The sequence below is a fragment of the Bifidobacterium tibiigranuli genome, assembly GCF_022655035.1.
GTDB classification, from domain to species: domain Bacteria; phylum Actinomycetota; class Actinomycetes; order Actinomycetales; family Bifidobacteriaceae; genus Bifidobacterium; species Bifidobacterium tibiigranuli_A.
Map to the genome: position 1 here is coordinate 229691 of NZ_JALCUA010000001.1, position 57671 is coordinate 287361.

General features: G+C 61.1%; 46 protein-coding genes, 1 tRNA gene and 1 pseudogene (2 of these 48 running past the window's edge). 12 read left to right on the forward strand and 36 right to left on the reverse strand.

The genetic code is table 11. The features are described from left to right. From LKK40_RS00965 to LKK40_RS00980, 4 genes are all read right to left on the reverse strand, one after another. A protein-coding gene (locus tag LKK40_RS00965) for an ABC transporter permease (protein ID WP_304308439.1) crosses the window boundary here: on the reverse strand, positions 1-287 show its 5' end (the start). 700 nt of this gene lie to the left of the window's left edge; the window shows 287 of its 987 coding nt (coding positions 1-287); the start codon lies at positions 285-287; its stop codon lies beyond the left edge, outside the window. 20 nt (positions 288-307) lie between these two features. Continuing rightward, a complete protein-coding gene (locus LKK40_RS00970) occupies positions 308-1234 on the reverse strand; it encodes an ABC transporter permease (RefSeq protein ID WP_152580929.1) in 927 nt (308 codons plus the stop codon). Between the two features lie 331 nt (positions 1235-1565). Further along, positions 1566-3203: a peptide ABC transporter substrate-binding protein gene (locus LKK40_RS00975; protein ID WP_304308443.1), complete on the reverse strand. Its 1638-nt coding sequence runs from the start codon at positions 3201-3203 to the stop codon at positions 1566-1568. 384 nt (positions 3204-3587) lie between these two features. After that, a complete protein-coding gene (locus LKK40_RS00980) occupies positions 3588-4703 on the reverse strand; it encodes a tyrosine recombinase XerC (RefSeq protein ID WP_304308445.1) in 1116 nt (371 codons plus the stop codon). Positions 4704-4883: 180 nt separating this feature from the next. Here LKK40_RS00980 and LKK40_RS00985 point away from each other — a divergent pair, with 180 nt between their 5' ends. Then, positions 4884-5153: a DUF6725 family protein gene (locus LKK40_RS00985; RefSeq protein WP_304308447.1), complete on the forward strand. Its 270-nt coding sequence runs from the start codon at positions 4884-4886 to the stop codon at positions 5151-5153. Between the two features lie 164 nt (positions 5154-5317). Here the strand turns inward: LKK40_RS00985 and LKK40_RS00990 are convergent, their stop codons facing one another. The 17 genes and pseudogenes from LKK40_RS00990 to LKK40_RS01070 form a co-directional block, all read right to left on the reverse strand. Continuing rightward, on the reverse strand, positions 5318-6406 hold the full coding sequence (locus tag LKK40_RS00990) for a prephenate dehydrogenase (protein WP_304308449.1): 1089 nt from the start codon (positions 6404-6406) through the stop codon (positions 5318-5320). Continuing rightward, positions 6400-7584 carry a prephenate dehydratase gene (locus LKK40_RS00995; RefSeq protein WP_304308451.1) on the reverse strand — a complete coding sequence of 395 codons (1185 nt, stop codon included), beginning with the start codon at positions 7582-7584 and terminating at the stop codon, positions 6400-6402. The genes LKK40_RS00990 and LKK40_RS00995 overlap by 7 nt, the downstream gene beginning before the upstream one ends. After that, complete coding sequence (locus tag LKK40_RS01000; protein ID WP_304308453.1) at positions 7584-8177, reverse strand: hypothetical protein; 594 nt, start codon at positions 8175-8177, stop codon at positions 7584-7586. The genes LKK40_RS00995 and LKK40_RS01000 overlap by 1 nt, the downstream gene beginning before the upstream one ends. Before the next feature lie 323 nt (positions 8178-8500). Further along, positions 8501-10423 carry a translational GTPase TypA gene (gene typA, locus LKK40_RS01005; RefSeq protein WP_304308455.1) on the reverse strand — a complete coding sequence of 641 codons (1923 nt, stop codon included), beginning with the start codon at positions 10421-10423 and terminating at the stop codon, positions 8501-8503. Between the two features lie 216 nt (positions 10424-10639). Next, positions 10640-12049 (reverse strand): MFS transporter, encoded by a 1410-nt coding sequence (locus LKK40_RS01010; RefSeq protein ID WP_304308456.1) that lies wholly within the window; start codon positions 12047-12049, stop codon positions 10640-10642. A 236-nt stretch (positions 12050-12285) separates the two neighbouring features. Further along, positions 12286-12978, reverse strand: a pseudogene (locus tag LKK40_RS01015) (NUDIX hydrolase); the annotation flags it as partial. 89 nt (positions 12979-13067) lie between these two features. Then, positions 13068-13925 (reverse strand): SMC-Scp complex subunit ScpB, encoded by an 858-nt coding sequence (scpB, locus tag LKK40_RS01020; RefSeq protein ID WP_304308458.1) that lies wholly within the window; start codon positions 13923-13925, stop codon positions 13068-13070. Beyond that, on the reverse strand, positions 13922-14866 hold the full coding sequence (locus LKK40_RS01025; RefSeq protein ID WP_304308460.1) for a segregation and condensation protein A: 945 nt from the start codon (positions 14864-14866) through the stop codon (positions 13922-13924). Before LKK40_RS01025 ends, scpB begins: the two co-directional genes overlap by 4 nt. Positions 14867-14872: 6 nt before the next feature. Further along, positions 14873-15775, reverse strand: a complete 903-nt coding sequence (locus tag LKK40_RS01030; protein ID WP_304308927.1) for a ParA family protein — start codon at positions 15773-15775, stop codon at positions 14873-14875. Positions 15776-16301: 526 nt separating this feature from the next. After that, positions 16302-16868, reverse strand: a complete 567-nt coding sequence (locus LKK40_RS01035) for a hypothetical protein (protein WP_304308462.1) — start codon at positions 16866-16868, stop codon at positions 16302-16304. After that, on the reverse strand, positions 16865-19288 hold the full coding sequence (locus LKK40_RS01040; protein ID WP_304308464.1) for a hypothetical protein: 2424 nt from the start codon (positions 19286-19288) through the stop codon (positions 16865-16867). The genes LKK40_RS01035 and LKK40_RS01040 overlap by 4 nt, the downstream gene beginning before the upstream one ends. Positions 19289-19452: 164 nt before the next feature. Then, entirely contained in the window at positions 19453-20379 is a 927-nt protein-coding gene (xerD, locus tag LKK40_RS01045) for a site-specific tyrosine recombinase XerD (RefSeq protein ID WP_304308466.1), read from the reverse strand. 214 nt (positions 20380-20593) lie between these two features. Then, positions 20594-20977, reverse strand: coding sequence for a 50S ribosomal protein L20 (rplT, locus tag LKK40_RS01050; RefSeq protein ID WP_152580941.1), 384 nt, complete (start codon positions 20975-20977; stop codon positions 20594-20596). A 46-nt stretch (positions 20978-21023) separates the two neighbouring features. Continuing rightward, entirely contained in the window at positions 21024-21218 is a 195-nt protein-coding gene (gene rpmI, locus LKK40_RS01055) for a 50S ribosomal protein L35 (protein WP_024463368.1), read from the reverse strand. A gap of 118 nt (positions 21219-21336) precedes the next feature. Then, entirely contained in the window at positions 21337-22035 is a 699-nt protein-coding gene (gene infC / locus LKK40_RS01060; protein WP_304308929.1) for a translation initiation factor IF-3, read from the reverse strand. A gap of 368 nt (positions 22036-22403) precedes the next feature. Further along, entirely contained in the window at positions 22404-24287 is a 1884-nt protein-coding gene (asnB, locus tag LKK40_RS01065) for an asparagine synthase (glutamine-hydrolyzing) (protein ID WP_304308469.1), read from the reverse strand. A 227-nt stretch (positions 24288-24514) separates the two neighbouring features. After that, positions 24515-26281, reverse strand: coding sequence for a spermidine synthase (locus tag LKK40_RS01070; protein ID WP_304308470.1), 1767 nt, complete (start codon positions 26279-26281; stop codon positions 24515-24517). A gap of 299 nt (positions 26282-26580) precedes the next feature. Between LKK40_RS01070 and LKK40_RS01075 the strand changes: the two genes are divergently transcribed. The 6 genes from LKK40_RS01075 to LKK40_RS10745 all read left to right on the forward strand — a co-directional run bounded on the left by LKK40_RS01075 (position 26581) and on the right by LKK40_RS10745 (position 31021). Next, positions 26581-27357, forward strand: a complete 777-nt coding sequence (locus LKK40_RS01075) for a thiamine diphosphokinase (RefSeq protein ID WP_304308472.1) — start codon at positions 26581-26583, stop codon at positions 27355-27357. Positions 27358-27385: 28 nt separating this feature from the next. Beyond that, positions 27386-27781, forward strand: a complete 396-nt coding sequence (locus tag LKK40_RS01080) for an arsenate reductase family protein (protein WP_304308474.1) — start codon at positions 27386-27388, stop codon at positions 27779-27781. A gap of 70 nt (positions 27782-27851) precedes the next feature. After that, on the forward strand, positions 27852-28907 hold the full coding sequence (gene gap, locus LKK40_RS01085) for a type I glyceraldehyde-3-phosphate dehydrogenase (RefSeq protein ID WP_152580944.1): 1056 nt from the start codon (positions 27852-27854) through the stop codon (positions 28905-28907). Positions 28908-29197: 290 nt separating this feature from the next. Further along, the gene (gene ybaK / locus LKK40_RS01090; RefSeq protein WP_304308477.1) at positions 29198-29740 is read left to right on the forward strand and encodes a Cys-tRNA(Pro) deacylase; all 543 of its coding nucleotides are present in this window, start codon (positions 29198-29200) and stop codon (positions 29738-29740) included. 129 nt (positions 29741-29869) lie between these two features. Continuing rightward, complete coding sequence (locus tag LKK40_RS01095) at positions 29870-30823, forward strand: aldose 1-epimerase family protein (protein ID WP_304308479.1); 954 nt, start codon at positions 29870-29872, stop codon at positions 30821-30823. Between the two features lie 123 nt (positions 30824-30946). Then, on the forward strand, positions 30947-31021 hold the full coding sequence (locus LKK40_RS10745) for a 50S ribosomal protein bL37 (protein ID WP_003817083.1): 75 nt from the start codon (positions 30947-30949) through the stop codon (positions 31019-31021). Between the two features lie 114 nt (positions 31022-31135). Here the strand turns inward: LKK40_RS10745 and LKK40_RS01100 are convergent. After that, a tRNA-Arg gene (locus LKK40_RS01100) sits at positions 31136-31212 on the reverse strand. 183 nt (positions 31213-31395) lie between these two features. On the opposite strand from LKK40_RS01100, the gene LKK40_RS01105 reads away from it, so the two are divergent. From LKK40_RS01105 to LKK40_RS01115, 3 genes are all read left to right on the forward strand, one after another. Continuing rightward, positions 31396-32079 (forward strand): GNAT family N-acetyltransferase, encoded by a 684-nt coding sequence (locus LKK40_RS01105; RefSeq protein ID WP_304308481.1) that lies wholly within the window; start codon positions 31396-31398, stop codon positions 32077-32079. A 195-nt stretch (positions 32080-32274) separates the two neighbouring features. Then, positions 32275-33468, forward strand: a complete 1194-nt coding sequence (locus tag LKK40_RS01110) for an ATP-binding protein (RefSeq protein WP_304308483.1) — start codon at positions 32275-32277, stop codon at positions 33466-33468. A 236-nt stretch (positions 33469-33704) separates the two neighbouring features. Beyond that, positions 33705-34667, forward strand: a complete 963-nt coding sequence (locus LKK40_RS01115) for an aminodeoxychorismate lyase (RefSeq protein ID WP_304308484.1) — start codon at positions 33705-33707, stop codon at positions 34665-34667. Positions 34668-34728: 61 nt separating this feature from the next. Here the strand turns inward: LKK40_RS01115 and dnaG are convergent, their stop codons facing one another. The 9 genes from dnaG to LKK40_RS01160 form a co-directional block, all read right to left on the reverse strand. Then, on the reverse strand, positions 34729-36882 hold the full coding sequence (gene dnaG, locus LKK40_RS01120; protein ID WP_304308486.1) for a DNA primase: 2154 nt from the start codon (positions 36880-36882) through the stop codon (positions 34729-34731). Between the two features lie 65 nt (positions 36883-36947). Then, a complete protein-coding gene (locus LKK40_RS01125) occupies positions 36948-38234 on the reverse strand; it encodes a deoxyguanosinetriphosphate triphosphohydrolase (protein ID WP_152580954.1) in 1287 nt (428 codons plus the stop codon). A gap of 245 nt (positions 38235-38479) precedes the next feature. Beyond that, positions 38480-39838 (reverse strand): alanine racemase, encoded by a 1359-nt coding sequence (gene alr / locus LKK40_RS01130; protein ID WP_304308488.1) that lies wholly within the window; start codon positions 39836-39838, stop codon positions 38480-38482. Between the two features lie 99 nt (positions 39839-39937). After that, positions 39938-40480, reverse strand: coding sequence for an N-acetyltransferase (locus LKK40_RS01135; protein WP_304308490.1), 543 nt, complete (start codon positions 40478-40480; stop codon positions 39938-39940). Between the two features lie 478 nt (positions 40481-40958). Continuing rightward, positions 40959-41477, reverse strand: a complete 519-nt coding sequence (locus tag LKK40_RS01140) for an S-ribosylhomocysteine lyase (RefSeq protein ID WP_304308491.1) — start codon at positions 41475-41477, stop codon at positions 40959-40961. Positions 41478-41768: 291 nt separating this feature from the next. After that, on the reverse strand, positions 41769-43847 hold the full coding sequence (locus tag LKK40_RS01145; RefSeq protein ID WP_304308493.1) for a RecQ family ATP-dependent DNA helicase: 2079 nt from the start codon (positions 43845-43847) through the stop codon (positions 41769-41771). Positions 43848-44101: 254 nt separating this feature from the next. Next, complete coding sequence (locus LKK40_RS01150; RefSeq protein ID WP_304308495.1) at positions 44102-45286, reverse strand: cystathionine gamma-synthase; 1185 nt, start codon at positions 45284-45286, stop codon at positions 44102-44104. 103 nt (positions 45287-45389) lie between these two features. Then, complete coding sequence (locus LKK40_RS01155; RefSeq protein ID WP_304308496.1) at positions 45390-46622, reverse strand: pyridoxal-phosphate dependent enzyme; 1233 nt, start codon at positions 46620-46622, stop codon at positions 45390-45392. A 914-nt stretch (positions 46623-47536) separates the two neighbouring features. After that, positions 47537-50512: a DHA2 family efflux MFS transporter permease subunit gene (locus tag LKK40_RS01160; RefSeq protein WP_304308498.1), complete on the reverse strand. Its 2976-nt coding sequence runs from the start codon at positions 50510-50512 to the stop codon at positions 47537-47539. Positions 50513-50739: 227 nt separating this feature from the next. On the opposite strand from LKK40_RS01160, the gene LKK40_RS01165 reads away from it, so the two are divergent. Together LKK40_RS01165 and LKK40_RS01170 are read left to right on the forward strand one after the other, a co-directional pair. Continuing rightward, positions 50740-51369, forward strand: coding sequence for a TetR/AcrR family transcriptional regulator (locus LKK40_RS01165; RefSeq protein ID WP_304308500.1), 630 nt, complete (start codon positions 50740-50742; stop codon positions 51367-51369). Positions 51370-51805: 436 nt separating this feature from the next. Next, complete coding sequence (locus tag LKK40_RS01170; protein WP_304308502.1) at positions 51806-52798, forward strand: D-2-hydroxyacid dehydrogenase family protein; 993 nt, start codon at positions 51806-51808, stop codon at positions 52796-52798. Between the two features lie 576 nt (positions 52799-53374). Here LKK40_RS01170 and LKK40_RS01175 read toward each other — a convergent pair. The 5 genes from LKK40_RS01175 to LKK40_RS01195 all read right to left on the reverse strand — a co-directional run. Then, positions 53375-54133: an ABC transporter ATP-binding protein gene (locus LKK40_RS01175; protein ID WP_304308930.1), complete on the reverse strand. Its 759-nt coding sequence runs from the start codon at positions 54131-54133 to the stop codon at positions 53375-53377. 98 nt (positions 54134-54231) lie between these two features. Continuing rightward, positions 54232-55047 (reverse strand): ABC transporter ATP-binding protein, encoded by an 816-nt coding sequence (locus LKK40_RS01180; protein ID WP_304308504.1) that lies wholly within the window; start codon positions 55045-55047, stop codon positions 54232-54234. Continuing rightward, positions 55044-55997: an ABC transporter permease gene (locus tag LKK40_RS01185; protein ID WP_304308506.1), complete on the reverse strand. Its 954-nt coding sequence runs from the start codon at positions 55995-55997 to the stop codon at positions 55044-55046. The genes LKK40_RS01180 and LKK40_RS01185 overlap by 4 nt, the downstream gene beginning before the upstream one ends. A 61-nt stretch (positions 55998-56058) precedes the next feature. Beyond that, positions 56059-57027, reverse strand: a complete 969-nt coding sequence (locus LKK40_RS01190; RefSeq protein WP_304308932.1) for an ABC transporter permease — start codon at positions 57025-57027, stop codon at positions 56059-56061. Between the two features lie 54 nt (positions 57028-57081). Continuing rightward, positions 57082-57671: the final stretch of an ABC transporter substrate-binding protein gene (locus tag LKK40_RS01195; RefSeq protein WP_304308933.1), read on the reverse strand. The gene runs 1105 nt beyond the window's last position; the window shows 590 of its 1695 coding nt (coding positions 1106-1695); the start codon falls outside the window, past its right edge — the gene reads right to left on this strand; its stop codon occupies positions 57082-57084.

Genomic DNA, 57671 nt, shown 5'->3' on the forward strand with positions numbered 1-57671 from the left:
GAATTGTCAAGATTGCAGTAGTTCGGGTTCTGCTTCGTGAAAACGCCGGGGAACAGCGCCACGAAGATGATGAAGATAATCAGCAGCGCGGAGACGATGAAGAGCGGATTCGTGCGCAGCGTGCGCCATGCGTCCTGCCACAGGCTGGTGGCCGGCGCGGAGTCGTCGATGGAATCGACGTCCTGCAGCGGTGTTTCGTCGATCGGAGCCACATAGCGTTCCTGACCGGGCAGGGCGGACGATTGGCTAAAAATTGGTGACGATGTTGTTGTCATGTTGCTAGACATAATATATGTTCCTCCTCGTCTCACACGTACCGGATGCGGGGGTCAAGCGCCGCATAGAGCAAGTCCACGAGCAGATTGGCGATCACGAAGATGAGCACGAGCACGGTGACGATCGAGACGACCAGATTGCCTTCGCCTTTCAGGATGCTCTGGTAGGTCAGGTAGCCGATGCCGTGGATGTTGAAGATGGTCTCCGAGATCATCGCGCCGCCCATGAGCGCGCCGAGATCCTGCCCCAGATAGGTCACGACCGGAATCATCGAATTGCGGTAGACATGGCGCAGCAGCACGGACTGGTTCGACATGCCCTTGGCACGCGCGGTGCGCACATAGTCCTCGGACAGGTTCGAGGAGACCTCGGCGCGCGTCAGGCGGATGATATACGCCATCGACACCGAGCCGAGCACCATAGCAGGCATCAGGAGGTCCAGGAAGCCGGGGTCATTGCCTGCGGTGACGGGAAGCATGCGCCATTTGACGCCAAGGAAATACTGCATAAGGAAGCCAGTGACGAAGGTCGGCACCGAAATCAGCAGCAGGGAAAGGACAAGGATGACCGAGTCATACCATTTGCCTTTTTTCAGGCCGGAGATGATGCCGAAAATGACACCGAAAATCGCCTCGAACACGAAGGCCATCAGCGCGAGCCTGATGGTGACGGGGAATGCCCGTCCTATCTCCGAGATAACCGGCTGCCCGGCGAAGGTCTGTCCGAAATCAAGCGTCAGCGCGTTCTTCAGAAACAGAAGGTACTGAACGATGAACGGCTTGTCGAGGTTGTATTCTGCGCGGATCTGGGCTGCGACGGCTGGATTGACCGGCTTGTCTCCGAACATCGCCTTGACCGGATCCCCCGGCAGTGCGAAGACAAGCGCGTACACCAACAGTGTCGTTCCGAGAACCACGGGGATCATCTGCACGATACGACGCAGAAGATACTTGCCCATCGGTTGCTCCATTCTTCCTTATGACTTTGTGGCGATTGAGGGCGCGAAAGCTCCCATGCAACCGCCAGTAAGTTTGTTTCGCCAGTGTACCGCACCTAGCGTTCGCTGGGTGTTTCGAAATCATCGAACTGTGTGTCATACCACAATTCAGGTGCCTGACTCGAGTGTCAAGCTACAGTGACGAAAACCAATAATCAACATTACACAAACGAAATGCGGGGAGAACGCAAGCTTTGCACTTGGTTCTCCCCGCATTCCTTAATTCACATGCCTCGCGTGATGGCGCTAGCTCCAAGCAGGCGCAGCGTCAGACACGCGGCAATGGCAGCAGCTACTTGGTGATCTGCGCGTAGACAGGAACACCCTGCCAGTTCATTGCGAAGTTCTTGACGCCCTTCGCGGCCACGCCGTTGTTGTTCATGTAGTACAGCGGAATGGACGGCAGGTCGTTGAGGAGGATCTCCTGGGACTGCTGGTAGATCTTGTTGGCGGCGTCATTGGAAGGCGCAGCATACGCCTTGGTCATAAGCTCGTCGAACTTCGGGTTCTTGTAATCGCCGTCGTTCGAGCCGTTGCCGTCAGCCGCAGCGGAATCGTAGAGCTGATAGAGGTAGTTCTCCGGCGACGGGTAGTCCGGCTGCCAGCCAGTGCGGAAGGCGCCCTTGATGGAGCGCTTGGTGATCGCGTCACGGAACTCCTGGAAGGTCGGCACCGGGCTGGTCGCCACGTTGATGCCCAAGTTGTTCTTCAGCTGGTTCACAACCGCGTCGTAGAACGGCTTGGCGCCGCCATCGGCGTTGAAGGAGAAGGTGAGCGTGCCGTCATACTTGGAGATGGCGTCGGCCTGCTTCCACAGCTCCTGCGCCTTGGACTTGTTGAACTTGAGGTTCTCGTTGCCCGGAATCGAGTCCGAGTAGCCCGGGGTGAGCGGCGAGGTGAACTCGACGGCAGGGGTGTTGATGCCGTTCATGACCTTGGCGATCAGCGTCTTGCGGTCCAGAGCCATGGAGATGGCCTGGCGACGCAGCACGCCTTCCTTGGTCGTGGTATCGAAATGCGGCAGGTTCGACGGGATGGTGAAGGACTGGAAGACCGAACCCGGCTTGCTATAGGCCTGGACGGTATCATCGGTCTTGAAGGTCTTGGTATCGGCCGCAGGCACGGTGTTCATCACATCGAGATTGCCGCCCTGCACATCGGCGTAGCCGGCATCAGTGCTGGTGTAATCGACGAGATCGACGCCATCGTTCTCCACCTTGACATTGCCCTTGTAATCAGGGTTCTTGACAACGGAGATGACCTTGTTGTGGTCCCACTTCTTGAACTTGTAGGGGCCGTTGCCGACCGGGTTCTCGCCGAAGGCCTTCGGATCCTTGTAGAAGGACTCCGGAAGCGGCGCGAAGCCGCTGTAGCCGACCTTGACCGGGAAGGTCGCATCAGGCTGGTTCAGATCGACGGTGAAGGTGTGGTCGTCGACGACCTTGAGACCGGAGAGCTGCTCGTCGCCCTTGAGGGTCTTGGCATCCTGCAGCGCGTCATAGCCCGCGATCGAAGAGAAGAAGGAGGAGCACAGATAGGCGTTCTTCGCGTTCGCCGTGTAGCTCCACGCCTTGGTGAAGGACTGCGCGGTCACCGGCGTGCCGTCGGTGAATTTCCAGCCGTCCTTGATCTTGATGGTGTAGGTCTTGCCGCCATTGCTCGGCGTGATGGACTGGGCGACCTCGTTGGAGGGATCACCCTTGGCATCGAAGGACACCAAGCGGGAGAAGAGCAGGTCAATGGCGCTACCCCCCCCTGTCTCATTCGTGTTGCCTGGAACCAGCGGGTTCTGCGGCTCGCTGTTGTAGGACGAGATGATGACCGGGCCGTTGCTCTTGGATCCGGCATCGCTGCCCGAACCGCCGCAGCCGCTCAGCAGCATGGCAAACGACAATGCCGCCGCTGCCAGGGCAAGCGCTTTCTTCTTCATAGATTTCTCCTATTCAGTAGTGTGCAAGGACGCCGAAACATCCCTGCGTCATGCAAAAGAGGCCGCATACCGCCCACCTCTCTGCTGATCGCACTCCATTCTTGTACTCATGCCGGTAAATTGCAATCGCCCTCGCAAAATCCACGCAGAGCCGTGTTCGAGACATATTCGCAACGATCATGAAGCGTATACGCACTGAGATTTCAATATATTTCCAGCATGTGGACGCCTTAGGCAATCGGTGCCGGGCTTCGCATTGCGAAGAAAAAACGGCGACGCTGATGTTACGAGCGCGTTAATTCATGGGTAATGCACGGGGTTGAGTGGCTGAATATGCGGTGAACACGTCTCGCGCTATGCGCTTCTATGCGTCTTTATGCGTTGCTATGCGCGTGGAAAGGCCTGGCCGTAGCGCGCCTTGAGCTGCTCGATGGAGACATGCGTATAGCGCTGCGTCGTGCTCAGGGAGGAATGCCCCAGCATCTCCTGCACTTCGCGCAGGTCCGCTCCTCCATCGAGCATATGGGTCGCCGCGCTGTGGCGCAGGGCGTGCGGGGCGATATCCGGCACGCCGGCTTCACGAGAGCGCTCATGGACGATGCCGCGGACGATGCGCTGGTCAAGCCTGGCCGAGCGCGCGCCGAGAAACAGCGCCTGCCCCGAGCCTTCGCCCACCAGCACTGGTCTGCCCTGCGCAATCCACGATTGCAGCGCACGCGAGGCTGGCCCGCCAAAAGGCACCACGCGCTGCTTATTGCCTTTGCCCGTGACCTTGAGCGTGCGATTGGAGAAGCTCACATCGCCGATATCCAAGCCAACCAACTCCGCCACGCGGATGCCGGTGGCGTAGAGCGTTTCCATAATGGCCGCATCGCGCAGCGTCAGGGCGTGCTGACGCGCATCGACTTTATCACGTTGCTTGGTGTGGTGGCTGTCGTGCGCGGCAGGCGTGCGTCGTCGCTCGGCATAAGAGTCTGGCTGCCGCGTCTGGTCAGATCGGAACTGCTGAAGACCGTCGGAGACTGACTCCTGCGTGTTCTGCGCTTCTCGTGCGCTTTGCGCCTTCGACCTGTTTCTCCCGTCACCATTTTCGGCAGCGGCGTCCTCCTCGACCGTCTCCATCAGGCGCTGCGCCTGCGACTCGTTGAGCACCGTAGGCAGCACGTCGGGTATCTTCGGCGTCATCAGCGCTGCCGCAGGATCCGTAGCAATCACATCATGCTCATGCGCCCAAGCGAAGAACCCACGCACCGCAACGGTTTTGCGAGCCATGCTCGAACGCGCATGCAAGCGCGATTCGGTGGCCAGCCACGAGCGCAAATCCTCGATAGTCACCTCGGCAAGCTGCTGCGTGCCGCGCAGAGAGAGCAGATGGAGGCATGCTGTAATATCCGACGCATAGGCCTTCAAAGTATTCGCGCTCACGCCACGATTCGCGCGCATATAGGTCAGATATCGGCCCACCGCACCGCTCGCAAGACCGCTATCGCCAATGCCCATCGTTATACTCGAATCCAAAACCATGCCCTGCCGTTGTTCTATTGACCAGTCACGCCACTGTTCACAGCATAACGCAGTTCAACACTCAATTCTGTGTAGCCGACTACGCTTGGTGGCGATTGTTGTTCCATGCTGTTTCTGCTTCGCAATGTTTCACAATATCGCGTAGAAAGGGTTCATATGCCGATACCGCAGCACATACCAGCCGGCGCTCGGATTGTGGTGCGCGTCTATGACGGCGTGGACGGCCAGGACGGACGTATGAAGTTTCGCGATTTCATCGGCCACGTCCGTTCGTGGGACGGGCAGCGCCTCGAACTGACCCGCGATGCGGCGGCCAACGGGTCCCGCCCCGAGCAGGATGTGAGCCTCGACGCCGACATAATCGTAACGGTCAAGCCGATTCCCGAGCGGCGGGGGCAACGCGGGAGTCGGGCGGTCAAACCTTGAGACGTTCCCTCTCCCGAGACCTTTATGCCCCTTTTGTGACGCTGGACGTGGGTATGAGTCACGAAAGGGGCACTGTCAACGGAGTCATGCCCCTTTTGTGACGCAAACCCCCGAATTAGCGTCACGAAAGGGGCATTGGCGGCGGCCACTACTCCGGCTGGCGGTCAGATTATCGGCTGGCGACGAATCGCGGCGCGGTAATCACCAGCGAAACTTGTGATTCGCTCCCCCTGCTTCGCTGATTCCAGCAGCTCGTGTTGCCAATGGGCAGGGTCGATATCGAGCGTGGTCTCATGCAGTTGGCTCTCGCTCTCCACAGAACCGGTATGGGCACGAACCTCACTCTGCGCTGCCTGCACACCTCGCGCGGTTTGTGCCTTGAAATCGCGGAATGGCTGGCCTGCGGAGAAAAACTCAGCGATGGCGGCCTCGGCGTCACCGTGCAAACCGTCATCACGCCGCAGGCCGTCAGCGCAGTGCAGGTCGTCAGCGAATGCGAGTAGCCGTGCGGCCATGCTGCGTAGCAGGGCTTCGACATTCGTGCGGTCCTCGTCGATCATCGCACGGGTGCGGTTCGGGTCGGTCAGGGCCACTCGGGTCATGTCGCGCCAGCTGCCGGCGGCGAGCGCAGCAGCGATATTGCGCTCGGGACTGGCGCACAGTTCGTTGATCATCGCGGTGGCGACGGCATGCGGCATATGGGAGATCAGCGCGGCGGCGCGGTCATGCGTCGCATCGTCAAGCACGATGAGCTCGTTGCCCAAGCCATTGGTGATGAACCGGGCGACAGCAAGGAAACGCCGGTATTCGGTGTCGGCATCGACGGTGATGGCCCACAGCGCACCGTCATACAACGCCGGATCAGAAGCCTCGAACCCAGAACGCTCGTTGCCCGCCATCGGATGCGCACCGACATAGCAGCCGCCCAAACCAGCCTGCTCGACCTGCCCACGCACCATGCCTTTGACGCTGCCCACATCGCTCAGCGTGGTCGCCGCAGCATCAATGGCCGGGGCGAGACGCGCAAGAATATCAGGCATAGCTTTAAGCGGGTTGCAAAGGATAAGCAGCTCCGGCTTGGCCTGTGCCAAATCCTCCAAGGTCTCCACGCATTGAATGCCGTCGCGGCGAGCGGCCTCATAGGGCCTGGGAGTATGGTTCCACGCCAGCACCTCATACCCGCGAGCAGCGGCGCGACGCGCGAGCGATCCGCCGATCAGTCCAAGGCCGACGATGCCGATTGAAGTCACCACAGCAATTCCCTCCTCGTGGCAGCGTTATGCTGCCAATCGTCCATACGCGCCGTGCGGCGGGTTTGCGCAGCCGCCTCACGCGCCGCCTCGGCTGATTCGCCTTGCACACCGTCGCCTGGCATTGCATCGGCTGACAGCGCGCCCGTAGCGACGTGCACTCCCCCGGTCGGCAGCATCCACGCATCGACCGGCGGATTCGGGCGTTCGCGGCGCGGATAGACGGCCAGCGTCTTGACCCAGTCGCCGTGGCTGACCACTTCAGCAAGCACTTCGCGCAGCGAATCCTGCCACGGCGCAGCATCGATGGTGGCGATGAAACTGTAGGTGCCGTCATGGCCCTTGATGGGGCGCGAGATGAAGCTGGTCATGTTCAGCCCTGCGTCACGCAGCACGTCGAGCAGATTCGCCAGCACGCCCGGCCCTGTGCTCAACGGGATGAACGCGATAATGCTTTCGAATTCGGCTACGCCCTGCACTCTGGCCGCCTGCAGCAGGTTGGGAACCTCATCACGAGGGCCAAGCACCAGGAACTCCGTGCGTGCGCCCTGATAATCCTGCACCTGCGCGGCAAAGGTGCGCAGTCCGTACAGCGGCCCGCAGATAGCCGGCCCCAGCGCGATGCGCCCCGGCTTGAGGTCACGGCAGGCGGCGGCGTTGGAGGTCGCCGGAACCGGCAACAGCTGGTATTGCTCGATGAAACGGCGACATTGTGCCAATCCATGCGGGTGAGCACTGACTTCCAGACGTGCTGGGGCGTCGACGTTGGGCATCGCAGAAACGGCATGCTCTTCATGAGCCTGCCCATTGCGCGTCACATCGTCTAATACCGCAACTGAATCGGCGGCAACGGACGACATGTGAGACATGGTCGAATCGCCCGCAAGCGTGAAGGCATCGAAACTGATGTCAACGCCGATGCGCGCGAAGCCCGCCACCCCCTGAACGTCGATCAGCGCGTCAAGATTGGGGACCACATATCCCTCGACGTTATTCTCCCAGGCGATGACACCCCATCCCTGGCCGCTTTGCACCATGCGGATAATCGCAGGCACGTCTTCGGCAGCGACGAGTTCAGTGCCTTCGGGCGCGTACGCCGCCAGCGTGCGCTCAGCATCGGCCGCCGCCTGATGGGTGAAGGTGCCCTGCGGCCCCAAATAATACAGTGCCTGCTTCGCCATCACAGTCCAATCCCAGCGCCGGCTGCGGGCGCTGCCGCTGTCGAGGCGGAGTCCTTGGAATTCCTAGAGCTCTTGCCCGCCGCGTCATAATCGGCATGATGACCAGAACCATTGTCGTAATCATCATCAGCCCGTCTGCCGGGCATCGTGAACAGCGATGCAGGCATCATCAGCAGCGCGACCTGCACCACAATCATGCCGAACAGCCAGAAGTATCCGACATGCTCGCTGAAATACGGCATCGGGGCGCCGAATCCTATCGGAGTGACCACATCGCCGTGGGGATAGCCCATCGCCATAAGCCATGCCACTGCCGAGGACGCTATAAGATGCAGCGCAAGGCCGATGGTGCCCGAACGCGACCGCGCGCACCATGTCGATAGGCCGACAATCACCAGCGCCAGCACCAGGCCATAGGGAATGTTCTGCGCCGCGCCCATGCGGTGCGCGAAGGTGCCGACTACGGCGACGCCCATCCCCGCCACTACGCAGATCAGCGCGCGAAGCGGCGCATCGAGCTGGTGCGACCACGGCAGGAGGCGAACTGGCTCGTCGTGTGCATCGCGGTCATTGTCTGTGCTGGCTTGGGTCATGGCTATCAGTATGCCTCAGCCGTTAGTCAAGCCGGCCGCATCAGCCTTCGGCTTGCACCGTTAAGCACTTGTTAAGCACTGTTTAAGAGGATTCGGCAAGCCCACCAGACCCGCCAAGCCCACCAGACCCGCCAAGTGTGGGCCAGAATCGCTAAGACACGCAAAACCGGCAATGCGCAAAGATAGCGGTGGACACCCGAAAGCGCTCGAAACGCCCAGATATGCGTGTGCCTCGGAAAAGCTCTCCATACGAGAACCTTTCCGAGGCACGAAACACATAGTCACAACACATGTGAGTCCAGAATCACCGACTCATCACCGACTCACTTGTTGCCGTCGCGGCGACGCTGCTTGGAGCGCCACTTGTACCAGTCATCGCGGTTCAGCAGCAGCTTGCGCACGCGGATGGCTTCAGGGGTGACCTCGACGCATTCGTCCTCGTTCGCGAAGTCAAGCGCCTCTTCGAGGCTCATCTTGATCGGCGGGGTCAGGGTTTCGAGCACATCGGCGGTCGCGGAGCGCATGTTGGTCATATGCTTGGCCAGCGTCACGTTCACATCGAGCTCGTCAGGCTTGTTGTTGACGCCCACGACTTGGCCTTCGTAGACCTGGCTCTGCGGGTCAACGAAGAAGTTGCCGCGTGCCTGCAAGCGCTGCATGGCGTACGGAGTGGCGACGCCGGCGCGGTCCGAAACCATCGAGCCGTTCTGGCGGGTCACGATCTGGCCGGCCCACGGAGCGTAGCCGGCGGAGATGGAGCTGGAAATGCCGGTGCCGCGCGTGGCGGACAGCAGCGCGGTGCGGAAGCCAATCAGGCCACGCGAAGGAACCGTGAACTGCAAACGAATCCAGCCGGAGCCGTGGTTGCTCATCGAGTCCATACGGCCCTTGCGATCGGCCATGAGCTGGGTGACGGTGCCCATGTACTCCTCGGGCACGTCGATGGTGTCATTCTCCATCGGCTCGTTGATCTTGCCGTCGATGGTCTTGGTAACCACCTGCGGGCGGCCGACGGTCAGCTCGTAGCCTTCGCGGCGCATCTGCTCGGCGAGAATCGCCAGCGCGAGTTCGCCTCGGCCCTGCACCTCCCAGGCGTCGGGGCGGTCGGTCGGCAGGACGTGAATCGACACGTTGCCGATGAGCTCATGCTCAAGACGATCCTTGATCATACGGGCGGTGAGCTTGTGGTCCTTGCCCTCGGTGCCAGCCAGCGGGGAATCGTTGATCGCGAAGGTCATTGAAATGGCCGGCTCGTCAACGTGAATCAGCGGCAGCGGCTTCGGGTCGCTCGGGTCGACAATCGTCTCGCCGATCATGATGTCGCTCACGCCGGCAACGGCGACGATGTCGCCAGGGCCAGCCTCGTCGACCGGCGCACGGTCCAGACCCTGCGTGCGCAGGATCTCGGTGAGCTTGAAGTTCTCGATGGAGCCGTCGACACGCGAAAGGCCGTATTGCTTGCCCTTGATCAGCGTGCCGTTGTAGATGCGGATAAGGCCCAAGCGGCCCAAGTACTCCGAGGCGTCGATGTTGGTGACGTGCGCCTGCAACGGTGCACCTTCCTCGTATTCGGGCGCGGGAATGTTGGCGATGATCGACTCGAACAGCGGCTCCAAATCGTCGTTGTCAGGCAGACCGCCGTTCTCCGGTACGTTGGTCGAAGCATATCCGGCCTTGGCGGCGCAGTAGATCACCGGCAGGTCGAGCAGCGCATCGAGATCGAGATCGACGCCCTCCTCCATCACATCCTGAGCCAGACCGAGCAGCAGATCGGTGGATTCGCTCACGACTTCTTCGATGCGGGCATCGGGACGGTCAACCTTGTTGACGCACAGGATGACGGGCAGCTTGGCTTCCAGCGCCTTGCGCAGCACGAAACGGGTCTGCGGCAACGGACCTTCCGAAGCATCGACGAGCAGCACCACGCCGTCGACCATCGAAATGCCGCGTTCGACCTCGCCGCCGAAATCGGCGTGGCCGGGGGTGTCGATGACGTTGATCGTGATGCCTTCGGGGTGGCCGTACTTCTCGGCCAGCGGGCCGGTGTACTGCACAGCCGTGTTCTTGGCGAGAATGGTGATGCCCTTCTCGCGTTCCAAATCGTTCGAATCCATCACACGGTCCGGAACCTCTTCGCGCTCCGAGAACACATGCGACTGCTGAAGCATCGCGTTGACGAGCGTCGTCTTGCCGTGATCGACGTGAGCCACAATCGCCACATTTCGAATATCACCACGTACCGCCATCGAAAACCTCTCTTTAATGGTTTAAAATTTCCTAGCTAAATTTCTAGCGTTCCACTTGCCGTTGCATACCGGCCCAACATCGAATGAGTTTCCACCTGTATTTACCCGCAAACCTTCACCACAATAGCGATGCGGCACGACAGCGCAGAGTGAGAGGACGGCAGGGCCATTATTCGCCTTATTCACCAAGTGCGGCGGCAACCCGGCACGCTGCCGCTAGTTCTCCAACTCCTTCCCCGCGCGCTCAGGCAAGGCGAGCGCCGAAAGGCAGGCGAAGAGGAACACTGCGCCGAACACGATGAACGCGACCGTCTTGCCGCCGCCGGCGATGGTCAGCAGCCACGGCACCAGCAACGGCGCGACGATGGCCGCGATGCGCCCTACCGCTGCTGCGGCACCAGAGCCGGCGGCTCGCAGACGCGTGGGATATATCTCCGGCGTGACCGCATACAGCACGCCCCATGCGCCAAGGTTCGCGGCGGACAGCAACATGCCGAAGACGAGTACAAGGGCCGGAGTGCCGGCTTGGGCGAAGAGGAAGGCGGCCACAGCGGACACCGCGAGGAAGATGCTCAGCGTCTTGCGTCTGCCCCAGACCTCGACGAGCCATGCGGCGAGGAAATACCCGGGAAGCTGGGCCAGGGATATTGCCAGCGTGTAGCCGAATGATTTGGTCAGGGAGCCGAATTGGTCGGCGAGCAGCGAGGGCATCCAGGTGAAGGCGCCGTAGTACGAGAAATTGACGAAGAACCAGGTGAGCCATATCGCAATCGTGCGCCCGCGATAGCGCTTCCCGAACAGGGTGCGCGTGGGTATCTTGGGCAGCGGCATGCCGGTGGGCGAGGCCACAGGCGCCACGGAACTGGCGGCTTCGAAGTAGCGCACTGCCCGCTCGGCCTCCGCGTCGCGGCCGTGAGCCTCAAGGAAGCGCACCGATTCGGGGATATGCATGCGGGCGACGATGGCGTACAGCAGCGGCAGCGCGCCGATGAGCAGCGCCCAGCGCCAGCCCCAGTCGCCGGTGCTCGGAATCACGAAGAAGCCGATGGCGGCGGCGATGATCCAGCCCACGGCCCAGAAGGATTCGAGCAGCACGGTCATGCGCCCGCGGTGCTTGGTCGGCGCGAACTCGCTGACAAGAGTTGAAGCGACCGGCAGTTCAGAGCCCAGCCCCAGGCCGATGACGAAGCGGGCGACTAGCAGAGCCGCCAGGCTCCATGCGAAGGCCATAGCCCCGTTGGCTAGGCCGAAGATGACAAGCGTGGCGGTGAACACGGTTTTGCGCCCGACCCGGTCGGCGATGAAGCCGCCGAGGGCCGCGCCGATCGCCATGCCGACGAAGCCGATGGACAGCACCCAGGAGCGTTCGGTATTATTCAGCGCGAAATGGGGGTCGGCGGCGATTGCGGCGACGACGAAGGAGACGAGGCCGACGTCCATCGCGTCGAAGGCCCAGCCGATGCCGGAGGCGACCAGCAGCTTGCGGTGCGCCGCGTTGAAGGGCAGCCGGTCCAGTCGTTCGTTGCGCGTCAACGGTCGTTCCGGGGCACGCGCGGCACTAACAGACTGCTTGGAATCAGGGGGTTTCGCAGCCTCGGGAGCTGGTAGAACGGATTGGGACGTCATAACGACTCCTTGTCGTTGAAGTTGGATTGGCGTATATCGTCGCGTGGCACGTTCGATGGCGCATCCCTTGGGCGCAGCTCGGGCGACAGCACCGAAAGCACCTCTTCGAGGTCGGACTCCGGTGCGCCGTTTCCTCCATGCCACATGACGTCGAATGCCGTGGGACGCTGCCACACTTCTCGGCTCTCTCGGCTTGATTCGCCGTTGTCGCCTTCGTTGGCACCTGCGTCGGTACCCAAGCTATACATATCGTCGCCACCTGCCTGAGTGCCCGCGTATCGATACAAGGTCGCGGGACGCTGACGCCCGTACCGCACCTTGTCACCTGTGGCTTCGAGCTGCCCCGAAGCGAGCATGCGTCTGCGGAAATTGGCGAGGTCTATCGAGTTGCCCGACACCGCCTCGTAGACGTCATGCAGCTGGGCCAAGGTGAAGGTCGGACCGACCAGTTTGGCGACGATGTCGGGGTAGTCGATTTTCGAGCGCAGCCGTTCCAATGCATAGGCGATGATGCGGTCGTGGTCGAAGGCGAGCTCGGGCAGGTCGTTTTCCGCGAACCATGCGACATTGTTTGCCTCGTGAAAGTTCTGGGTCTCGACCGTGCCCACCAAGGCCCAGTAGACGACGGAAATCATCGGCAGCCCTTCATGCGAGCGCTGCGCATCGCCGAAGGTGTAAAGCTGTTCGAGGTAGCTGGGGCGCAAATCGGTAGTGGAAATGAGCGCCTCATACGCCGATTCCTCCAATGAGCGATTCGCCTGCACGCCCCCACCTGGCAGCGCCCAATCGCCGAGGAAGGGCTGGCGCACCCGACGGACCAGCGGCAGCCAAAACTCAGGTCTGGCTCCTCCTCCCAGCGCCAGAATGACTGTGGACACGCCAATCAGCGGCTGCTGCCGGCGTCGCTCGGTCACATTGCCTGAACCCATATCCCGCCGCCTTTCACGCCCGATTCATTATTTATAGTCATCATGACTATAAATCAAATCACCGTGTGACACGCGAGAGGTGGCGTCGCTCAGATGATGTCGCCGTTCCCTTCCGAACCGTTCAGCTTCATTGCGTTCTCTGTCATTCCACCGTTTTCCACTTCCGCGTTTTCCATTTCACTGTGTTCCATTTCACTATGTTCCACTTCCGTGTTTTCCATTTCACTGATGGGCGGCATGAACGGGGCCAACGAGGGCAGCTGGTCGAGCGAATCCAAGCCCATATGCTCCAGGAACAGCCCCGAGGTCACCAGCAGCGCGGCACGGGATTCCGGGTCGATTCCCTCCTCGCGTATCAGCCCGCGCACGACAAGCGAGCGAATCACGCCATCCGAGTTCACGCCGCGAATGGCCGCGACCTGGGCGCGGGTCACCGGCTGACGGTACGCGATAATCGCCAGCGCCTCAAGGGCCGCCTGCGACAGGCGTGCGGCCTGCCCATCAGTCACGAATGCGGCGACTACCGGCTCATAATCCGCCCGATTGGCGAATTGCCAGCCGCGCGCGGTGCGCCGCAGCTCGAAGCCGCGCAGTATGCCAGCCGAACCGTTGGCGCCAATGGAGCTGCCGGAGTCGTCGCCCTGACCCGCAATACCGTGCTCCGATATATTTCCCCGCCCGTCGTAATCCTCCTGCAACGCCGTCAACGCCTCGTCAACCTGAGCCTCATCGATGGCAAGTACCCTCGCCAGATCGGCAGACTGCTGCGGCTGATCGGCAACCATGAGAATCGCCTCAAGACACCCGCGCAAACCGCCCGGGAAATCCTCGACATCGAAATCGACGTATTCCGGACGGGCTGGCGGCGTTTCGCGCCCTTGTGCCGTAGCTGCGGACGAGTTCGGCTCAGACTGCGGCCCCTGTGGTGTTTGCATTTCATCGCTCATGCGAAATCCCCCTCGCTTATCGTCAGTTCGGCGTGCTCGTCGGCATCCGCCGCCCAGCGGATATGCAAGGTTTCGAACGGCCCTGACTGCTTGAATTGCACTGCGCCCTGTTTGAAGAAGGCAAGCAGGGCAAGGAATCGTGCGACGATCTCAATGCGCGATGCCGCATCGGCACTGAGCGCGGCAAAGGTCATGCTTCCCTCGCTCCCCAACGCCCGCAGCCGGTCGCGCACCAAAGCCGATTGGGCCTGCAAATCCACCATCGGCACATGCAGCTGATGCAGCGAGACCTGATCGACGGGCGCGTTGGCAAGCGCATGGGCAGCAAGCGCCGCCAATTCATCGACCCCCAGCGTCCAGACCAGTTCGGGCAGCATGGCCGCAACCGCATCATCCACAACCGCCGGATGAGGGAATCGCCCGGAATTCGCGGCGAAGCGCGCGCGGAAATCCCCTGCGGCGCGTTTGAAGGCACGGTATTGCACGAGTCGCGCGAAGAGCAGATCACGTTCGCGCAGCGCCTCGATGCTCTGCTCGTCACGCTCGCCCTGCTCGTCGCCCGGCAGCAGCGCGGCGCTTTTCGCCTCAACCAGAATCGAAGCCACGTCAAGGAAGGCGCTGGCCTCGTCCATATGCTGGGCGAACTGGCTTGATGGGATTGGCTGCTCCGATGCCGCTTCCTGATTCGGCGACACTGTTTGGCCCAACGACACCGACTGCCCCGACGCCACCGACTGATCCGGTGACACAGTCTGCCCCGCCGCCAAACCAAGCCGCCGCACATACGCCAGAAACTCCTCGGTGATGGCCGAAAGCGACACTTCGGTCACCTCAAGCCGTCTGTTCGCAATCATGCCCAGCAGCACGTCGAACGGCCCGGCATAGCCTTCGACGTCTACTTGGAAGCCGGAAACCGGCATCTCCTCGGCAGCAAGCGTCATCACACGCTATGCGACGATGCCGCGTGCGATGAGCTCGCGCGCGACCTCGCGGTACTCCTTCGCCGTCTTGTGCCCAGGCGCATACACCGTGATCGGCGCGGCGGCGACATTCGCATCGGGAAGCTTGATGGAACGCGAAATCACCGAATGGAAGACCTTCTCCTGGAAGGCCTCGTAGATACGCTGCAGCACCTCTTCGCAATGCAGGGTGCGCGTGTACATCGTGACCAGCACGCCGTAGACTTCGAGGCTGGGATTGATGCGGGAGCGCACCTTGTCGATCGATTGCATGAGCAGCGCCACGCCGCGCAGCGCGAAGAACTCGGCGGCCACGGGGATGATCACGCCGTCAGCGGCCGTCAGCGCGTTCACCGTCAGCAGGCCAAGCGAAGGCTGGCAGTCGATGATAATGACATCGTATTCGTTGCGCACCTGGCGCAGCACGCTGGCCAAGATCTGCTCGCGCCCGACTTCGGTGACCAGCTGCACTTCGGCGGCCGACAGATCGATGTTGGCCGGCATGATGTCAAGATTCTCGAATTCGGTATGCTGCACGATCTCGTGCACATCAATCGAGGCGTCAAACAGCGCCGTGTATACCGTGTTCTCAACGGTGTTCGCGTTGATGCCCAGACCTACGGTGGCCGCCCCTTGCGGATCGAAGTCGACGATGAGCACGCGCCTGCCGTACTGGCTCAGCGCCCCGCCGATGTTGATGGAGCTGGTGGTCTTGCCTACGCCGCCCTTCTGGTTGCACATGGCGATAATCCGTGCCGGACCATGCTGGTGCAGGGATTTTGGCGCGGGAAAGGTCTCATATTCGCGACCAAGCAGATCAGTAGGCATATTCTTCACCATATCAAGAGGCCTGTTCACCGCCCCATGCGCCGAATCAGCCGCACCGGGCATATCGTCTGCATCGTCAACGGCCGGAATACGCAAGGTGCCCGAGATCGGCAGCTGCGCCTGCACGGCATGCGCACGGCGAGCATTCGACTGCGAAGCATCCGAATCGCGCGGCTCCTTGGCTGCCTTGGCGACCTCAGCGGCCCACCGGCTCTCGTACGGCATCATCCCTCCGTTCCATGCTTTTCAACGACATGCGTTTCTCAGCGACATGCCTTTCACCGACATGATTCTCGCCAATCTTGGCATGCTCACCATCGCAGACGATTATCGCTCACAAAGGAACATCATAACGCGCACATCGTAACGCACGCGGCGCATTCAGCCGTATATTCAGCCGCGCGTAGTACGTGCAGTGCGCGAGACCCAGCGCAGCGCTACAAAATGAGTTCGCCCCATCCCGCATGCTTTGCATCGGACTTGCCAAAACAGAGAACCGCAGCCGAGAGAGGGCCAAGCTCGAAAGCCCGGCCGCCTCACGGCTGCGGTTCAGTATCCTTATAGGAAGATAACGCCTGAGAGGACGAAATCAGTCGTCTTCGAGCACGTAGTCCCATCCGGCGGCCGAAGGACCGCCATCCGGGTGGAAGCGCAGCAGCCCTTCGCCGCCCGGCAGCGACGTGCGCAGCTTTATCGTGAGCTGCTGCCCGGCTGCGAGCTTCTTGGGCAGGCCCGGAGTCGGTATGAGCGCGTGCGTGGCTCCGGCGTTGTCGAGTATGTCGAAGACGCTCGCGGAGAGCGGCACATCGGCGCCGCCCGGGGCCGCGGTGTTCGTGAGCGTGGCGGTGAATACGCTCGGTATATCGGACGCCTCTTCCTTCGTATCGCTTGGATACTCAGGGCCGGCGATATCGATCTTCAGCTGCGCCTTGCCTACCGATACGAGCACTGGACTGCCAGGGTACGACAGCGCAGGCTTGTCGGCACTGCCGTGCGCAATCGATGCTGAGCGAGCCGAAGGCAGGTAGCTCGGCATGTCGCCGATTGAGTTCGCAATGGATGCCGATGACTGGGCACCGCCGCACGCACCCAGTGCGATCGTCATGGCGACCATCGCGCTGAGCAGTCCGGCTGTTTTCACTATTCTGCGCATCATGACTCGTGAGCCTCGTGACGACGGCGAACCAGCAGGACCGTGACGCCGCCGACGATCAGGGCGAGCGCTGCCACGAGAAGCGCGATGCCAGTGGTCATATCGACGCCTGTGGAAGCGAGCGGGCCGCTGGCCTGAGGCTTCGCGGCGGCATTCGCCTCAGGGTGCTTGCTGGCCGGATTCGAAGGCGAGGTGCCCTGCGGCGCGGTCTGCGCCGGAGTTCCCGCTGGCGTGGTCTTCGTCGGGGTCGGAGTCGGATTCGCAGTCTGGTCAACCGCTGCATTCGTGAACACATCAGCGCCGAAGGGAGTGAGTCCGTCCTGCGCCGCGAAACCGAGGTGGCCGAGGCCATCGAGGCCGCCGCTGACGCTGCCTGCGGTCAGCTGCTTCGTATCATTGCCCTTCACAACCTGGAAGATGTCTTCCATCGTGCGCAGCCATGAGTAGTGGTTGTAGTACGTGCTGGAAACGGTTCCGGGCTTGATGAGCGGGGAGATGAGCACGGAGCCGGAGTCGCCGCCGCCAGGGGTCGCATCCTGCGCGTCGAAGGTCGAGAGCGGCGATTCGCCGGGGTTCAGGTGGCCGGGAACGCCGGTCGCAGAGAGCGTGACGTCGGCGACCGCAGCGGTCGTCTTCAGTGCGTTGCCCTGCTGATCGACGAGCTTGAAGGATGCGTTCGTCACGGGATCCGAAGACTTGGCGACGAGGTTCGGACCTTCGTTCGCCACGGAGCCGACGAAGGCACCGGCTGGGATTCCCGCGCCAGTGACCGCACGGCCGATGTCGGAGACGCTTACCGCGCCCTGCAGCGTGTCAGTGCCAGCCGCAGCGGTGACGGCGAGATCCTTGGCGCCCGAGAAGGAGGAACTCGTGTTCTTCGCGCCCGAGACGCAGTTGCTCTTGTCGGCGTTCACGAGTGTCGTGTCCTGCTCGCATGACGGCGGCCGGGTGATGTAGCCGTTATCGCCGGGGCCAGGGTAGAGCTGATTGCCGTTCTCGTCCGCAGCAAGCGGCGTGTTCGGGCCGGTCGGCTCCCAGTCGACGCCTTTCCCGTTGATGCTCTGTCCGGCGAGATCTGCCTTGATGTAGTTCTGGGCCATCGGGCCGGGTGCCGGGAAGGTGTTCGCGGAGTACTGCTTATAGCCTTCGGCAAAGTCCTTGATCGTCGGGGTCTTGTAGCTGTACCGCTCGTTGCCCGCCGCGTCCTGCGCAACCTTGGTCTGGTCGGTCGCGTTGTTGAACGACATGCTGTAGAAGGGCGGATTCGCCTCGTCGAAGGTGACGTCGATCAGGCCGCCGTCCTTGAAGGCCGCCGAACGCTCGATGAGCGGGATGTAGTACTTGAGCCACAGATCCGCCGCGTACAGTCCGCCGGTGTGGTTCGTGGGCGGCGTCGTCAGCGGCAGCGCGTAATTCGGGTTGCCATTCGCATCGAACACGCCCGAGAGGTTGTTGCCCACGCAGGTGGGGTCGTGCGCATCGGAGCAGTTGTTCGGCGTGATCCAGTTGAACGCCGGCACCTGGTCGGCGGGCTTCTTGAGGTCGGAGATCAGGCCCAGGCTGGGATCGTCGAGATTGGCGATGTGGTTCGCGTCGGTCATCGTGCCGCCTGCGGGGGCGGTCAGCGCGTCCTTGCCAGTGTTGTCGTCGCCGATGATTGAGTGGAACCACGGGAATGGGAAGTGCTTGGCAACATACTGGTCGTTCGACTGCGCCCCGGTGAACGAGGTGATGCCGTTCGCCTTGTCGCTGGCCGAAGTGCTCATCACCCTGGGATTGGTGGTGGGGTTGTTGGCTGCGGTGCCGGGGCCGCCGCCAAGAGCATCCTCGCGCCCGGGCTGGTTATGCAGGTCCTGTGCGTAGCCCTTCCAGCTGACGCCTGCCGCGTCGAACTGGTTGAACAGCGTGGGGATGTCCTTCGGGAAGGTGCAGCCGTTCTCGCCGTTCGCGGCGTTCGCACCGGCTGGGGAGAGCAGCTGTCCGAAGTTGTCGTCCCGCCCGAAGTTCGCGCCGGTGTGGCTTGCGACGATATTCTTATTTGTGCCGAAATCGAAGTTCTTGTAGCTGCAGTCCGACTGCAGATCGTTGGAAGTGGCCTGCCCGGATGCCAGGGAGATGTAGTTGTCCTGGCTGTAGTGGCCGGTGCCGAAGTAGTTCGTGAGCAGCGCTCCCTGAGCGGGGAGGTCCTTCCAGAGGTAGCTGTTCTGGTTCAGGCCGGTGAAGGTCGCGTCATATGATTTGTTTTCGAGAACGATCGTCCATACGTGCTTGACTTGGCCGGGCTTCAGTCCCGTCTGCGTGATGGTGTCGGTGGTCTGGGTGCCGCTTGCGAAGGCCGCAGGAACCATGGCGAAGCTGCCGATGGTTATCAAGGAGACGGCGGCCGCAGTGGCCGCCCTACTGATATATTTGAGAGATTTCACATATCTCAAGATAGATTCTCACAGTGTCTTCTCAGCAGACGAAAAGTGAATTATAGGGGATATCATAATGAATTCCAAGAGACGTTATGTATTTCAAGAGACACTGCGAATTTTGAGAGACGCCGCATATTCCAGGAGACACCGCACGCAGCTGGCTTTGCCCGTCATCGCGCCCGCGGATGGGAGGTCAGGTAGGTTTCGATGAGGTTCTCGGGGCTGACATGCGTGTATATCTGCGTGGTGGTGACCGAGGCGTGGCCGAGCAGCTCCTGCACGGTGCGCACGTCGGCACCACCTTGGATCAGATGCGTCGCGAAGGAATGGCGCAGGGTGTGCGGGTGCAGCGGTCGGTCGATATGGGCCCGCTCCCCCGCGAGCCGGATGATCTCCCACACGCTCTGGCGCGACAGCCGCCTGCCGCGCTTGTTGAGGAATATTGCCCGCCGCTCCGGGGTGCCCTTGGCCTTGCGTTCCAACGCCGGGCGCCCGACGTTGAGATACGCGGTCAACGCCTGCTGCGCATATCTTCCGACCGGCACCAGCCGCTGCTTCGAGCCTTTGCCTGTCAGCCGCGCGACATGCTCATCCATATCGATGTCGTTCAGGTCCGCGCCGACCGCCTCTGAGACGCGAGAGCCGGTCGCGTACATGAATTCGAGCAGCGCATGATCGCGCAGCACGACCGGATCGTCGCTGCCATGCATCGCCGCCGCCTCCAGCAGCCGCCCTACTTCGTCGATGCTGAGCACATCGGGCAGATCGCTTGAGGCTTTCGGCGCTTTCACTGCGGCGGCGACATCATCGGCGACCGCATGCTGCGCGAGCGCGAACTTGTGGAACTCATGGATGCTGGCGAGTCGACGCGCCTTGCTTCGTGCACTCTCCCCCGCCGCATCGAGGAAGGCGACGTAATCCTCTACATCCTGCTTGGCGACCGCATTCGGTGCGTCGATTTCACGGTCGTGCAGCCAGTCGACATACCGGCGGATATCGGATTCGTATGCCTTCACCGTCGCCCGCGAAAGCCCGCGCTCCACATCGATATGCGCGAGAAACTGCTCAAGCAGCGCATCGAATCCGTTCCGTTCCATACCAACCTATCCTAGGCAAAAGCGCAGCACATATGCGAAACCCCATGCCATGCACGCCATATATCGCAATATCTCACGACATATGCCATGCACACCATGGGGTTCACTAGGCTGCACAGTGTCAGTTACACGGTGCCAATTGATACAGTAGTCAATTACACGGTGCCAATTTACACAGTGTCCGAAACTGAACACTGCCAGCCGAAATCAGCAATCAGGCAGCGACCGGGGCGTTGACGTCCTCGGGCAGTGCGGCCTTGGCCTGCTCCACGATCGCCTTGAAGGTGTCGGGGTCGGAGACGGCCAGCTCGGCCAGAGCGCGACGGTCGAGATCGATGTCCGCCAGCTTGAGGCCCTGGATGAAGCGGTTGTAGGTGATGCCTTCGGCGCGGACGGCAGCGTTGATGCGCTGGATCCACAGCTTGCGGAAGTCGCCCTTGCGCGCCTTGCGGTCGCGGAAGTTGTAGTTGAATGAGTGCAGGAGCTGTTCCTTGGCCCTGCGGTAGGAGCGAGAGCGCTGGCCGCGATAGCCGGAAGCCCTTTCGAGAACGACGCGACGCTTCTTATGAGCGTTCACTGCGCGCTTGACACGTGCCATAGTAGTATCTTCTTTCTTTGTCTAGCGTCTATACACTCGTCGCGGTTCAGCGGCCGAGCAGCTTCTTCATGTTCTTGCTCTGCGCGGGCGCGAGCACCTGGTCGGCCTTCAGTGCGCGGCGCTTGCGCGCGGACTTGTGCTCGAGGTTGTGTCGCATGGCGCTGCCGGCCTGCATGAGCTTGCCCGAGCCGGTGACGCGGACGCGCTTCTTGGCTGCGGAATTGGTTTTCATCTTCGGCATTGCTGCCCTCCTTGTGGTTACTGCACAAATATTTCGCCATCGCATACTATCCGATGACTCGGTGATCAGCCGGGGAATCAACTCCGGCGTGACAGTTTTCGGTATTCAGCCTTCCGGCTCAGGCTTTCTTCGCGTCCTGCTCGGAAGCCTGGTCTGCCGGCGTCTCGCTCGAAGCCTCTTCGGCTTCGCCCGCGCTGTTCTTGGCGGCCAGGCGTGCGGCCTGACGGGCCTGACGCTCGGCGCGCGATTCGGCGCCGCGACGGCGCTGCTCGGACTGCGTGTGCACCTTCTTGGCCTTGGGCGTCAGCGTCATGATGATGTTGCGCCCTTCCTGCTTGGGGTAGGACTCGACGCTGCCGTATTCGGCGACCTCATCGGCCAAGCGCTCCAGCAGCTCGACGCCGCCGATCGGGCGGGACTGCTCGCGGCCGCGCAGCATAATCGTGACCTTGACCTTGTCGCCGCCATTCAGGAACCGTGTCACATGGCCCTTCTTGACCTCGAAGTCATGCTCGTCGATCTTGAGTCGGAAGCGAATCTCCTTGATTTCCGCCGTGTTCTGATTACGGCGGGCCTCGCGGGCCTTGATCTTCTCGGTATACTTGAATTTGCCGTAGTCGATGAGCTTGGCGACCGGAGGTTTCGCGTTCGGTGCCACCTCGACGAGGTCAAGGTTTGCTTCCTTGGCCAGATTCAATGCGACCGTGGTCGCGATGACGCCGACCTGCTCGCCGTTCGGCCCAATCAGGCGCACCTGAGGGACGCGAATCTCGTCGTTGATACGTGGTTCGTCGCTGATAATGACTCCAATCCTTATGTTCCTTCTCATGGGACCCAGGCGGAGGCATGCAACTGCTCGAATTCATGACATGAAACAGGCTCATTTCAGCTTGAGAACACGCCCATATGCGCATTCGCCATGCTGTTGCCTGCGCATCGTTCAGCGCGGAATCATATCCGCATGCCGATTGCGCGACTCATGCCGTGAACCCGAAGCCATAACAAGCTTCCAGGTGGGGTCTCCCCACTTTCTTGATTACTCAAGCCAATCAACTAGTGTACCATGCCCGCGGACAAACCCGACGGGTACGGCGCTGGACCAGCTTTCACTCTGGTTCCTGCCCTAGCTTTCGGGCGACGGCGTTACCGTTCGGTCAACAGCGTTACCGTTGGGTCAACAGTCGCTTACTCCTCGGCCAGCGGCTCGGGCTTGCTGCCGTCGTGCACGAAGTACACGTCGTACCAGGTCAGGAAGGTGTACACCGTCCAGATCTTGCGGCGGTCGTTCGTCTTGCCTTCGTAGTTGTCGTCGAGCATTTTCAGCAGCGCGTCCTGATCGAAGAAATCGCGCGCGTAGTCGCGCTGGAACACCGCGCGGACCTGCTTGTAGTACTTCTCCTCGCTCAGCCAGATCTTGACCGGCGTGGGGAAGCCGAGCTTGGTGCGGTCGGACGAGGCCTTGGGCAGATGCCGCGCCGCAGCCTGACGGAAGGCGTACTTAGCGAGCGCGTTGCGAATCAGATACTTGGTGGGCACCTTTTCGGCGACCTTCATCAATTCCTGATCCAGCAGCGGCACGCGCAGCTCCAGAGAGTGCGCCATCGTGAGCTTGTCGGCCTTGAGCAGGATGTCGCCGGGCATCCACTGGTGGATATCGAGGTACTGCTTCTTCTTGATCTCGGAGAGCCCCTGACCTTCGATGCGCGCATACGTCTTGTCGACGATGTCATGGACGCCGGGCGCCTGGCGGTAATGCGGCGTGAGCAGCTGCTGCGCCTCGCTCTCATCGAATATCTTGGCCTGGCCGATGAAGAATTCCTCGGATGGCGCGAGATTCGCATACAGATGCGTCGCGCCGTGGAAATGCTTGTCCTTCGCCCAGTGCGCAATGGCGTGCCGCGCCCCGGCCGGCAGATGAGTGAGCATATTGGTGACGCCCGTGATGACCTTCGACTTGGTGTGCAGGCCGTAGTCGTCGTAACCGGCGAACAGCTCGTCGGCTCCCTCGCCGCTCAGCACCACTTTGAGGTCGCGCGCGGCCAATTGGGACAGGAAGAACAACGGCACGCAGGAGGGGTTCGAATCCGGCTCGTCCAAGTGCCACTGAATCTGCGGGAAATAGGAGAAGGCCTCCTCCTCGTCGATGATCTCGGCGGTGTTGGAGAGCTTGAGCTTGTCGGCCAGCTCCTTGGCCTGCGTCGATTCGTTGTAGCCCGCTCCGAAGCCAACCGAATACGTGTGCTCGGGGCGCGCGACGGCGGCCACATAGCTGGAATCGACGCCGCTAGACAGGAAGGAGCCGACCTCCACATCCGCGATCTCATGCACCTTCACGGAGTCAATCACCGATTGGTCGATGTTATCGACCAGCGCATCGAGCTTCTGATTGCCTTCGCCGAATGCCGCATCCCAGTATTCGTGCGTATCCATCTTGCCGTCGCGATAGGTGAAATAATGCCCCTCCTTGAGCTTGAACACGCCCTTGAAGAAGGTCTCATCGGTGGCGGGGTACTGGAAGGTGAGGAAGGGCTTGAGCGCCTTGTCGTTGAGCTCCTTGACGAAATCAGGATGCTGCAGCAGGCTCTTGATCTCAGAGGCGTACATGAAGGTGCCGTTCATCACGGTGTAGTACAGCGGCTTGATGCCGAAATGGTCACGCGCGCCGAAGAGCTCGTTCGTCTTGGAATCCCAGATCACGAAGGCGAACATGCCGCGCAGCTTGGTCAGCACGCCGGCGCCCCACTGCTCGTAGCCGTGCAGGATGACTTCGGTGTCAGCCTTCGTGGAGAAGGTGTGACCCAGCTTGATAAGCTCCTCGCGCAACGGCTGGAAGTTGTAGATCTCGCCATTGAAGGTGATGGCCATCGTGCGATCCTCGTTGTAGATCGGCTGGTCGCCGCCCTTGAGGTCGATGATGCTCAGCCGCCTGAACCCGAGCGCCGCATGCTCGTCGATGCAGTGCCCCTCGCTATCGGGCCCACGGTGGGCGATGATATCGGTCATCTTCTTGAGGATACGTTCCTTGGCATCAATGGGAGCGTCGTTCACAAACCCGGCTATTCCGCACATAACAATTCTTTCTCCTCGAAACGCATGGGATATTCGCAGCATATCGTATTCACATTCGCAGCCTTCAGCCTAGCAGCGCCATTGGTCGCGTCACGTTAATGGCAGTATTCCTGCCCTTTCTTTCACACGAAACGCCAACTCTCCACATTGCTTCTCCGCACTGTGTCTTTACGTCGCGTCTTCACGTCACGTCTTCCGGCGCGTCAGTATGGCCACCATGTGTTGATTTATTGCAACTCAAGCAGCCCTTGGATACCTCTGGTTTCCAGTATCTCGCGGTATGGCCCGGCCTGTTGCACGATGAGCTGGTCGATGGCATGCATGCCGAGCAGCTCGACCGGAGCCCTGTCGTCAGTCAAGATCATTGCGCCGCTTTGCGGCTTCTTAACCGGCACGAGCCGGCTGCCGACTTCACCCATCGCCCACTCGAGATCGCCGTCACGCGTGCGCATATACGCAGTGGCCTGCAAAGAGCTAGGCGTGCCGGTTTGGATGATATCGCTATCGGTGGCGTGCTGAGGAGCCTTGTCCCCGTGCTGCTTGGTTTGTGCCGATTGCTCTGATTCGCCAGACTCACCAGGTTCATCCGCACTCGGCGTTTTGGCGAAAAGCTCGCGGTTGGTCGTGTCGGGCACGTCGGCGGTCAATATATTGCGGTGCCCGAACACACTGGCGATCGTGCCGGTCAGCGCCTCATTGATCGAACCTTTGCCATCGGAGATCATATTCATATTGACGACCATGACGCCGCCGGGATTGAGGTGCTGCTTCACCATGTCGAAGAACTCGGTTGAGCTCATTTGGAAGGGAATCGTGATGTCTTGGTAGGCGTCGACCATGATCACGTCATAGCGACTTGTGCTGGCGGCGAGCCAAGCGCGACCATCGTAGGTGCTGACCGGAATATCCTGCGGCTCCTTAAAATATTCGCCCGCCAACGCCGTGATCTTCTCGTCGATTTCCACGCCGGTGATATGCATATGCGGGTAGTACTGCCGCAGCTGGCGCGCGTAGGTTCCCGTGCCCATGCCCAGAACCAGCGCGGAATCGGCGTGGTCGGCGAGCGCCGGAGCGGCAAGCGCAGTGTCGTAGTACATGCCGGTCAGGCCTGGCCGCTTCATGGTCACCGATTGGACGCCGAAGAGCACATTGGTCGACAGTATGGTGCGGTCGGACAGGTTCTTGACCTGCAGGTAGTTGTAGATCGACTCGCCTTCGTAGGTCAGCCCGCGCTCCCAGAAAGCGAAGCCGCTCATCGGCGAAGCCACAGCGGACACCACGAAAATGACTGTGCTGATGGCGCTGGCGACAAGCTTGACTTTGGAGGCAATGAAGTACGCAATCGCGAGGGCCAGCAGCAGCCCGAAGAATATCAGGAAGGTCACGAAGGTGCCGACTGCCGGAATCGTAACGAAGGTCGGCAGAAAGGTGCCCAGAATCGAGCCGATGGTGTTGCAGGCGCTCAGTCGGCCGACCACCGAGGCATTGTCGTCGAGCGAATCGGTGGCGAATTTGACCAGCCCCGGGGTCACGGTGCCTAGCAGAAACAGTGGCGGCACGAAAATCAGCATGCAGCTGATGAAGGCGGCAATCACCAGGAAATTCGTGGATACGGTGACGACGAGCAGACCAGAAACCACGATGATGACGTATTTGCCCAAGAGCGGAATAAGCGCGATCCACACCGCCGCGATCATCAGGCGCATGTAGAGCTTGTCGGGGTTGGGGTCGCGGTCCGCTTTGCGTCCGCCCCACACGCTGCCCAGCGCCAGGGCGATCATAATCGTACCGATGATGATGGTCCACACGATCTGCGAACTGGAGAAATACGGCGCAAGCAGGCGCGATGCGCCCAGCTCGGCAGCCATCACGGCCATGCCGGAGAAGAATTCGGTGATATATAGGAACATCTTCGAGCGCAGAATCGGGCGTACATGGGCCGTCGCCGTGGGTGCGGCGACCAGTCCGTGGTCCGTAGCAGTCATGGCAGTCATACTCCCCTCTTTGCGATATGCCCGCAGGCATCAGACGCCAAACACCAGCATCACGCACCGAGCATCAAGCCCCGAACAACCTGTATGGGACAACAGGGCGAGCCTATCAGACCGGCGTGAACCCGCGGCACATGACGTTCACCCGCTTCGCTGCCTTGGCAATCGGGTATCTGCGTTATCTGTAGCGTTATTGGGGTTCGTCTGAGGGGGGGGGGGGCGGACGAAACCAGCGATTGCGTCTGTTCAAAACGAAGAAAGCGCGCACCTGCCCAGGCTGACGCGTGAGCTAGAGTGGCAGCATGAACCAGACGAACCACGTATGCGTCATCTTCGCGGCGGGACAATATTATGGTCCGACGCCGGGCGTGCCCGCAGACCTTCTTGCAGGGCTTTCTCGTCCCTTGGTCATTGCAGCCGACGCTGGACTCGACCATGCGCGCGCCGAAGGCGTCAGCGCCGACATCGTGATTGGCGACTTCGATTCCGTGCAGGGCAGCGTCCCCGACGACGACCGCACGCTGCGGCTTCCGGCGCTCAAGGACGATCCCGACATGCTTTCGGCGCTCAAGGTCGGCTGGAATCGCGGCGCGCGCGAGTTCCATATTCTCGGCGGGCTGGGGGGAAGAATCGACCATACCATCGCCAACATCCAGCTCATGGGGCTGCTGGCCCAGCATGGCGGCGTCGGCTTCCTGTACGGCGACGGCGCCATCGTCACCGCCATTGCTGACGGCGAACTTGCTTTCGAAGCACATGACGCGATGCCCGGCGGCATGGTGTCGGTGTTCGCGCAGTCGGATACGGCCAGTGACGTGAACGAGCCGGGGCTGAAATATCAGCTGCGGCACGCGACCCTGACCAACAGCGTCGTGCAGGGCGTGAGCAATGAGTTTCTGCCCGGCGTCGCCAGCGCAATCAACGTGCACGACGGCACGCTTATCGTGACCTTCCCCCTTACAGCGCCGATGCCGAGAATCACCCGCTACCGCGAATTCACTGGCGACCTGGGTCCGCTCGATACCGAAATCTCGCCGATTCTGGACTCCCGGTTCACCAATCGCGCATTCAATCGTTAATTCAGCAACCATGAAATCAGGAGGTTCCATGACCGACCATACCGCCGATGCCCCGCTATTCGTCTGCTATTCGCGCTGCTCGACCTGCGCCAAGGCGCGGCACTGGCTGAGTGAGCACGATATCGCGTTCACCGAGCGCGATATCAAAACCGACAACCCCACCAAGGCCGAGCTCACCGCCTGGTATCACGCCAGCGGCCTGCCAATCCGCCGTTTCTTCAACACTTCCGGACAGCTATACCGCGCGCTCGGGCTGAAGGACAAACTGCCCGCGATGAGCGACGACGAGGCTCTGGAACTGCTTGCCACCGACGGCATGCTCGTCAAGCGGCCCATCGTTGTGACCGCTCACGGCATTTTGGTCGGTTTTGCGCCTGAAGTGTGGCGCACGTCACTGGCAAGTACAGACGACGGGATAGAGTAGGCAGCGTTGATAAACAATGGCCGGGGCGCGCAGGCGCGCGCCCGAGCCTGATCCCTAAGGGAGTAATTTTATGACAGTCAAGATTGGTATCAACGGTTTCGGCCGCATCGGTCGCCTCGCCTTCCGTCGCATCTTCGAGCTGCAGGCTCGTGGCGGCCAGGCCGGTGACATCGAGGTCGCAGCCATCAATGATCTGACCACTCCGTCGATGCTCGCCTACCTGCTCAAGTACGACAGCGCCCACGGCAACTTCCGCCATGACGACGGCACCCCGGTCGAGGTCACCTCCACCGACACCGCAATCGTCGTGGACGGCAAGTCCTACACCGTGTACGCTGAGCGCGACGCCAGCAACATCCCGTGGGTCAAGAACGACGGCGTCGAGTTCGTGCTCGAATGCACCGGCTTCTACACCTCCGCCGAGAAGTCGCAGGCTCACCTCGACGCCGGCGCCAAGAAGGTCCTCATCTCCGCCCCGGCCAAGGACGAGACCACGCCGACCATCGTCTACGGTGTCAACCACGAGATTCTGAAGTCTTCGGACAACATCGTTTCCGCCGGCTCCTGCACCACGAACTCGCTGGCCGCCATGGTCAAGCTGCTCGACGACAAGTTCGGCGTCAAGGTGGGCTTCATGACCACGATTCACGCCTACACCGCCACTCAGGTGCTGCAGGATGGACCTCGCGGCAAGAACGTGCGCGCCAACCGCGCCGCAGCTGCGAACACCATCGAGCACTCCACCGGTGCCGCCAAGGCCATCGGCAAGGTCGTCCCCTCGGTCAACGGCAAGCTGCAGGGCCATGCCCAGCGCGTCGCCGTGATCGATGGCTCCGTCACCGAGCTGACCTCCGTGCTGGAGAAGACGGTCACCGTCGACGAGATCAACGACGCCTTCAAGGCAGCGTACTCCGACACTGATTACTTCGGCTACAACCCTGATGGCATCGTCACCTCCGACATCATCGACGACACCCACGGCGGCGTCTTCGACCCGACGCAGACCGATGTCAACACCGTTGGCGACACCCAGCTCGTGCGCACCGTCTCCTTCTACGACAACGAGAACGGCTTCACCTGCAACATGATCCGCACGCTGCTGTACTTCGCGGAACTCTCCAAGTGAGCTCCTAGCGGCACTACGGCTCGTCCGCATCGCCGCTAGCTGACTGATCGCAGACTTTCCGTCTGCCGCTTCGCCCTTGCCGGGCATCGAGCATTATGCTCGTGCCTGGCAGGGGCGAAGTCGTTGGTGGGGCTCCGGCTGCGACTCTGGCCCCGGCTTACTGGCACGAAAGAGCCGCTGTTCGCTCGTCAGAGGCCGATTCGCGCCAGTTAAGCCGACGCGATAGCCCAGCCCGTGGCACGAGATGCTGCATGGCACGAATATCGTCTCCATGCGATACAACGGGTGGCATGGCGAAACGAAGCAAACATACATCGGATGGCAAAGGCGAAGAAGTCAAAGGCACAGCTGCCAAAGGCGGCACGCCTGCCATCGCACAGCTGCGCAAAGCCGGCGTGCCATTCGAAATCTATGAATACGAGCATTCCGCCGACCATATGGATGAAGGCTACGGCGTTGAGGCCGCGCAACGGCTCGGGATGGACCCGCATCAGCTATTCAAGACGCTGATGGCGGACACCGGCAGCGAGCGCGTCATCGGCATCGTGCCAGTCAGCGGGCACCTCGATCTCAAGGCGCTGGCCGCAGCAGTCGGCGCGAAGAAGGCCGCCATGGCCGGGCCCGATGTGGCGCAGCGCGAAAGCGGCTACGTACTCGGCGGCATTTCGCCATTTGGTCAACGCACCCGGCACCGCACCGTGCTTGACGAAAGCGCGCTGGACTTCGACTCCATTCTCGTGTCAGGCGGCAAGCGAGGCCTCGACGTTGCGGTCAATCCTGAGGATCTCGTCACGCTGCTGCGCGCAGCGACCGCTTCCATTGCGACCTGGTGATGCATAACACGGCGCGCAAGCGGAAACCCTCGGTAAGACCATTGCTCGCAGTAGAGTGACACTGTCAATCATCATGGACCGCGGCAACGATTCGCCGTGAGTCATCCACAACGATATGGGAGATGCGATATGACATCCGCTAACCTGCCTCCTCGCTCGGGCCGGCAATTTTCCTTGAAGCATGGCGACTACACCGCAGTGGTCACCGAACTCGGCGCATCGCTGCGCGAGCTCACGTACCGAGGCAAGGAGGTCGTCTGCTCATGGCCGGCCGACGAGACCGCGCCGTGCAGCAACGGGCGAGTGCTCGTCCCCTTCCCCAACCGCATCGCCGACGGCGCGTACACCTTCGACGGCACGACCTACCAGCTCTCCATTGACGAGATCGAACGGCGCAACGCCATCCACGGCTACGGCTATCGCTCGTACTGGGAGCTTGAGACGCTTGAGGACGACCGGGTGACGCTCGCCTGGCGCGTTCCGCAGATATCCGGATATCCGTTCTATCTCCTCGTCACCGCCGAGTACCGCTTGGCCGACGACGGTCTGCACCTAAGTATTACCGCCGCGAACCATGGCAAACAGCGCGCGCCGTGGGCCTTCGGACTGCACCCGTGGTTCGCCAACGGATTCGACGGCTACGGCGACGAGATCGATGGGTTCAACGCCCAGTGCCGCGTGACGATTCCCGGCGACACGCATGTGACCGTCGACGAGCGGCTGCTGCCCACCGGAACCGAGCCTGTGGACGGCACGAAATACGATCTGCGCGAAGGCCAGCTGCTCGACCAGCAGCCCTATGACGACGCATGGACCGATCTGCACCATAATGCCGATGGCACGACGACCGCCGAGTTCGAACGCCCTGACGGACTCGCGGTACAAGTCGTCGGCGATGAGAGCATCACATCCTTCCAGGTGTGCACCGGAACCGGCTTCCCAGCATTCAAGCACCCTTCCGGCGTGGCAATCGAGCCGCAGACCGCGTATGCGAACACTTTCAACACCGGCAAGGACCTCATCGCCATCGAACCGGGAGATACGGCGTCCACGTCGCTGCTCATTCACGCCGAGCAGCACTGAAACCTCCGGGCGCAACAAACGCAAACGCTACGGCTGCGGCGAAGCACGGACGCTGTCTTGTCAACGTCGTGCGGGTGTGCGATAATCCCCTAGGCTAATAAACGTTGAGTAAAGGAGTCCATCATGGGTATGCGCGGACGCAAGCGCAAGGATCGCCGTAAGAAGGCCGCCAATCACGGCAAAAGGCCAAATGCCTGATTTCTGCCGGCGCGATGAGCGCCACGGCATTCATAAAATAGGTCCCGAAGAATCTGATTCCTCGGGACCTATTGCTATGCAACCGCTTCATCACCCATGCAGGCGACGCAATCATGGTGACCCCGGCCGGATTCGAACCGGCGACCTTGAAATTAGAAGTTTCCTGCTCTATCCAACTGAGCTACGGGGCCAAACAACGAAACGATACTTTAGCAGCACCTCCCTATCGCCTGTTCGCATGAAGGTCTCAACACTGGCACAATCCCGCACAGCACAGCATCGACACAGCGCAGGCAGCACGAGCAGCACCAAATGGGCAGCCGCTGACGCTCCCTGCCTGCACACGCTCCCAAGCTCTGCTATAACGTATAGGTATGAACGAGAACGCCTGTGAAGAATCGGACTTGCTGCATACGTCCCGACTGATCCTGCGCCGCTGGCAAGTCGGGAACGAAATCGAGATTTCCGCGCAATACTCCTACGCCACCAATCCGGATGTCACCAGGGCCAGCGGCTGGGCGCCCTATGACGATATCGAGGAATGCCGCGCCTACCACGACAAGGTTCAGGCGCCTGACCCGGAGTGCTTCGCGATCATTCTCAAGCAGACCGGCATGCCAATCGGCTCCATCGCGTTCAAACCGCTGCCACAGGCCCAAAAGCTTCCGGACGGCGGCGATCCAGCTGCATGCCGCGAAGTGGGCTTCTGGCTGGGCGAGCCGCATTGGGGCCGTAGATTCATGCCGGAGGCGCTTGGGGCAATGCTGCGCTATGGCTTCGAGGAATTGGGCTTGGACACCGTATACGCCCGTCATTTTCTGGACAACACCCGTTCGCGCATACTGCTGGAACATTGCGGATTCGCCTACGACCACACCGAATACGACAACTCCTTCCCCTCGCTTGGCGAGATTCGGGACGAGGATGTGCTCGCGCTCACCGCGCAGAGCTGGCGCGAACGGCGCAAGCAGCTGAACGTACCCGATGCGCCAAAGCACATCGGCTCGGGCGCGTATTGGGGCAGCGACCCCACCATCGTGAAGCGGCCACAATGTTGAGATGACACAGCGCTGAGACGACGCAGCGCTGAGATCCTGTGGTGCTGAGATGCAGCAACGCTGAAACCCGAAAAGGCTGGCTTGCTGTACAAGGCTGCCATACACTCCTAATCGCAAGAAACTGATAATCGATGAAAATCGATGAAATGCGATGAATTTTGCATCGTGTCGTATCGCATCGATACCATGAGCAGCATGGGGATGCATAAGGAAAAGCCACATGACGATGGCGCAGGCGGCGGGTATAGCCCCGCTGCGGACGAGTCGGCGCAGACTCCCACGCCATATGATCACCGCCCCTGCAACGAGGAAAACCTCACTTTTGTCTACCTGCAGCACGCATACGCCACGGCAGGTCTGGATTGGGACGCATTCGACCCGGCTGCATTCCATCTGCGCGACGCCCACGGCGCGTTCACTGGGGCTGCGCTGCTGCTTTCCGATCAGAATCCTTTTTCGGTGAAATGCGCAGTGTTCGAAGGAGACACCAAAACGAAGCTTACGGACCGCGCCGAGATTCACGGCTCCGTGCTGCGCCAGCTCAATGAGGCCGCGCTCTTTCTCAACCAGCACAACACCGATGGCCAGTGGCCCGAGACGGCGCTCCACGAATCACTTATCAACGCCGTGCTGCACCGCGACTATGAGTATTCTGGACCGATTCTCGTCAACATCTTCTCCAATCGCGTCGAAATCGTCTCGTTGGGCGGTCTCGTCCGCGGCCTGCAGATCAACGATCTGCTCAACGGCATCTGCCAGCCGCGCAATGCCTGGCTCGTGCTGACCGCCACAGCGCTGGGAATCAGCGAGAACTACGGCACTGGCATTCCGCGCATCATGGACTCCTACGCCACCAGTTCGGCCAGCCCGCAGCTGCGCGTGGGACCGTCTTCAGTGGCAATGATTCTGCCGGTGCCGGTGCTCGATGACGAATCTTGGGATGATGTGGATGACGAGCATGCCATGAATAGCGCGAATGACGCAGATACGCCGCATGGCAATGGCAACGGCACCAACAAGTCGGAGCCCGCAGCCAAACGCTATGTCTTCCCCGAGCTTCGGCCTTACATCACACAGGATTACGCGCAGGCCTTGGTCGGAGCCAGAGTGATCGGCTGCGCGCCGCTTGCGACGCTGGTGCTCGGCGCGCCCGAAGCAGCACCGCAGCAGCAGCCGCTTGAGCAGCCCCATACCTACGATGTGCAATTGCTCGAACAGGTGACGCTGCACGTCATGGCGGATGCAGGCGTTGCCTTGTCGCGCAAGGACATCGAAAATCAGCTAGGCCTCAGTCACGGCCAAGCCTCCTATCTGCTGCGCAACCTGACCGCGCAGGGCAAGATTCGCAGGGTCGGCCGCGCACGGGCCACGCGGTATTACGTGAACTAGTCGAATCGAGTTGCTCGACGACGTGCCACCGGCCATCGGATGAACAGACCTGTCATGCCCTGCTAATTTCTGTGGGCGTTCGATTATGATTAAACCTTGCGATGGACTCCGTTATCGAGCGCAGCAGCGCGACGGCGAACTCGTCATGAAGACATGCCCCGGCGGGCGCGGCGGTAATATCGATGCGTTATCTTGTGCTTGGACTTGAAGGAAAAGCTCGAAGGAGAAGGAGCGTCATGAACTCGATCATTCTGGGTGTGGGCGGCAGTGGCCTGTTCGCGCCGGCGGGCACCTCACCGAAGGATTTCGGCGAGGACCTGGTGCGTATCGTCGACCCGTATTACCGTTGCGTGTCGCCCTTCGATCTGAGCGTGCTGCGCGGCGACGGGGTGTTCGAGGCGACCACGGTGTGGCACGGCTACCCGATTTCCTTGGAGAACCATCTCAAGCGGCTGTCGAATTCGGCACGGCTGATGGACATGCCTCAGCCGAATCATCAGGCGTTCATCGCGGCGATCAATGAAGTCATCGCGCAGTACGACGACCCCGAGCCGGCTCCCCTGCTGCGCATCCTCGTGTCGCGCGGCATGGATCCTGACACCGGCATCGGCAAAACGGACTACGGCACACCCAGCGTGTGGATGTTCCTGGACGGACGCGGCACGCTGCACGATACCGCGCCAATCACGCTGACCTCGCTCAACCGAGGATATGCCAGCGATATTACCGCCCGCGCGCCGTGGCTGCTCAACGGCGCGAAGACCCTGAGCTACGCGGTCAATCAGGCGATGCACCGCGAATGCCGGCGGCGCAGCGTCGATGACGCGGTGACTTATACCGCCGACGGCTTCACGCTCGAATGCCCGAATTCGTCGATTGTGGCGCAGTACGGCGACAGCCTCATCACCCCCGACCCGCGCATTGGTATTTTGAACGGCACCTCGCAGCGCGAGATGTTCGCCTGGGCGCGTCAGGAAGGCCTGGATATCAAGTATGCCAAGCTGCCCATCGACCAGCTGCGCGAGGCCGACCGGCTGTTCATCACGCACGGCGGCTGGGTTATCCCCGTATCCGCGCTTGACGGGCGCACCTACGACGTCGACGTAGCCCAAATCGCCGGCATCAACGACGCCATCCACTCCGGCCGCACCCACGACGACGCGCTGTCAATCGGTCCGCTAGGAGCCTACGAGGAGTAAATCGAGAGACACGCGCCGAAACCGCAAATCAGGCAGCGTTGCCAAGAGCCTGAAGAGCTATTCAGGCCACGTTGCCGTAGACCTGGGTTTGCAGGTCCTTGCGGGCGGTTTCCATCGTGGTGATGTCGCCCAGCAGCGTGATTTTCTCCTTGCCATCGGGTAGCTGCGACATCTTGCGCTTGGCGGCGCCGATGCGGCGCATGAAGCCCATATCGAGCAGCCGCGCCAAAAGCTCGGAGGCGTAGCGCTGCTCAGCCGGACTGGGCGCACGCAGCTGCACGGGCGCGGCCTGGCCGTTCTGCATATTCTGGCCGTTCTGGGCCGATGAATTGACTGCCGAATTGGAGCTGTCGCGCGGATTGGGCGGCAACGGCAGCGGCATGACGGCCAGCTCGTTGATGACCTGTTCGAGCAGCGGCCCGCCGGCCTTGGTGAGGTTGTGAATCCACAATCCCTGCGGCGTGTCATCGCTGGGCAATCCGCCTGCGGCAGCCACCGCCTGGAAGAGCGAGCGGAATACCGGGGTCATGAAGTTCGACAGGCTCAATTGTGCGAACCACGCGCGATCGATGGCACGCGGCACCTGAATAAGCGTAGCCATGAACTGCTGCTCGCAGATGAACACGGCGTCATCGATGCGATAGTAGGTCTGCTCGTTGGCATCGCGGCGCTCAAGCGCCTTGCGCCGGGCCGGATTCGCATACGGATCCTCGCCGCGCTCCCCACGCTCGCCCCGACCCGCAAAACCGCCGGAAGCTCCTGAGCCGCCCATGCCGCTGCCCGAAGCCGCCCCGCCGAAGCGTCGTTTCGGCGCATAGGCGTCGTCGTCGCGCACGTTGAGCTGCCGACGTGCGGCATTGACCTCACGGCGCATGATGTCGAGGTCCACGCCGATGCGACGCGTCGCCTTGCGCGTGTAGATATCCAGCAGCGAACGGTCGCGTATCTGCGCGATCAGCGGTGCCGCAGCCTTCACCGCGCCCATCTGGCCAGTCGTATATGACGTGTCGAAGCGCGCGATGGCGGCCTCAATCACGAAATCATACAGCGGCTTCGCATGCTCGATGAGCGAACTCACCGCCTCGTTGCCCTGCTCCAAGCGCAGATCGCAGGGGTCGAGATTGCCGTCGGCGACCGCCACGAAGGTCTGCGAGAGGAACGCCGAATCAAGCGCGAAGGCATGCAGCGCCGCCTTCTGCCCCGCCGCGTCGCCGTCGAAGGTGAATACGATGCGCGAGCTGAGCGACTGCCCTTCCACATTGAGCGGCCCGATGAGCTGCACGGCCCCGAGCGAATCGTCGGAGATGAGTCGACGCACGATTTTGGCATGCTCCGCGCCGAAGGCGGTGCCGCAGGTCGCCACGGCGGTGTCGATGCCGGCCAAATGGCAGGCCATCACATCCGTGTAGCCTTCGACGATAACCGCCTGGCGCTTCTTGACGATAGCGGATTTGGCCAGGTCGATGCCGTAGAGCACCTGCGTCTTGCGATAGAGCTGCGTATCTGGGGTGTTGATGTACTTCGCGCCGATTGTATCGTCGTCATAGAGCTTTCGCGCGCCGAAGCCCAGCGTGCGCCCGGTGGAATCGCGGATGGGCCAGGTTGCCCGCCCGCGGAAGTAGTCGTAGACGCCGCGCTGGCCTTGGCGCGCAAGCCCGGCGTCCAGCATCTCCTGCTGGGTGAAGCCCTTGGCGGCCAAATAGCGCACGAGATTGTCCCAGCCCTGCGGCGCATATCCGCAGCCGAAGCGCTCGCAGTCGGCCTGGCTGAAGTTGCGCCCGCCGAGCAGCTTGCGGGCCGCGAGCGCCTCCTTGCTCATGATCTGCGAGACGAAGAAGCGCTGCGCCTCCTCGTTCGCGTCCAGCAGCCGCGTGCGCTTCGAGCCGGAGTGCTCCTCGCGGCCCGACCCGGCCTCGTAATGCAGCTCGATATGGTATTTGTCGGCCAGCAGCTCCACGGCCTCGCGAAAGTCGATGTTCTCCTGCTGCTCGACGTAGCCGAACACATCGCCGCCCAGCCCGCAGCCGAAGCAATGCCAGACGCCCAGCGACGGCCGCACCGAGAAGCTTGGCGTCTTCTCATCATGGAAGGGGCACAGCCCTACGTAGGTGCCGGTTCCCGAAGGCTTGAGCGTCACGGACGCAGACACGATGTCGTACAGGTCCGCCGCAGCGCGCACCTTCTCCACATCTTCCTTCAGAATCATTCCAGCCATAGCGCCCTACATTACCCCACCCCAGTGAAGCGGGCGGCTCGCCGGAACTCGCAACCGAAACGCGCCTAGCACAGGATGGAATGCATCGCCAGCGCCGAGCCGTCGGTAAGGTTGGCGACCTGATCGACGGCCACGCGCAGGCGCTCGTCGTCATTGCTGGCCTCGTTCCAGTCCTGCAGGAACACGGCTTCCAGTGCGTCGCTGGGCCGTGGGGAGTCAGCCATGAGCACATCGACCAAGTCCTCGACGATGGCCTGCTCCTGCTGGTGCATGGGCTCGCGCTCGCGAGGCTCCATCACGAAGTAGACGGCGATGCCTTTGAGAATCACGATTTCGTACTCGGTCTGTTCAGGGATGACGACCGAGGCGCTGTACCGCGTCAGCGGGCCGTCGCCGTAGCGTTCGCGCGTAGCGGCTTCCACCGACCCGGCGAAGCGGCCTATCAGGGCGCTCGTGATGTTCTTGAGCTGCGCCAAGGCCCCGCGCGAACCGTTGAAATGCGTGGGGAACATATGCTCGCCCTGCAGCCGTTGCAAGGCCGCGAGCAGCTTGTCGGCATCCCATTTCGCGCCATACCAGGCCCGCGCGTCTTCGATGAGCGCGTCGATGATGCGCGCATCGGCCAGCGCCATCGGGTTGAAGGCTCCCGTCGCGATTGCATCCTCGACGTCATGCACGCTGTAGGCGATATCATCGCTCAGATCCATCACTTGGCATTCCATCGGTTTCGTGGCCTTCGGCGCGCCTTGTTTAAGCCAGTTGAACACGTCGACATCGTCGGGGTACACGCAGTATTTGGCACTACGCTCGCCCTTGGGATGCTGCGCGGCCTCGGCCAGCGTCCACGGGTATTTCACGGCGGCATCCAGCGAGGCACGCGTCAGATTGACGCCGGCCGAGCGGCCATCGGCATGGAAGACCTTGGGCTCCAAGCGCGTAAGCAGTCGTAGGGTCTGCGCGTTGCCTTCGAAGCCGCCGATATCAGCGGCAATGGCGGCCAGCGCCTTCTCGCCATTGTGTCCGAAGGGCGGGTGGCCGAGGTCATGCGCCAGGCAGGCGCAATCCACCACGTCGGGGTCGCAGCCGAGCATCATACCGATCTGCCGGCCGATTTGCGCCACTTCGAGCGTATGAGTAAGCCGGGTTCGGGCGAAATCGTCTGTTCCAGCCACCAGAATCTGGCTTTTCGCGCCGAGCCGGCGCAGTGCGGAGGAGTGAATCAGACGCGCTCGATCGCGTTCAAAAGCGGTGCGGGAGCGCGATTTCGGCGGTTCGACCGCCCATCGCTCCTCGTCGAAGGCATCGTAGCCCTCGTCGCCCAGCACCTGCTCGCCATCTCGCGTTGTTCCCATAGCACCAGCATAGGGCCATGTCCCGCGTTTGGGGAGAGCATGGGACTTTCGCCGCGTTTGTGGCTCGCACTTTTTGATCGGCCTTGAAAAAGTGCGAATCAAATGAACAATGCAAATGTTAGTTTTCCGCACTGCAAATGGCGTAGTCTCAACGTTTGCCACCCGAAATAAACGCACATGAAATGTGCGTTTTGCTCACACTTTTTCCAGGCCAGTCAAAAAAGTGTGAGCCGCACAACCAATCCCTACAGCACGCTCGCGGGATCAAGCTTGGCAAGGTCCTCGGCACCCAGCACCTCGTTCGCATGCAGGTACAGCCGCGGGATGCGGTTGCGCAGGCAGGTGAAGATCTCGTAGCTGATGGTGTCGGCGGCACGCGCCCAGTCGTCAGCCGTCGGCTCAGCGAATTCCTCGCCACGCCCGGGTCCGAAGAGCTTGACCGTATCGCCTTCGTGGATGCCGAGTCGTGAGGCAGAACCATGCAGATCAAGGATGAACTGATCCATGCACACACGCCCCGAAACGCGCATGAGCTCCGGTCCTGCGGCAGTCATGACGCGCACAGGGCCGCCGAGCTTGACGGTATGCTTGGCTCCGCGTTCGTCGAACCCGGAGGCCGAGCGGTGAATGCCATCCGCATAGCCCAGCGGCACGATGGCGGTGCTGGTCTCGCTTTCGGTGATATAGGTGCGGCCGTAGGAGATGCCGTGTCCGTCCTCCACATCCTTGACGGTGCCCAGCTGGGCCTGCAACGTCATGGCGGGCGTCAACGCGTAATCCTGCGGCGTGCCCATCGCCGGGTCGGCTTCGTAGCCATATAGCCCAATGCCCGGTCGGGTCAATTCGAAATGAATCTCGGGGCGGGTCAACGTGGCGGCAGTATTCGTCAGATGCCGGATCTCCGGTTCGATGCCGGCGGCGCGCATACGGCGCTCGAAATCGTGGAAATGCTCGATCTGGCTATCCGTGGAGTCCACGAATTCGGGGACGTCCGGCGCATCAGCCACGGCGAGATGACTCCACAGCCCGACGATATGCAGTGCGCCTTCCTTGGCCAACGGCACGAGTTTGCGCAAAGCCGCGTCGAAGCCCTGCTCGGTGAAGCCGTTGCGCCCAAAGCCCGTATCCACCTTGATATGCACGCGAGCGGGGCGGCCCAGCTGCCGAGCCGCATCAGCCAGCGCATCGATGCCGGCAAGCGAGCCGAGCGAGATATCGATGTCGTTGGCGATAAGCTCGTCAAACGGCACCGCCAGGCCGTTGTAGACCCAGGTGAGAATATGGCAGCGATCCGGCCTGATGCCAGCCTTGCGCAGGGCCAGCGCCTCATGCGATTGCGCCGCGCCCAGCCATGTGGCACCTCCTGCCAGAGCCGCGAGCGCCGCAGGAACCAGCCCATGCCCGTAGGCGTCGGCCTTGACCACGCCCATCACCGCCGTGCCGGATTTCGGCCCGCCCACCACCTCGACCAAGTGGCGCATATTGTCGCGCAGTGCGGCCAGATCGACAACCGCCTGGCCTGGGTATTGCCGCAGCGCGGCTTCGTAATTCGCTATGCCTTGGGGCGAGGAGAAGGGCCATGGTTCGCATGCATTCGCAGTCATGGCTTCATTGTGACTCGCGTCATTGACGACGATGCTGCAAACCACCCAATTCGACCCGTGAAGCAATGATCCTTGGCCCCATCATCACCTGCGTTTCTGCTACTCGTGCCGCTGATAGGCGATGCGCGTCTTATCCGTGTCGCGGTCGAGCAGGGCGATAAGGCCGCACCGGATGAAGCCGCTGCGTTCGAAAACATGCTGCATGGCCTTGTTGTTGGGGTGCGTGTCGGCGCGCACGTTGCCGTAGTGCTCCACCACCCAGCCGATGCAGTCGTAGGCGACATGCCTGGCCTGCCCTGATGAGGCGATGCGGTGGATGGTCACATAGGGGTCGTCGTCGAGCCAGCCGCCGTCAATGTCACGGTAGGTCGGGTCCTCGCCCGCGCATAAGGCGAATTGGGCCAGGATGCGCTCGCCGTCGCTTTCGGCACCGTCATCGATTCCGTCATCAATCAGTAGCATCGTGCGGCCTTCGGTGATATCGGCGCGCACAGTGCTTTCGCGCGGGAAGGAATCGCCCCACTGAGTCGGATTGCCATTCGCCGCCATCACCGCGCGGGCATGCGCGTAGATGCGCTGGATGCGCTCGTAATCGCGCATAGTCGCATGACGGAACCGACGAGAGGACGCAATACTGCCCATACAACCACAACCACCTTGAGCCAAACAGAACAATGGAAAGAATCGGCCGCTAGGCTATCACGCCGCCCTCCCAGCGTGCCGCCACACGGATGTTTAGGCCTGTCCCCCAACGGTATCGGCCCCAGAGTTCCCAGAGTTCCGTTTCAACATGCTATCGCCAGCTATCTCGCTTGTGTGTGGCGCTATGGGCGTGCTGCGGGGTCTATCTGCGCTATGTGAGGCGCTATTTCACAAAGCGTCGAGTATCAGGTGGCTGAAAACCGCCGTTTTCGGCCACTGGTATATGGAACCTCACAGTATTAACGCCTCACACAACGCAGATAGACCTCCGCGGGCTTGGAATAACGCCTCACATAAGCGAGATACGACTCAGCAGCAAGCCATTTCCTAGTGCAGACTTCCATCGAGCCGGCTAAATCACAATATTATTCCCAGATTCCAGCGCCTTCAGACCACGGTATGCCCAGATATGGTGCCCTCATACCACCTTGCGCTCGAAGGCGTCGGAGCTGATGCCCTTGGCGAGGATGTCCTTGCACCATTCCTTGGCGGTGAACAGACTGTGGTCGCGGTAGTTGCCGCAGCTCTCGATCGTGGTGGCCGGCACATCGTCCCATGTGGCTTTGAACGCGATGAATTCCAAGGATTCCTTGAGCGCCTTGGCCACGTCCACGGTGGAGTGCTCGCCCCAGGTCAGCAGGTGGAATCCGGTGCGGCAGCCGAAGGGCGAGCAGTCGATGTAGCCCGGGATGCGCTCGCGCAGCAGCACGGCGATGGTGTGCTCGATGGTGTGCAGGCCGGCGGTCGGGATGGCGTTCTCGTTCGGCTGCACGAGGCGCAGGTCGTAGTTGGAGATCACGTCGCCGTTCGGGCCGGTTTCGGTGTTGATGTAGCGCACGTAAGGCGCTTTCACCTTGGTATGGTCAAGCTGGAAGCTTTCCGGCTGCGGCTTGGCACCCTCCGTCTCGGCTGTTTTGGTTGCGGTATCCGTTGGCATGATTCCTCCGTTCGTGCATAAGCGACATTCGGCTCCCCGGCATATCCCGCACGGAGAATTCGTCACTATGAGCATCCTACGCCGTGCATGGTTTGGCGTGCAGCCAAGTTTTCGCTCAGCAAGTACGCCAAATGTTATGACTGGCTATATGTGGAAGTAATGCCGGGTTGGATGCGTCCGCCCCGCACGGCGTCCCGACCTCGCAACATTCGAGTTGAGCGACGTCTACCCCACGCAGTGTCCATCCGCGCAGTGTCATCCACACAGTGCCATTTACGCAGTACCGTTTTACTACTCCTCGAACGAGCGGATGGCTTCCATGAAGCGCTTGCCGTAGAGGTTGAGCTTGTTCTCCCCCACGCCGTTGACCGCGAGGAACTGCGCGTTGGTCACCGGGCGGATGCGTGTCATATCGCGCAGGGTTTTGTCGGAGAAGACGATGTAGGGCGGCTTGCCGATTTCGCGTGCGATATCGCGGCGCAGAACCCGCAGCCGTTCGAACAGCGGCTCGTCGACTTCGGTATCCATGCCAGCATCCGAGCCAAGCGTCTGTCCGGACTGCTTCACCTGACCGGTTCGTCCGCCAACCGCAGCAGGCCGTTCGACGCGCTTGATTTCATAATGAAAATCGCTGCTGGCCGTCGCTGCGGCTCGCGGTCCGAAATGCACGACGGGCAGCCGCCCTTCGGACACGGTCAGGAAGCCGTCGGTGGTCATCTGATTGAGCACATCGCGCACGCGGGCCTGCGGCACCTGTTCGAGCACCCCATAGCTCGGGCAGGAGTCGAGGTGACGGGCGAGCAGATCCTGGGTTTTCGAGCCGCGCAGCACGGCCACGATCTTGCCCATGCCGAAGCTCTGATTCAGATCATGCACGCACCGGCTGATTGAGCGCGCGATGTTGGTGACGTCGATGGTGGCGAAGGTGCTCAGGCAGTTGGCGCAATTGCCGCAGCCGTTTGGTTTGGCTGGTGCCGGGTCGTTGCTCGTTTGATTGTCGGTAGAAGTGGATTGTGCCGATTCACCTTGCGTTAGGGCAGATTGCGATGATTCGCCTTGGGGAAGCGCGGATTGCGCCGCATCGGGATCGGCAAAATAGCGCGTCATATAGGCGTGCAGGCATTCGGTCGTGCGGCAGTAGCCGATCATCGCGTCAAGCAGCCGACGATGACTCAGCCGCACGACTTCGCGCTCGTCTTCGCTCATGCGGTCGTTTTTCGAATCCATGTCGAGCAGGCGGCGGCGCGTGACGATATCGCTGTCGTTCCACAGCAGCGTGCAGCGGCTCGGTTCGCCGTCGCGCCCGGCGCGGCCAGCTTCCTGGTAGTAGGCCTCGATGCTTTCTGGCATGTTGTGGTGGATGACGTAACGCACATTGGATTTGTCGATGCCCATGCCGAACGCGTTCGTGGCCACGACGACTGGCGCGGCATCGGTGACGAAAGCGCGCTGGGCGTCATTGCGATTCTGCGCCGACATGCCGCCGTGGTAGGCGACCGCTGGCACGCCGCGCTCAGCCAGCAGCCCCGCGAGCGCTTCGGTCTCCTTGCGCGTGGCGCAGTAGACGATGCCGGACTCGTCGGCATGGTCGATGACGTAGTTCGCGATCCAGACGTTCTTGGTGTTCGTCGGCATGCGCAGAATATCAAAGAACAGGTTCGGCCGGTCGAAGCCGGTCACCGTCACCTGCGGGTGCTGCAAATTCAGCAGCGTGACGATATCGCGCCGCACATGCTGCGTGGCGGTCGCGGTGAATGCAGCCACGGTCGGACGGCTCGGCAAGGCGGCGATGAATTCGCCGATGCCCAGATACGACGAACGGAAATCCTGGCCCCATTGCGAAACGCAATGCGCCTCGTCCACGGTGATAAGCGAAATCGGCACTCGCGCCGCGAAGGAGCGCATCCGCTCGGTTTCCAGGCGTTCCGGCGCAACGTAGAGCAGCTTCACGTCGCCGCGCGCCGCCTGGGCGAGCACCATGCCCTGCTCGTCCATATCCTGCGTGGTGTTGATGTACGCCGCCGGAATGCCGAGGTCGTTCAGAGCATCGACCTGATCGCGCATCAGAGAAATAAGCGGCGAGATGACGATGGTCAGGCCCGGCAGCAGCGTGGCGGGAATCTGGTAGCAGATCGACTTGCCCGCGCCGGTGGGCATGACGCCCAGCACGTCGCGCCCAGCGAGAATCGCATCGACAAGCCCCGCCTGCCCAGTACGGAACGAGTCATAGCCGAAATACCGGTGCAGCGCATCAAGCGCGGCCTGCTGCGATTCAGCGCGATGCGGCTCAGCTTCGCGCGATTCAGCGCGGGGCGATTCGAGCTGCTGCGGCTCGGTTACAAGCGACTCAGTTGAATGCGACGGTGTCATGCCTTCGAGTCTATAGCCGCATCCTTATTTCGCCACGAGCAGCCTTGTCGAATCAGGCACAAATCTCATACGGATCGCAAATCCTGGCCCTCGGCAACTCTCAGCGTACGTTATTAGGCACGTTCACCAAGGACGTATTGGAAAACGTACGATGCCCATGCGTCAGCGTACGTTTTCCGACATCCGAAGCCTTTTCGATATGGAAAACGTACGCTGAGCGCGAAGCAGCACAGTGTTCTGCTGCACTTATAGCACTACTGCTCAATCGCCGCGAAGGCCTGATCGAGGTCGGCGATGAGATCGTCCACGCCTTCGATGCCGACCGACAGGCGCACCAGATTGTCGGGCACTTCCAAGGTCGTGCCGGAAACCGAGGCGTGTGTCATGGCTGCGGGGTGCTCGACGAGCGATTCGACTCCGCCCAGGGACTCGGCGAGCGTGAAGATCTTCGTCGCGGCGGCGAAGGCGCGCGCGGCCTCTCCCCCGGCGGCGAGCTGGATGGAGATCATGCCGCCGAAGCCGCCATGCATCTGGCGCGCCGCGATGTCGTGACCCGGATGGCTTTCCAGACCCGGATACCACACATGTTCCACCTCGCTGTGCTGCTCAAGCCACTGCGCGATGGCGAGCGCGTTCTTGCTGTGCTGCTTGACGCGCAGCTCAAGCGTCTTGAGTCCGCGAATCTCAAGCCATGCATCGAAGGGCGAAGGCACTGCGCCTGCCGCATTCTGCAGGAAGGTGACCTTCTCGGCCGTCTCGTCGTCGTCCACGAGCACCGCGCCGCCGACCACATCGGAGTGGCCGCCGATGTACTTCGTGGTCGAATACACCACCACGTCAGCACCATCCTGCAGCGGGTGCTGCAGCACCGGCGAGGCGAAGGTGTTGTCGACCGCGACCTTGGTGCCGTGCGCGTGCGCGAGCGCCGCTGTGGCCGCGATGTCGGTGATGCTCAGCAGCGGATTGCTGGGCGTTTCGACCCACACGTAGGCGTACTGGCGCTGCGCCAGCGCCGCGCTGACCGCCGTGGGATCGGTGATGTCGACGACGTCGAGCGTGATGCCCCACGGCACGAACACCTTGGACAGCAGCCGGTAGGTGCCGCCGTAGACGTCATTGCCGAGCAGGATCGCGTCGCCGGGCTTGAGCGTGGCACGCAGCAGCACATCGATGGCGGCCAGTCCGGAGGCAAAGGAGATCGAATGCTTCGCGCCTTCCACTGCCGCCAGCTGCTTGTCGAAAGAGGTCCTTGTGGGGTTGACGGACCGGCTGTAGTCGTAGCCGCCGCGCAGGCCGCCGACCCCATCCTGCTTGAAGGTCGAAGTCATGTAGATTGGCGTGGAGACTGCGCCCGTCGTCGGGTCGGGCTCCTGGCCTGCGTGGATGGCGCGGGTGGAGAGAGCGGCGGATGCGGCGGTGGCGATGTTCTCGGTGGTCATTATGGATTGCTCCTTGTGATGGTTATGTTGGAACGCTTGTAGGTATTGGTAATTGCGGTTATTGGAACGATTAATTATGTAGGTTAAAAGTTTGCGTTGGAATCTATGAGTTCACAGACGATGCCTCCTTTGCACCGCCTGCAACACCCGCCGGCACGCGCGCCTCACCATCCGCACCGACCAACGGCTCGGGCGTGGTCGCCTCAACGACATCCGCGTAGCCGTGCGCCCGCATCCATTCGTCGTCGAAGATCTTGTCGAGGTAGCCACGGCCCGAATCGGGCAGCAGCACGACCACGAGGTCGTCTGCGGTGAGCTGATGCTCGCGAGCGTACTGCATGGCCGCCGCGACCGCCATGCCGGAACTCCCGCCGACCAGCAGGCCCTCCTCGCGGGCTAGCCGCCGAGTCATCAGGAAGGCCTGCTCGTCGCTGATCTGCACGATGCTGTCAGGGATGGACTGGTCAAAAGCCTGCGGGTAGAAGTCCTCGCCCACGCCTTCGATGTCATAGACATGCACATTAGCGGGGTCAGAGTAGATCGAGCCTTCCGGGTCGGCACCGACGACCGTCACCGCGCCGTCGGAGACCTCTTTGAGGTAGCGACCGGTGCCGGAAATCGTGCCGCCCGTGCCGATGCCAGCGACGAAATGGGTGACGCGATGCCCGCTGTCGCGCCAGATTTCGGGTCCGGTGGTCTCGTAATGGCTCAATGGGCCGTTCTCGTTGGAGTACTGATTCGGCTTGAATGCGCCGGGAATCGTACGTGCGAGCCGGTCGGAAACCTGATAGTACGATCGCGGGTCCTGCGGCTCCACATTCGTCGGGGTCACCACGACTTCGGCACCGTAGGCGCGCAGCACGGCCCGCTTGGATTCCGAAACCTTGTCGGGCAGGACGAATATGGTCCGATACCCGCGCTGCTGGGCCACCAGCGCCAGGCCTACGCCGGTGTTGCCGCTGGTCGGCTCGACGATGACGCCGCCGGGCTTCAGCTGCCCGGAACGCTCCGCAGCCTCGATGATGCGCTGCGCGATGCGATCCTTGCTCGATCCGCCGGGATTGAGGTATTCGACCTTCACCGCGATGGTCGCGTCGACGTCGCGTGCGATGCGATTCAGCCGCACCAGCGGCGTGTCGCCGATGAGTTCGGTTACCGAAGAGGCAATGCCAGCAGAGCGGGTGTCGTCAGAGTGCGCGGCTGAGACAGAGGTATCGGAAGAGTCGTCAGCAGGCTCATCAGCAACGGAATGGGTAGTGAAATCGATTGTGGCAGGAATGGTCATCATCGTCTCGTTTTCCGCGATGCGCTTGACGCTCATCGCTTGATATTTCAAGTCTTACAGTCTTGGGGTTCTGTGCTGTCCGTGGCCCGCAGATGCGAGGCCGATGGACGGAGATTGTGCGATATCAGCATCGAGGGAAGACGATAGGCAAACGATGTACGAGTCGAGACGATGACGAAAGCGAGTGATGCAACTAGCAGCACAACAACCAAAACAGTGCCGGAATCCCGCGGCAATGCCATGCACAGTCGATTATGCTCCATGTGCCTTAGCCATCGAATCGCAGCGAATCAAGTGCCTTCGTTCGCCGCTTGGATTCCGTCTCATGCCATTGCACGGTCTCGGCACATGCAGCATATGCGCAAAACACTAGAATTCTCTATATCGCCGAACTCTACAATGTCAGCTATCTACAACACCGCGAAAACGTTCATTCGATGATTGTGATTCGTCCAAATCACAAACCATCAATCAAGAATCATGTGCTTCAATCCAGAAATACTTCACTCTGGCAGGTATGTGACTTGAGTCATCGTCTCTTCAATTATGCGTCGTTGCCCGTCCGCCTTCAGTGGCGTCGGTCAGAGACAACAACAACATAAGAGGTAACTCATGCCTCATACCATAGCACAGCCCCGCGCTCCCGCGTGTCGCCTAGATTCTACTGAGATTCCCCAGTGCCCTGACTCAGCAGCCAATCCAAGGCATACACCTGTCGTATGCCTTCATGGAAGGAAGGCCTCTCATCATCAAGCGTGATCAGCGTTTTCGGATAATTGTCGCGTACCGTCTGCAGAGAAAACAGCCCATACTTCAACATAAATAAAATGTATTTTATTTATGTTGAAAAACGTCACAAGTTAAAAAATACATTTTATTTTGTCTGCTCTGCATATAGGGCCAGCGCAACCTTTGCCACGACCCGGCACCAGTGGCAGTTTTTTCTAAATTCTGGCTTAGGTACCTCAATTTGATGTGCTGACCGATGCCGCGCCAGCCAACTCGGGCGACGCTGCCGCCTTGCGATCGGTGAAGATGCCGATGATACTGGTCAGGCCTAGGACGATGCCAGCTACCGTGAATACCTTGCCGAAAGCGTGTGAGATCTCGTTGTTTTTGGTGTCGCTGATGGAATCGAACACGGCGCTCAGGGTTTTGCCTTGGTCGATTTTGCTGATGCCATTGGTCAGCTTGCCAGCGCCCTCGGCAAGGGCTTGGCCGCCCTGCGCGGCGGTTTTGCTTCCCTCGGCGAGCGAGGCGCTGCCTTGCTGCGCGGATGCTAGACCGGCCCCGAGCGTGCTGGAACCTTGTGCGAGCGTGTTGAGTCCTACGGAAAGCGACGATGACGCCGATTGCAGTGCACTTCCAGACTGGTTGAGTTTATCGAGACCATTGGAAAGCTGGCTGATGCCGCCGTGCAACTGATCGCGAGTCTGGGCTGCGCCAGCGTCGAGGGTTTGAGCTCCCTGCGCGAGTGCCGCGATTCCTTGGGAGAACTTGCCATCGGGCTGGAATTGGCTCGATAGGCTGGCGGCTCCGTTGGACAGCTCATCCGTGGCTGCGTTGAGCGAGCTGCCAGCGGCGACGATGTTGCTCTGGCCGGAAGCTGATGCTTGCGATTGCAAAACTTTGACGAAATCGGACTCATTCGTGACGCTGCTGCTGGTGCCAGCCGTGTACAGCGCGACAAGATTTGACAACATAGGAATCTGCTGCTCGCAGTTGCTCGCCACAGCTTTGGTCGCGGCTTTCGCACACGAGGTTTGCAAGGCGGCGAGCTGGGCCGTGTACGTCTTGAGCAACTGCGCGGAGTTCGGGTTGGTGCTGATCATGGCGTAGTATATCGCCGCCGAAGTGTTCGTGTATTCAGCCATGTGCTGCGAGAGCTGGGATGCTCCGGAGGCCAGAGCATCGGCTCCGTCTCGAATGGTGCCATTCGTCGTGTTGTTCGACCCCAGTTCAGAATTCATCTGCGCCAACAACTGCTGCGCACCGGCGTCCAGCGTGGAAGCGCCTGCTGCCAGCGAATTCAACGCTTCGCCGGACTTCGCGTTCAGCGTCGTCGCCCCCGACGCCGCACTGGCCACGCCTGCCGCATATGCGTCAATGCCGCTGTAGAGTTTGGCCGAGCCGTCGGCCGCCTGATTGAGTTTGCCCGACAACGTTGCCGAGCCGGTTGCAAGTCCGGATATCCCATTCGCCAATGTTGACGACCCTGCGGCGAGCTTGCCCTGCCCGCTGGCGAGTTTTGACGCCGATGACCCGATGGTTTGGGAGCCGTGATACAACGTACGCAGTGGAGCATCCTCCGGGGTCGGCGTGGGTTGCAGCGCATTGATGCTGCCGGTCAGGTCTCGTTTGAGCTTGTCGGTTGATGAGGCCGCGTTCGCACCACCGCCAGAGCCGGAGCCGGAGTCCACACCACTCACCAACAGCGTGCGGATATCCTTCGACGCCACGCTTTTGACCGATGGCGCAAGACTGGATTGCGACACCGTCTGCAAGGCCGTGCTTTCGATAGTGCTGCGCGCGGTGGTGATATTCGCATCGAGCAGGGTGACCAAGATCGCGATGCCGAGGCAGGTGCCGATCTGCCGCATCGAGTTGACGATGCCGGAGGCCATGCCACTTTTCTCGATGGGAAGGTGCTTGACGGCGGTGATAATCGACTGGGCGGAAAGACCAAGCCCGAAGCCGAACACAACCATATCCGCAATCATGACCGACTTCGACGTATCCACGCCGATTCGCGCCATGAGGAAGCAGCCAAGGCTGAGCAGCAGCAGGCCGAGCAGGTTGATCACCCGCGCGTCGCCGATCTTGCTGGCGATCACATTGCCCAGCGGCATGGCGATAATCACAGTGGCAGACGTCCACATGGTGATAAGCGCAGCGTGCAGCACCGTGTAGCCGAGCACGTTCTGCAGGAAGAAGTTCAGAATCAGCGCCGGGCACACTACCGCGAATCCGCCGATGAAATACGAGATGGTGGAGGCGGTGAACGTGAGCTCACGGAACAGCGAGAATTCCATCATCGGGGCCGAGACATGCAGCTCAGTGACGATGAACGCAGCCAAGCAAATAGCCGAGCCAATGAACATGCCGATGATGGCAGCCGACCCCCAGCCGTAGTCCTTGCCCTTGAGCAGGGCGAAGGTGAGCAGGAACAGGGTCGCGGCCAGAAACGCCATGCCGAACACATCGACGCGCTTCGAGGCGGTGTCATCGTAGGATTCATCTACGCACATCGCACACAATATGACAGCGAGCACGACCAACGGCACATTCACGTAGAAGATGCTGCGCCAGCCAAACCACTGAATCAGTAGTCCGCCGATCGCCGGGCCGCCCGCAGCGGCCACGGCAGTCGTCGCGCCAACCACGCCGGAGATCGCCTGCATGCGCTTCATGCCGAACATGGCCAGTCCCATCGGCACAGCCAGCGGTAGCACGATCGCCCCGCCAACGCTTTGCAGCGCCCGCATCGCGATAAGGAACGGCAGCGAGCCTGCAGCGCCGCATAATGCCGAGCCTGCGCCGAAGAGGACGAATCCGACGGTCAGCACTTTCTTGCGCCCGAACTGGTCCGCGATTCGGGCCATAGGGATGATGAGCACGCTGACGCCGAGCACATACACCGTGCTGATCCAGCTCGCGTCGTTCAGCTTCGAGCGGAAAGAATCCATGATGTCAGGCAGCGCAATGTTGGTGATGGTGGTGTCAAGCATCACCACGAACATCGCCAGACAAATCGCAATGAAACCGAAGACACGCCGCATTCGGCCGCCTGTGCTGGCCGCCGTACCCGCTTCTTCGTTGGCGGCGTGACGTTCTGCGCTGATTGACGCCGTTTCCGAAGCCGATGCACCTAACGACATCGCGTTTAACGGCATCGTGTCGACTATCGACCTGCTTTCAGCGCTGTTCTTACTCGTCATCATGCTCCCCTTGTAGAGGCGTGCGGCATGCAGCCGCGTTTGCGCAGTTTCATATACTTCCATATATGAAATCGAATTCATATTTGTATATTAGCGATGGTTTTACTGTTTGTAAAGTGAATATGAAACGTATTTCATATAATTGTGATTGGCTGAGCTGCGGGTACGATATTGCCCTAGATAGAAAAGATAAGCGCTTCGAGCTACGCCAACACAGGGAGGTTTTTGCGATGCCGCACACCAAGATCCGCGTTCCCGTGCAGAAACGCTCGATCGAGAAGAAGCACCGCATCGTCGAGGCCGCGCGCACCGCCTTCGCGCAATCCGGCTACTTCCCCGTCACCATACCTCAGATCGCAAAGCACGCAGGCATCTCGACAGGGACGGTGTACGCCTACTTCCACGACAAGCGCGACATTCTGCTCATATGCATGCAGCAGTTCCGCGATGAGCGGCTCGCCGACTTCACCGAAAAACTGCATCAGCTGGAAACCACCAACGATCTGCGGCAGACCGTGCGCGATATCCTGGGCATCCTTGTAGATGCACACGACCAGTACAGCAGAAAATATCATGACGATCTCATGTCGCTCAAATACAGCGACGCCGAGATCGGGGCGTTCCTCGATTCCACCATCGCCGTGCTCACGGAAGCGATTCTCGACAAGCTCAAAGCCCACGGCTATGTCCTGCGGCATCCCAGAGAGCAGTCGATGCTGGCGAGCATGCTGGTCGACGCCGTGCAGAATGAGCTGTCGTGGCCACAGCTGCCCGAGGTGGATTACGACAGGGAAATCGTAATCGAGGATACCGCCGACATCATCCTCTCGATGGTGAAACGGACAGACAGCGCCGAATAGACGAGATCACTTTCCTGACTCACTCAAACAACCTGCGCAACAGGGTCTCGCGTCGGTTTATGAACAGCTCGGTCACGCGGTAGCTGTCGGCATCCTCCCAATCGCAGGGCTGCAAGCCATGTTCGTCAAACTCAAGAATCCGCCCCGATCTGCGTCCAATCGATCATGACGCCACGCACGAAAGCCTGCGAGGCCCTATCCCCCATCAACGCGTCCTCGTGGTACATAACTGCCCATCTTACTCGCCAAGCATTCGTGGTCGTACTGGACTCGTCCGCTTCTCGTAGTGTTGTCACGCAAAACAGTCGGTTTGCGTGACAATACTACAAGGATCGCCACTGCACAGGGTATCTCGGAACACTCCGCAATTCACTGGAACGCGAAAAGAGAGTGGGAGCATGCACCGCTCGTGCAGGGCATCGCTTAGGGTATTGACATGAGCATCATCGAAACACAGCCGGAGCGCACCGATCTGCCGCTTCTTTCGGTCCCCAATATCGTCGATTCCATGGTGGAGCCGTTCACCAGCACGCTGGACCTCCTGCACGACATCGCGCGCGTGCGCATCTACACCGAGCCCACGTTGGACGAAGACACGCTGGTCGAGCGCATGGACGGCGCGCAGGCCGTCATCGTCATCGGCTTCCATGTGAGCGATGCGATGCTGGACCGCGTCAGCGACCACGTCGAGTGCTTCGCGTTCGGCGGCACCGGCGTCGCCAGCTACATCAATCTCATCGCGACCCGCGAGCGCGGCATCCGGGTGTGCAATGTCGTGCATTACGGCAACGGCGCGGTGGCGGAGCATGCCGTGGCCCTCATCATGGAGCTGGCGCGGCGCACCGGGCGGATGGATGCTGCGATGCACATCGGCGGCTGGCGTGGCGAGGACGGCATCTCGCTTGAGAACAAGACCATCGCACTGGTCGGCTTCGGCGGCATCGGGCAGCATGTGGCCCGCATCGCGCGCGGATTCGGCATGCACATTCTTGTCTGGAATTCGCATCTCGACGCTCAGGCCGTGCATGATCTGGAAGCCACGCCTGTAGACGATATGGGCGAGCTCTTCGAACGCGCCGACATCGTCAGCTTGCATCTGCCGCTGCTGCCGGACACCGCCGGAGTGATCACGCCAGAACAACTGGATCATTTGCAGCCCGGAACCATATTCGTCAACACGGCACGGGCCGAAGTCATCGAGCCGGGCGCATTGACGAGTCGTCTGCAGCGCGGTGACATCAGCGCAGGGCTGGACGTTTTCGACGTCGAGCCGCTGCCAGACGACGACCCGCTGCGCGCACTGCCGAATGTGGTGCTCACCCCGCACGTCGCGTGGCGCGCCGAGGCGGCATATGAGAGCCTCACCAAGCAGGTCACGCAGTCGATTGCCGCGTACTTCACAGGCGAGTCCTTCAACGTCGCGAACTGAGATCTGATTCTAGGGATTTTGGTTCCCGGCTGATTATGGAGAGGTGCTCTGCAACCTGTGCTGCAGGGCACTCGGAAATTTCATTAGGCCCATTTGAGAGAATATGCTGTCATATGTTCTTCCCCCGTTTTCATACTGGGCGTCAGAATGGTGTAATACCGCCAAACAGCATAAACCATATTCGATGCCTATTTTGCAAAGCACCTAATGAACGAAAAAAAGACCTAACGAACGATATCTCAATGCACCAGATACAATTGAACGGATATGATCACCGACTTGTTCGGGAGCAGTCACATCGGCGACCGTTGCAATACCGTTCAGACCATTCATTAGGTCTTTTTTTCGTTCATTAGGCCGATGCGAAAGTATAACTCCGTCATTGCTTCCCTCGCCCCTTGAAATTCCGCCAATCGCGGGCATACGGCACACACTTGAAACACCCTGAACGAGATGTTGTATTCAAAATAGGCCTAATGAATGTCAACTCATACCTCAGAAAGTCATCACAACACACTGGGGTGAGCAGGTCGGAGTAAGAAAGCGCCTTATTGGCATCTTGTTGCATTGAAACACTTACAGCGAGGCGGCGTCGATGAGGCGTTTGGTGTAGTCATGCTGCGGGCGTTCGAGGATGGCGGTGGTCGGGCCAGACTCGACCACCACGCCCTCGTGCAGCACGATGATACGCTCGGCGATGCGACGCACCACACCGAGGTCATGGGACACCATAATCAACGCCATACTCGGGCGTGCGCGGCGCAGTGCTTTGAAGGACTCAAGAATTTGCAATCGAGCGGCCACATCGATGGCGCTCATCGGCTCGTCGGCTACCAGCAGCGACGGGCCAGCCACAATGGCGCGGGCGATGGCGATGCGCTGCGCTTGGCCGCCGGAAAGGTCGATCGGATAGCGCGGCATGAAAAGGTCAGGCTCCAAGCCTACCTGCCGCAGCGCCGACCCGACTGCGGTCGTTACGTCAGCACGGCCGCGTACCCCGGCGCTGCGCAGCGGTTCGGCGATTGAACGCGCAACAGTCCAGCGCGGGTCGAGCGAGGTGAAAGGATTCTGCAGCACGAGGCCGGACTCGCGGCGCAGCAGCCGCCAGCCGGGCGAGCGCTTGCCGCGAACCGGCTGCCCGCGATACTCCACCGCTCCTGAATCGGCATTTTCCAATCCCAGCAGAATCCTGATAAGCGTCGATTTGCCGGATCCCGATCCGCCGATAATCGCCACGGATTCGCCCTGGCGAATCTGCAACGACACATCGGAGAGAGCCTGACGACCTGCAGCATCACGCCCGAAGTGCTTGTTGACATGCTCAGCGCGAATCATGGCAACATCACTGCGGGCAGCGCTGCCGACAGCGTCACCAGTAGCGATTCCCTCCGAGGACATCGCATCAGCCGAAAACCCAGAATCGATATTCGCGTTCATCGGCGCTCCTCCTCATGGCTCGACGCTGTCGCTTCACCCGAAGCAGTGTGCAATGTCAGCTCTCGGGCGGCATGCACGAGCTGCCGGGCCTGCGGTGTGTGCGGCTGTTCGAGCAGAGCGCGCGTCGAACCGGATTCGATGATGCGGCCCGATTCGAGCACGTAGCAGCCGTCGGTGGCGTGCGCGAGCACCGAAAAGTCATGCGTGATGAACAGCATCGAGGCACCAGCTTCGTCGACCAGCGACACGAGCAGCCGTACGATCTGGCGTTGGGTGATGGAATCCAGTGCAGTGGTCGGCTCGTCGGCGAGTATGAGTTTCGGCGCACCCACCAGCGCAGTGGCGATGCCGACGCGCTGCTGCTGCCCGCCGGAAAGCTGATGCGGGAACCGGCTGCCGACCGATGCATCAAGCCCCACTTTGGCGAGCATCGCAATCGCACGCGCCTTGCGCTGCGCTGCCGAAAGCTCAAAATGCAAGGTCAGCGGCAGCATCACCTGCTGCATAACAGTCAGCACTGGATTGAGTGCGCTGCCGGGATTCTGGAACACCATCGAGACATAGCGGCCGCGCAGATCGGCAAGCCCGCGTTCGCCCATGCCGATAATTTCCTCGCCTTCGTAGCGAATCGAGCCGGAACATGTTGCGGTCGGCGGCAGCAGGCCCATCATCGCCCGCGCGATCATCGATTTGCCCGAACCGGAAGCGCCTATCAGACCAACGCGGCTGCGGTCGCCGATATGGAGGTTCACGTCGCTGACGATCGGTACGCCGCCGATTGCAATCGAAAGTCCTTGGATATTCACGCTCATGGGCGCACCTGGTTAGGCTGCGGCGGCTGCGAAACCACCTGCTCCGATTGCGGCTGCACCGCCGCCGCTTCCACCGGCTCCGCCCTCCGCAGCTGCACTTGTCTCACCCGCGTCTGTCTCAAGAGTGGATTCGCCACCGGGTCGGCAGCTTCACGTAGCGCGTCGCCGAACAGATTCAGCGCCACGACCACGCAGGTGACGATCAATCCCGGCCAGAGCACGGTGAGCGGGTACACATTGATGAATTTGACCGAAGTCGCCAAGGAATGCCCCCAGCTCGGCACGCCCGAGGGCACGCCGATGCCCAGATAGGTCAGCCCCGATTCCGCCAGCACCGCAGTGCCGGCGGACAGCGAAAGCTGCACGGACATGGCGGGCAAGGCATTGGGCACGATATGGCTCACGAGCACGCGCAACGGCGAAACGCCAGCGGCCCGGGCCGCCTCCGCGTAGTCGGAACGCGCCGCGAGCAAGGCCTGAGGACGCGCGACTCTGGCAAGGTTGAGCCCATATCCCAGTCCACAGGCGATGACGATGACGGCGATGGATGCGCCCATGGGAACCGCCAGAATCAGGGCAATCAACACGGTGGGAATCGAAATCAGCGCGTCCACGGCGACCACTGTCACGCCCGACAGCATTGCGGCGCTCGATACCATAGCGGCTATGAGCAGCAGCCCGATCACGGCGGAGACACCGATGGTCAGCACGACAATCAGCAGATTCGTGCGCGAGCCGGCCATCAGCCAGCTGAATACATCGGCCCCTGTGCCGTCAGTGCCGAGCCAATGATCCGCCGAAGGCGCGGCCCAGACGTGATAGCCGTCGGTAGCCCAGAGCGAATGCGGCGTCCACAGCAGCGATACGAACGCAATCAGCACCCAAGAACCGAGCACGATCAGCGCGTAGCGGCCCTGCGCATGCGCCCAGATGGATTTCAGCACAGTCATAGCCGCCCCCTTTCGCAATCGTCTCGTTTCCCACCTGCCCTGTAATAGCCGAAGCCTTTGGTCATAGCTCCCGCCCTCCCGAATCGTTAAGCCTCGGATCGAGCGCGCGGTGTAGCAGATCAACCGCCAGCCCGATGGTCAGGAAGAATGCGGCGAGCATGAACAACTCGCCCTGCACGGCAATCAGATCACGGTTGCCCACGTCGGTTATCAGTCCTTCGCCAAGGCCAGGCAGATCGAAGAGATTCTCGATGACCATCACGCCGGTTATCATCTCGGCGAAGGTCAGCCCGATCACGGACACGAGCTGCGGCATCGCCAGCCGCAGCCCCACGGTGAGCATGGCCCGTGTGCGGGTCATGCCGCAGGCCATCGCCATATCGATGGTGCTGCTTGTCATCAGCTCTTCCAGCGCCGCGCGCGTATAACGCATCAGACCGGCGCCGACGATAATCCCGACCGCCAGCGCCGGAAGCGCCAGTGAAGCTACGGCCTGCGGAAACGCCGTCCAGCCGTCCTGCGGAAAACCCTGAGAGGGAAACAGCCCAACCAGCCCGATGCCTTTGCCCAGCAGCAGAATAAGCAGCAGTCCGCCCCACAGTGCGGGAATCGAGCCCCCGATGATGGCGACCAGATGAAACAGCCCGCGCACACGCTCGCTTTTCGCCAGGCAGGAGGCACAGCCGAGCGGAATCCCAATCAGCAGCGCAACGATCAACCCCATGACAATGAGCGGGAAGGTCACCAATGCCCGCGCGCCGACCTGCTCGGAAATCGTGCGCCCAGTGAGCATCGACACGCCGAAATTGCCGTGCAGCAGCGCCACAGCCCAGTCGACATACTGCTGAGTCAGCGGTCGGTCGAGTCCGAGCTGCATGCGTAGCGCGGCGACCCGCTCCGGCGGGGAATCATGGCCGGCCATAACCGAAGCCACGTCGCCGGGAAGAATGCGCAGCGCCACGAAGACCAGCACGGAGATGACGACGAGCGCCGCCGCGAACAATGCCAGTCGGCGAAGAAGAAACCGCATGGATGCCATGCTCATATGCCGCGCCCTATGACTTCGAACCCAAGCATGCCGCCGTTACGACCGGTAGACCACGCCGGCCAGCGGCAGCAGCGTCTGGTTCAGGTTCACGGGGAAGCCCTCAACGCCTTTCGCCCAGGCCGTGGTGACGCGGTAGTTGAACAGCCAGTCGGCCGGCGCGTCCTGGCTCACTTGGCGTGCGGCCTGCGCCAGATACCCGTCGCGTTCCTTGTCGCTCGTGGCTGCGAGAGATTTCGCGTACAGCGCCTGCACGTCCTTGCTGTCGTAGTTGTAATAGTAGTCCGGCGTAGCCCACTGGTAGAAGTCATGGCTTTCGTTGTGGTCGACCAGCGACAGATCATAGTTCTTGTTGGTGTAGACATCCTGCAGCCAAGTGGAGAATTCGACGACGTTGACCTTCAGATCGATGCCGACGGCTTTGAGCTGCGAGCGCAGCTGGTCGCCCAGCTCGGTGCCATAGACGTTCGCGTAGGTCAGGCTCAGCTGCAGCGGTTTGGACGGGCCGTACCCGGCCTGCGCGAGCAGGCTTTTCGCCTTGGCCACGTCATGCGGGTACAAACCGGTCAGGTCCTCATAGCCGGGGTCGAGGCTGGGGATAGGGCCGCCGAGCGGCTTGTCGGCACCGC

Coding starts and splice junctions, on each gene's coding strand:
- alr (WP_304308488.1), bottom strand. CDS start 39,838: ATGACTGCGAATGCATGCGAACCATGGCCCTTCTCCTCGCCCCAAGGC.
- LKK40_RS01025 (WP_304308460.1), bottom strand. CDS start 14,866: ATGACGCTTGCTGCCGAGGAGATGCCGGTTTCCGGCTTCCAAGTAGAC.
- LKK40_RS00980 (WP_304308445.1), bottom strand. CDS start 4,703: ATGGGCATTGGCGATAGCGGTCTTGCGAGCGGTGCGGTGGGCCGATAT.
- LKK40_RS01160 (WP_304308498.1), bottom strand. CDS start 50,512: ATGATGACGAGTAAGAACAGCGCTGAAAGCAGGTCGATAGTCGACACG.
- LKK40_RS01140 (WP_304308491.1), bottom strand. CDS start 41,477: ATGCCAACGGATACCGCAACCAAAACAGCCGAGACGGAGGGTGCCAAG.
- LKK40_RS01010 (WP_304308456.1), bottom strand. CDS start 12,049: ATGACGTCCCAATCCGTTCTACCAGCTCCCGAGGCTGCGAAACCCCCT.
- LKK40_RS01030 (WP_304308927.1), bottom strand. CDS start 15,775: ATGCCCGGTGCGGCTGATTCGGCGCATGGGGCGGTGAACAGGCCTCTT.
- LKK40_RS01190 (WP_304308932.1), bottom strand. CDS start 57,027: ATGCGGTTTCTTCTTCGCCGACTGGCATTGTTCGCGGCGGCGCTCGTC.
- LKK40_RS00975 (WP_304308443.1), bottom strand. CDS start 3,203: ATGAAGAAGAAAGCGCTTGCCCTGGCAGCGGCGGCATTGTCGTTTGCC.
- LKK40_RS01070 (WP_304308470.1), bottom strand. CDS start 26,281: ATGACTGCCATGACTGCTACGGACCACGGACTGGTCGCCGCACCCACG.
- xerD (WP_304308466.1), bottom strand. CDS start 20,379: ATGGAACGGAACGGATTCGATGCGCTGCTTGAGCAGTTTCTCGCGCAT.
- LKK40_RS00970 (WP_152580929.1), bottom strand. CDS start 1,234: ATGGGCAAGTATCTTCTGCGTCGTATCGTGCAGATGATCCCCGTGGTT.
- LKK40_RS01175 (WP_304308930.1), bottom strand. CDS start 54,133: ATGATTCGCGCTGAGCATGTCAACAAGCACTTCGGGCGTGATGCTGCA.
- LKK40_RS01105 (WP_304308481.1), top strand. CDS start 31,396: ATGAACGAGAACGCCTGTGAAGAATCGGACTTGCTGCATACGTCCCGA.
- LKK40_RS01150 (WP_304308495.1), bottom strand. CDS start 45,286: ATGACCACCGAGAACATCGCCACCGCCGCATCCGCCGCTCTCTCCACC.
- LKK40_RS01165 (WP_304308500.1), top strand. CDS start 50,740: ATGCCGCACACCAAGATCCGCGTTCCCGTGCAGAAACGCTCGATCGAG.
- dnaG (WP_304308486.1), bottom strand. CDS start 36,882: ATGGCTGGAATGATTCTGAAGGAAGATGTGGAGAAGGTGCGCGCTGCG.
- rplT (WP_152580941.1), bottom strand. CDS start 20,977: ATGGCACGTGTCAAGCGCGCAGTGAACGCTCATAAGAAGCGTCGCGTC.
- gap (WP_152580944.1), top strand. CDS start 27,852: ATGACAGTCAAGATTGGTATCAACGGTTTCGGCCGCATCGGTCGCCTC.
- ybaK (WP_304308477.1), top strand. CDS start 29,198: ATGGCGAAACGAAGCAAACATACATCGGATGGCAAAGGCGAAGAAGTC.
- LKK40_RS01095 (WP_304308479.1), top strand. CDS start 29,870: ATGACATCCGCTAACCTGCCTCCTCGCTCGGGCCGGCAATTTTCCTTG.
- LKK40_RS01170 (WP_304308502.1), top strand. CDS start 51,806: ATGAGCATCATCGAAACACAGCCGGAGCGCACCGATCTGCCGCTTCTT.
- LKK40_RS01080 (WP_304308474.1), top strand. CDS start 27,386: ATGACCGACCATACCGCCGATGCCCCGCTATTCGTCTGCTATTCGCGC.
- LKK40_RS01000 (WP_304308453.1), bottom strand. CDS start 8,177: ATGACCCAAGCCAGCACAGACAATGACCGCGATGCACACGACGAGCCA.
- LKK40_RS01115 (WP_304308484.1), top strand. CDS start 33,705: ATGAACTCGATCATTCTGGGTGTGGGCGGCAGTGGCCTGTTCGCGCCG.
- scpB (WP_304308458.1), bottom strand. CDS start 13,925: ATGAGCGATGAAATGCAAACACCACAGGGGCCGCAGTCTGAGCCGAAC.
- LKK40_RS01135 (WP_304308490.1), bottom strand. CDS start 40,480: ATGGGCAGTATTGCGTCCTCTCGTCGGTTCCGTCATGCGACTATGCGC.
- LKK40_RS01110 (WP_304308483.1), top strand. CDS start 32,275: ATGGGGATGCATAAGGAAAAGCCACATGACGATGGCGCAGGCGGCGGG.
- asnB (WP_304308469.1), bottom strand. CDS start 24,287: ATGTGCGGAATAGCCGGGTTTGTGAACGACGCTCCCATTGATGCCAAG.
- LKK40_RS01075 (WP_304308472.1), top strand. CDS start 26,581: ATGAACCAGACGAACCACGTATGCGTCATCTTCGCGGCGGGACAATAT.
- LKK40_RS01185 (WP_304308506.1), bottom strand. CDS start 55,997: ATGACTGTGCTGAAATCCATCTGGGCGCATGCGCAGGGCCGCTACGCG.
- typA (WP_304308455.1), bottom strand. CDS start 10,423: ATGGCGGTACGTGGTGATATTCGAAATGTGGCGATTGTGGCTCACGTC.
- LKK40_RS01145 (WP_304308493.1), bottom strand. CDS start 43,847: ATGACACCGTCGCATTCAACTGAGTCGCTTGTAACCGAGCCGCAGCAG.
- LKK40_RS01035 (WP_304308462.1), bottom strand. CDS start 16,868: ATGATGCGCAGAATAGTGAAAACAGCCGGACTGCTCAGCGCGATGGTC.
- LKK40_RS01125 (WP_152580954.1), bottom strand. CDS start 38,234: ATGGGAACAACGCGAGATGGCGAGCAGGTGCTGGGCGACGAGGGCTAC.
- LKK40_RS01180 (WP_304308504.1), bottom strand. CDS start 55,047: ATGAGCGTGAATATCCAAGGACTTTCGATTGCAATCGGCGGCGTACCG.
- LKK40_RS00995 (WP_304308451.1), bottom strand. CDS start 7,584: ATGGCGAAGCAGGCACTGTATTATTTGGGGCCGCAGGGCACCTTCACC.
- LKK40_RS00985 (WP_304308447.1), top strand. CDS start 4,884: ATGCCGATACCGCAGCACATACCAGCCGGCGCTCGGATTGTGGTGCGC.
- rpmI (WP_024463368.1), bottom strand. CDS start 21,218: ATGCCGAAGATGAAAACCAATTCCGCAGCCAAGAAGCGCGTCCGCGTC.